A 57,671-nucleotide genomic window follows, 5' to 3' on the forward strand; every position below is an offset into this window, starting at 1 on the left:
GGTTACCTATAAAATTCCAGTTATTATCAGGTACTGGACTAGAAGCATTGCTAGCATCGTTTCTAAATACTGGAACGTTAATTAATCCATTATTTAAAGTCCCTTCAAAAATGTGTCCAAAATTATTTCCTGATCCACCACCTATACTAAAAGATGTTGTAGATAACGTAGCAGCATAACCAACACCTGGTATCATTAGCCCAGAAGCATAACTCCAATCATCAGCATTATCATCTATATCATCTAAGATGTCACCAGCTAAGTAAGGTGTTGCAGTATTGTCATTATTAGTTTCGTAAGTTGAATCTTCAAAATTAGCTGCATTAAACACAAATCGTCTATCTGGATTAGATGTAAAAAGAGCATCTTCTACAGTTTCATTTGACACAGGACTACTCCAATATGTATATTCATACCAATTATTTATAATACCTGTTGTTTTGGTAACTTGTGCAGTATTATTTGTAGTGAAAAAGCTACTTCCAGAATCGTCATAAGTTGCTGCATTATCTACTTGTACAAAAGACCCTTTGTCTTGAATAAAGATTCGTCCATTATTTATAACATTATAATAAACTTCTACATAAGTGTTTTCTGCAATAGTTAAATTAAAACTTGGATTAATAACTAAGCTACATGCAGTAAAACTTGGTTGACCTGCTGTGTTTGTATCGTAGTTGGCACTTATAATTGCCTGTGTAGACACAGTAGGTAATCCGTTACTCCAAGAAACACCATCCCAAGTTGTAGTAGATATTGTTCCTCTAACTGCATTACTTGCAGTTATACATAATCCATCTTCTATTACTTGGCAGTAAAACTGATAATTACTAGTGTCAAAACCACTAATAGTTAAAGTGTCTGTTGTTTCGCCAGATGCAGCTCCAGGAGAGAATGTGCCACTTGTAACATTAGACCATCCATCTGTAACACCATCATTATATAACCATTGATAAGTTAATGTTCCACCATTTCCAGGTGATGCCGAAACAGAAAAGGATACGATATTACATCCAGTTACAGAAACCGGTTGAGATGTTATAGTTGGCGCATTAGTTAATATCGTGTAGTTTCCTAAATCACTAATGTCTCCTTGTGTTGCTGTTGTCCATTCTGTTGAATCAAAATTAGGGTTAGGGTCTGATACATTAGTATTTCTTCTATAAACAAATCCAGTGCCACCTACTGTTTCATCATGAAAATCATCAATTACTGTTGAGGTAGATATTTGTACTAATTCTAAACGATCGTCTGCATTGAAACCAGAAGTAGAACCTCCAAAAGCAAAATCCTCAATACCTGTTCCACCAGAATTAACCATCCCAACTAAAACCTCACCATCTGCAATACTACTTCCAATACCAGTTGCTGGAAAATTATAACTATGTGAAGATATTGTAGTTGTTAAATCTCCATAACGGTCAATACGGTAGTCTGTTAAGTCTATGGTTGCTCCAGTTGCATTGTATAATTCTATATAACCTCTAGAACCAGTATTTTCATCATAAACTTCTGTCATCATTAAACCACTAGGGTTTCCGCAACTACCAGAATTTCTAATAACAGTAAATGGTGCTGAAGCTGGACATCCTAAATCGTCTGTTACTTCAATATTTCCAGAAGTGGCTCCTGTAGGAATAGTTACTTCCATTGTTGTAGCAGATACATTATTTACAGTTGCAGGTATTCCACTAACTGTTGCAGTAGCAGTTGTTAAATTAGTACCTGTAACGGTTACAATTGTATTGTCTGGTCCTGATGTTGGTAAAATTGAAATACTTCCAGCATTACATAATCCATCTCCTTGTACCATAAAAGTATATGGGTTTTCGTCTGCATCATTACTTGCAACAGAGATAATGGCTGTTCTTGTTCCTGAAGCTAAGGGTGAAAATGTAATTTCAAAAATAGCAGGTGGATTTTGCATTGGAGTAATAGTTGCTGGCGAAGGATTTACAGAAAGTGTAAAATCACCAGGATTAGTTCCTCCAATAGTAATTCCAGAAACGTTTAAATCTGCTGTTCCAACATTTTGAATTCTAAATGATTTGGCTTGAGAGTTTCCAATATTTTGAGCAGCAAATAGGGTGTTGTCTAAACTACTTGGTGTCGTGTCTCCATTTGCAATATCAGGAAAAGCACCTACGTCTCCCTCAATATTAATTTCTTGCTCTGGAGTTGTACCAATACCTTCAAGTAAAACTGTACAAGCTCCTTCATCTGCATCATTATTATTAATGGTTAAAGTTGCATTTTTTGTTCCTATAGTTGTTGGTGCAAACTGAAGGGTTACAGTTTGAGTATTTCCTGGAGTTACTGTAAATGGAGCAGCAGGAGATACTATTGAAAATTCTCCAGAATTTGCACCACTTAACACTAATGATGAAATATCTAAATTTAAGGTACCATCATTATCAATATCAAAAGTAATATTAGTTGTAAAACCAGTAGCTTGTGATCCAAAATTTATGGTGTAACCACAATTTTGGTCTGTGTTAGAATCGTCTACTAATTGCAGTTCTGGTACAGTACATGGAGATACTAAAGAGTTAGATCCGGGCGAACCGCCTGTTAGTACTTCTTGCCAATTAGTTAAAGTGTTGGAATTGTCAGAGGTTGCGTCCACTACGTGTAAAGTAGAACCATTACCATCTGCACCATCACCACTATCATAAAAAACACTATCAGCATCATTTAAAGCTATAGGCTCTATAAGTGATATAGTAGCACTTGAGTTAGGAAGATTATTTGTTCCTGAAGGACTTCCATAATCTGGTGTAAATGGACACTCAGGTGATGAGGTTCCTAGACCAAGAAGAACTGTTACACAGGAGTTGGCAGGGATGACTGTACTTGGAGGAAAAGTAAATTCTGTGGAGCCATTAACATCAATAATATAATTACTAACATCTTCTGCAGTACTATTTAGATTACAAATTTCTATCCATTCATAATCAGTGCCAGGTGTAGGAGAATTATACATAATCTCAGTTATTACAACATCTGCTACAGGAGGGTCTGTTATTGTTAATACACCACTAATATCATTTGTTCCATCCCAGAAACCGTCACCACCACCAGAATCGTATCCACCATAATAAAACACATCATTATCTATTCTAAATCGGCTAGCATAGTAATAGGTCCCAGCTGTTAGCCCAGAAGCAAATTCAACAAAATATTCATCGTTATTCTCAGGTGTACCACAATTAGAACCACAAGACGGGTTGTAATTTGCAGGTACCCAAGTCCAAGATGTTGTCGTAAAATCTGCAGTAGATGTTGCATCTGTTGTACTATAACCTATCCAAGCTTCAATATTTGCTCCTTGAGAAGCTGGAGTATCTGTAACTCCTGGTTCGTAAACTTGTGCGTAAGCTTCAAAATTACCACCTGTTGTAATACTTCCTGTTGCAGGAGATTGCAAATTAACAAAATCTAAAATGTGAGCATTAATTGTTAAAACCCCCGAATTAAATACAGAACCATCCCAAGCATTACCAGCTCCAGCTCCAGAAATACCTCCATAAGTAAAAGGACCACCTTGATATCTGAAACGACTTACATAATAATAAGTACCTGTAGCAGGGATTTGAGCACCTAAGTCTAATCTATATTCATCATTGTTAGCATTTGCACCACTACCTTCTCCAAAATAAGGAGCTGTTACCCATGTCCAAGAAGCATTGTTGAAATCTGCTGTAGTTGTTGCGTCTGTAGTGCTGTAACCTATCCATGATTCAATACCTGTTCCTGGACCAGCTCCGGGTGTTACACCACCTTCAAAAGCTTGTGCATAAACATCGTAATTTTCTGCTAATTGTATAGTTCCAGATACTGGGAACTGTAAATTATAATAAGTTAAAGTTGCTGTGGAGCCTGCTGTCCATGAAATGTCATCAACAATTACTTGCCTCTCCGTTATGTTTCTAATTTCAATAGTTACATTTCCCGTAATATTGATACCATTTACTGTAAATGTTTGAACATTTGTATTATCCCAAGCAATAGAAGTTCCTTGCGACACACCATTTACAAATAATTCAACTTGTCTATTACCAGCACCAGTAAATGCTTTCCTTAAACTGCAAGTAAAATTACCTATTCCACCTGTAACAGAAGATGAAGTAACTCTACTGTTATCTGATGCTCTTCTTAGCATTAAACCATTTCCGTTAATTCCGTAGGTAGATTCATTTCTTGATGCTATATAAGTCCAAGTTACTCCGTTATCACCTACAAAACTATTATCTCCATATGTGCCAGTAGCATTAGAGTTATTGAAAGTTTCAGATCCTTGACCATAACTTAATCCAATTGTGGTAATAAATACAATTAAAAGTAATTTTATATGTTTCATAATAGGGCGTTTTTAAATGTTGTTAAATAGCTTATTTTTGAGTTATGTATCAAAAACAAGAGTCCTATACAATAGAAGAAGCAACTAAAAAGTTGGAACACTATTGTGCTTATCAAGAACGCTGTCACCAAGAGGTGAGACAAAAGCTAAAAAGCATGAATATGATACCTGAGGCTTCAGATATTATTATAGTTCATCTTTTGGAACACAACTTTCTTAACGAAGAACGTTTTGCCAAAACATATACTAGAGGTAAGTTCAGAATTAAAAAATGGGGTAAACGTCGAATCGCTCTTGAACTAAAACGAAAGGACATCTCCAAATTTAATGTAAACCAAGCACTTACAGAAATAGATGATGATGAGTATATCGACGTTTTTAATGATTTAGCCGAAAAAAAGGCTATTTCGTTAAAAGAGACCGACAAATACAAGAAAAAAAAGAAACTAATTGACTATTTATTATACAGAGGTTGGGAGAGCCAATTGGTCTACGAAAAAGCAAATCAACTAATTAAATAAGCATAAAAAAACCTTTCAATTGTAAAACTGAAAGGTTTGTATCTAGTTAATAATTATTGCTTTATAAATTAAACACAGCTCCAAAATTAACTGTAAATTGATTATGAATTTTTTCTGCAGCTGTTAACGCATCAGAATTATATTTGGCAAAAGTGGTTCCAAATTCTGAGAAAATTCCAAATCCGCTAGAGAAAAAATAACGCATTCCTAAATGTCCACCAAAGTTTTTAGTACTTAGGCTAATCCCAGGGTAAAGGTCAAAATTGTTATCTATATTTAATACACTACCTAAGTTGGCATTAAAACGTCCTTCAAGCTCAAAACGGTCAGAGAAATCTGCAGTCAATCCATTGTTTAAGTTTAGCGCATAACCTGTAACCACACCTATAGAGATGTTTTCTCCTAAACCATAGTCGTAACTTAAGGTAATACCATTAACGTTATCTTGGATATTAGCACCAATTTGAAATTTTTGGTCGCCTTTACCTTCAAAAGATTGAGCTGTCGCAATTGTACTTACTAAAAGTGTGATAGCTAATAATATGTTTTTCATCTTATTTGTTTTATTAGTTTTTTAAATAATTGTTTGTATTTGTAATGGCTTTTTGGTTTTTCCAATCTATCCATTGTTGTCCTTTAATGCGTCGCATTAAGTTGTCAAAATTACGCATTATAAATACATTGTAAATAGCTTTACCTAAATTTTTTGGGTTTCGCGCAATAGCTCGTAAACTCATTGAAAAACCAGGAGTCACATATTTCATGTAATGCCAATAGCCTTCTGGCATGTACAACACTTCACCATGGTTTAATTGACATTGCCACCCTTTGGCGTTTTGCAAGGCTGGCCACTTGCTAAAATCTGGATTAGAAAAGTCTATATCTTCGCGAGTGATTAAAGCGTGTGGAACTTTGTATAAGTGTTTGTTTTGTTTTTGATCGAATAGTATAATTTGTTTTTCGCCTTCAAAATGAAAATGAAAAATATTAGCTAAATCTATATCATAATGCATAAAGGTATAGCTGTCGCGACCTCCAAAAAACAACATGGGCAAGCCTTTCATTAAACGTAAACCAAAATCTGGAAAAGTAAAGTCTTTTTGTAATTGCGGGACTTCTTTTAAAATATTCCATAAAAATATTCTATACTTAGTAGGCTCGCGTTTAAGCAAATCTACATACTCGCTCATTTTCATAGTTGCATGAGGCTCGTTAAATCCGTCTTTGTAATCTACTGGTCTATCGTCATACAAAGGGACTGTCTTATCTCCAGCTATATCTTTTATGTAGTCCAAATTCCATTTAGAATAGGCTGGCCAATCTGATATAAACTGCTCAATAACTACAGGTTTTTGAGGCTTAAAATACTGTTTAAGAAAGTCCTGTTTAGTTATAGTTTTAACTCTGGGTATGTCCTGAAGATTTAATTTCAAAGGTCAAAATTTAAACGCCAAAGTTAATAAAACATGACCAAATGTTGTATTAAATATTATGTTACACTTTAGTTAAAGTTATAACGCATCCCAAATAGCACATTACTAGGAGGCATTGGTGTAAAGCCAGTCTCAATATAATCTGCGTCAAAAATATTACTTGCAGTTACCGTAAATTCTGCTTGTTTTAATTTTACAATCAAAGAAGCATCCCAAACATTATAGCTTTGTCCTGTAGTACGCTCTGCGTGTTTGTAAACAATATTTTGTCTAACATTATTAAACAATTGTGTACTAAAACGAGTTGTAAAGTGGTGTTTTAATGTATTTAAAGAATAACGAGATAGCTCTTTGTTTTGATCGACTATATCATCTTCTAAAAAAGCATAACCAACTGCTAAGGTTTGATTAAAATTATTAATCTTAAAACTATATGAGGTGTCAAATTCAAAACCTTTAGTGTTTACTTCAGTTATATTAGTTGCAGTATAAATAGTTTCTGTTGTGTTTGGTCTTAAATAATCAATTAAGTTTTTAGCATCTCTGTTAAATAAAGCAATGGAAGCAGAAAAGCTATTAGCATTATATTTAATACCAAGTTCTTGTGCAAATGCTTCTTCTGGTTCTAAATTGGCATTACCAGCAGTTCTAAAATCATTGTAAAATAAATCTGTATAAGTTGGTATTCTGTAAGTATAGCCAATGTTTCCGTAGACTTTTAAATTTTTAGTTATTTGATATCCTAAGTCTAATCCAGGAAAAGCATGAAATTTAAAATCTGAAAAATAAGTAACAGCAATACCTGGAGTAATGTCTAATTTATCATCTAACAATTTAAATTGATGCTCTAAAAACAGGTTAGTCATAAAACGATTACGATTACCAAGATTGTTACTTCTTAAATATATTTTAGATATGTCAACTCCAAAACCAGTTACTCCAGCATTAGAAGTGTAAGAGGCGTTAACTTCAGCACCCATTTTATCTGTAATATGAAAGTTTCTAAAAAACGAAGGGTCGTCACGTCTTAATAAAAATAGATCTTGATTACGCTTCCAATACACGCGTGGTTTTATTTTAAATTTTGCGGTATTAAAAGTGGTTGTAAACCCTATTAAACTGTTTTGGGTTTCTTCGTATTCATTAAAAGTAGGGTTGGTGGTATAAAAATTTTCTGCACCAAATTTACGGTCAAAGAACGTTGCAATTAGCTCAATAGGTTGCGCGTTTTTATTAAAGGTACTTTTTAAAAAGTAGTTAGAATTATCGTAATCTGAATTATTGCGATAACCCTCAGAAGTCAATTTACCAACATGAACTATATGTGAAGAATTGTCTAATTCTGTTCCAACCGTAACAGACCCGTTTAATTGATTAAAAGAGCCTGTTTCTACATTTGCAGAGACTGTATTTGTTAACGATTTTTTAGTCACTATATTAATAGCTCCAGTAAACGCATTTTGTCCAAACACACGTGCAGCAGGACCTTTTATAATCTCGATACGTTCTATAACTTCAATTGGTAATGCAGCATTCATTGTGTGGTGACCTGTTTGTGCATCGTCCATTTTAATTCCATCAATTAACAATAAAGTTTGGTCAAAACCACCACCTCTAATATGTAAATCGGCTTGACTACCAGCAGTTCCACGACGTCTAATATCCACTCCTGCTACCTGTTGCAATAAATCCGCAACGTTGGTGGCTGCACTATTTTTAATGTCTGAGGACGAAATAACTGTAATGGTTCTAGAGTTTTCTTTAAAAGGAAGGTCTATTCTGGAAGACGTAATTATTACAGAGTCTAATTGTTGTTGCTGTAAGTCTTGAGCTTGTGACAATACACTAAATAGAGCTAGAATAATAAATAAAGATGTTAATTTCATAATTAAAAGTATTGGTGTTTTTTAACGCTGCAAAATTCGTAACTTTCCGGATCACTAAAATAGTCCAGTTTTAAAACAATGAGTAGTCCGGTTGATGAAATTTTAAAAAAATTAATTCATTTTGAAAAATCACTTAATACTTATATTTATATTCAAATAGCACAACAAATCTGTAACGCTATACAACGCGGATATATTCCTGAAGGAACTGCCTTACCAGGAACAAGAAAATTAAGTGAATTATTATCTATTAACAGAAATACAGCAGTAGCAGTTTATGACGAGCTTGCCTCTCAAGGTTGGGTAGATATTGTAGCCAATAAGGGGACTTTTGTGTTAAAGCCAGAACAAAAAACAGCTGCAATTAAAGCAACTAGTCAGGGTTTTGATAAATTGAAAACGTATCCTAAAACTTCAGGATTTTCGTTTCAATCGTCGTTTAATTTGGCGTCTACTGAAGAGTTTTCGGTTAGTAAGTATGTAATTAATGATGGACAACCCGATTTAAGACTTCATCCAACGCATCAGTTTTCAAAATGGTATAGTGCTTCAATGAAGCGTGGATCATTAATTTCAAAATGGAATCAAACCCAAGAGCAATCATATAAAACTTTTAGTACGCAGTTATGTAACTATTTAAATGCCACTAGAGGCTTTCATATAAAACCAGAAAATATTTTAAGTACACGTAGTACAGAGATGAGTCTGTACATAATTTCTCAGCTATTAATACAAAAAAATGATATTGTATTGGTTGGTCATTTAAGTCATTATAAGTCAAATATGATTTTTCAACAAGCAGGAGCTACAATACAAACTATCCCTGTAGATGACCATGGAATTGATGTAGATTTTATTGAAAAAAACTATACAAAAAACAGTATTAGAGCTGTGTATGTTTGTGCACACAGACAATATCCAACAACAGTCACGCTTATTGCAGAACGACGTTTAAAATTATTACAGTTAGCAAAAGCATATAATTTTGCCATTATTGAAGACGACTTTGACTACGATTTCCAGTTTAATGGCTCTGCTATGTTACCTATGGCTAGTGCAGATGGACATGGTGTTGTTATTTACTTAGGGCGATTAGGGCAATCTTTTTTTCCTAGCTTCCAAATAGGGTTTGTTGTGGCTCCAGAAAACATTATTAACGAGGCTAAAAACTACTTGCAAATACTAGATAAACAAGGTGATTTAATTCAAAAACAAATTTTATCCGAGCTTATAGATGAAGGTGAAATACATCGATTAATTAAAAAAAACATAACTATTTATAAGCAAAGACGCGATGTTTTATGTGATTGTTTATCGACGCATTTTAAAAATGAAGCCACTTGGCAAGTCCCAGATGGTGGATTAGCAATTTGGTTAAATTTTAACTCTAATTTGTCACTTATTAAACTAGCAGAAAAGGCTAAAGTATACGACTTGTTTTTACCTAAAACCATATTGTATCAAAGCAAAACAATTTGTGCCATTAGGTTAGGATTTGGGCATTTAAACAAGGATGAAATAGAAAATGTAGTTACAATTTTAAAACAAGCTTTTGATGAGGTTAAAGAATAAATACAAGTTTGTTATTTTATATCAAACTCTGTATTACAATTGTCACATCTATATTTATCTTTAGAGTAAAAAGGAAGTGTACCTGCAATAAAACCAAAAACAAAAGCAAAAAAAGATTTAAAATCTTTAATGGTAGAAAACATAGCAACTTCCTGACTATTGCAATTTGGGCAATGTATGGCATTGCCATTATCGTCTACCGAGTATCTATTAATAGTTTCTAAAATATGCTGCGCCTGCATGGCATCTTTAGATAATACTTTAAGCTTAACGCCTCCAATTGCGTTACTAACTAAAGGATCTGTATCAATAGTTAAGTTATCACTTAAAAACACCTGAATGCCTTCAGACTCTAGACGTCCTTTTATAATTTGTGCTTCAGATGAATACTGAAATTTAGCAATGGTTTTAAAAGTTTGAGACATAATATTACAAGCTTGTTTTTGTAAATATATTAATATGAAATTCAAAAATTATGTATATTTTTAAGTAAACTTTGTAAGATGTCTGCTTTAATAACCTATCATAGGGCAACTACGAAAACAGAACTTGAAGAAATCTTAAGCCTTCAAGCACAAAACTTACGTCATATTATATCAGAAGAAGAAAAACAAAAAGAAGGCTTTGTAACCTTACAACATGATTTTGAGATTTTAAAAAAAATGAATGATGCTTGCGCGCATTGTATTGCCAAACAAGATGGTAAAGTTGTAGGATACGCTTTATCTATGTTACAAGATTTTAAACACCAAATCCCTTTGTTAGTCCCTATGTTTAAAGAAATAGATAAGACCATTAAAGCACAACACTTATCTACTAATTACATAGCAATGGGTCAGATTTGTGTTGATAAAAATGTTAGAGGTCAAGGTGTTTTTAGAGGGTTGTATCGTTATATGGCAGACCAACTAAAAGATAGTTTTGATGCCATTATCACAGAGGTTGATACCAAAAACAAACGTTCGTCCCAAGCACATCAAGCGGTTGGTTTTAAAGTAATAAAAAACTACACCTCCAATAACCAATTTTGGGAAATTATTAGCTTAGAGATTTAAAAAGCACATCTAAATTTTAACACAATTGTTTAAAAATTTTACAAAAAGTAATTTTCTTTTGTTGTAATTTTACACATATGTTTGCATTAGTAGATTGTAATAATTTTTATGCCTCTTGCGAGCGTGTTTTTAACCCTAATTTAGAAGGAAAACCAGTCGCTATTTTAAGTAATAACGATGGTTGTGTTATCGCACGTAGTGATCAGGCAAAAGCATTGGGTTTGCCAATGGGAGCGCCTATTTTTAAATGGGAATCCTTTTGTAAAGCTAACAATATCCACGTGTTGTCATCCAATTACCCATTGTATGGCGATATGAGTAGTCGTGTCATGTCCATACTTAAACAATTTACTCCAGATGTTGAAGTGTATAGTATAGACGAGTCCTTTTTAGAATTTAAAGGTTTTGAGCATTATAATTTAAACACCTATGGTCAAAGCATTCGAAAACGCGTTAAAAAATGGACAGGTATTCCAACATCTGTTGGAATTGCACCGACAAAAGCACTTAGTAAAATTGCAAATAAAATTGCACGAAAATTTCCAACACAAACTAAAGGTGTTTACGTTATCGATACCGAAGATAAACGTATCAAAGCTCTAAAATGGACTAAAATTGAAGACATTTGGGGCATTGGAAGACAACTTGCAAAACGATTAATAGCAAAAGGGTGTACAAACGCATTAGATTTTACACAACTACCAGACCAATGGGTAAAAAGCAATTTTTCGGTAGTAGAATCTAGGTTAAAACGCGATTTAGAAGGTATTCCAACACTACAGTTGGATGAGAATGGTCAAGACAAAAAAATGATAGCTACTACGCGTAGTTTTGATTACAGTTACTCTGATATTAACTACATCAAAGAGCGTGTCTCTACCTTTGCCACACGGTGTGCAGAAAAACTAAGACAACAAGGTTCTGGCTGTCACGTTATAATCGTATTACTTAGTAGTGATAGGCATAAAAAAACGCTAGAACAACATCGCGCAAGTGTTACTATTAATTTATCTTTTCCTACTAATTCATCTTTAACAATAAGTAATTGTGCAGTTAAAGCAGTAATGTCTATCTTTAAAAAAGGAATAAAGTATAAAAGAGCAGGAGTTATTGTTTCAGGCTTAGTACCAGTAAACAATTACCAACTTAACATTTTTGAATCAGAAAACCCAAAACACGTTCCTTTAATGCAATCTATAGATAGATTAAATAGTAAATTTAGAGGCGATAAAATAAAAATAGGAAACCAAGATTTACAACGTACTTGGAAAATGCGTCAAGAACGCCTATCACCAAAATATACCACCAATATTAACGATATTATAGTAGTAAAATAAATAAAATATAAATAATTTGGGCGTTACCTAAAGGTCGGGCTTTCCGTTATATCTTTTTTGCCAAAAAGCAAAAAAGGATGTCACTGCAATCCCTAACGCGCTCATCAGCCAATAAAAAGCTTTAGCCATGATAGCACACAAATCAGGAAGTTTAACTTTCTTCACACCAGAAACTGTAGACAATGCTGCAGGACAGTTTTTTGATACAGGTATTTCGGCAGGATTCCCATCTCCAGCAGAAGATTTTAAAGAGCAACGCTTGTCTCTAGACGAAGAATTAGTCAAAAATAAAGAAGCCACCTTTTACGCAAAAGTTAGTGGACAATCTATGATAGGAGCAGGATTAGACGATAATGATTTACTAGTTATAGATCGTAGTTTAGAACCAGCTAATAATAAAATAGCAGTTTGTTTTTTAGACGGAGAATTTACTGTAAAACGTTTACGTGTTTCTAAAGATGAGGTATGGTTACAGCCAGAAAATCCTAATTATCCAATTATAAAAATAACAGAAGAAAACGACTTTCTAATCTGGGGAATTGTTACTAATGTGATTAAAAAGGTATAGTTATTATTAAAAAATAAAGCACAAAAAAAACGCGAAGCAACTGCTTCGCGTTTTTTTGTTATAATGTAAGTAAGGTATTAGTCGGCTAATACAATAACTTTATTTCCATTCATTTCTAAAGTTCCAGAGTTTATTTTTAATAAGGTTGTGTTTTTGTCGCCTTTAGTAAAACGGTTTTCAACCTCTTCCTCTAGTACTATATTACCAGTAATTTTTACTGTTCCCTCTTTTAAAAGAGAAACAACAGGTGCGTGATTATTTAACATTTCAAAATCACCATTTACTCCAGGAACCGTAACGCTAGTTACTTCTCCGCTAAATAATGTTGCTTCTGGTGATACAATTTCTAAATACATAATTTTTAGTATTTAGTAATCAGTAACTAGTAATTAGTAGTTTTTTGTCTACAACTTACTGTTAACTGCTTACTGTTTTACGCTTCAGCTAACATTTTTTCTCCAGCTTCAATAGCTTCTTCTATGGTACCTTTAAGGTTAAAAGCAGCTTCTGGTAAGTGATCTAACTCACCGTCCATAATCATGTTAAACCCTTTAATAGTCTCTTTAATATCAACTAATACACCTGGAATACCTGTAAATTGTTCAGCTACATGGAAAGGTTGAGATAAGAAACGTTGTACACGTCTTGCTCTAGATACTGCTAATTTATCTTCTTCAGATAATTCTTCCATACCTAAGATGGCAATAATATCTTGTAATTCTTTATAACGTTGTAATAACTCCTTAACACGTTGTGCACAGTCATAGTGCTCATCACCTAAAATGTCAGCTGTTAAAATACGAGAAGTAGAGTCTAATGGATCTACCGCAGGATAAATACCTAGCTCAGCAATTTTTCTTGATAATACAGTTGTTGCATCTAAGTGAGCAAACGTTGTTGCTGGTGCTGGATCCGTTAAATCATCTGCAGGTACGTAAACCGCTTGTACAGATGTAATAGATCCTCTTTTAGTTGATGTAATACGCTCTTGCATTGCACCCATTTCGGTTGCTAATGTAGGTTGGTAACCTACTGCAGAAGGCATACGTCCTAATAATGCAGATACCTCAGATCCAGCTTGTGTAAAACGGAAGATGTTATCTACGAAAAATAATACATCTTTTCCTTGTCCTTCACCAGCTCCATCACGGAAATACTCTGCTATAGTTAATCCTGAAAGTGCTACTCTAGCACGAGCTCCAGGAGGCTCATTCATTTGTCCAAATACAAAAGTTGCTTTAGAATCTTTCATTACAGTTTTATCAACCTTTTGAAGATCCCAACCACCTTCTTCCATAGAGTGCATAAAGTCGTCACCATACTTAATAATTCCTGACTCTAACATCTCACGAAGTAAATCGTTTCCTTCACGTGTTCTTTCTCCAACACCAGCAAACACAGATAAACCACCATGTCCTTTTGCAATGTTATTAATTAACTCTTGGATTAATACTGTTTTACCAACTCCTGCACCACCAAATAATCCAATTTTACCTCCTTTTGCATAAGGTTCAATTAAGTCAATAACTTTAATACCTGTAAATAACACTTCTGTAGACGTTGATAAGTCTTCAAATTTAGGTGCTTGTCTGTGTATTGGTAAACCAGCATCTCCAGCTTTAGGTAAATCACCTAAACCGTCAATAGCGTCTCCAATTACGTTAAATAAACGTCCGTAAACATCATTACCAATTGGCATTTGTATAGGAGCACCAGTTGCAACAACCTCTGTTCCTCTACTTAAACCATCTGACGAGTCCATAGCAATTGTACGTACGGTGTCCTCACCAATGTGAGATTGTACTTCTAGTACTAATTTTGAACCATCAGCTTTATTAATTTCTAATGAATCGTAAATTTTTGGAAGTTCAGTACCTGCTCCGAATTCTACATCGATAACTGGACCTACTATTTGTGCAACTTTACCTGTAACTTTTGACATTACTTATTTATTTAATATTATGGTATTTAATTGAAAGAAAACACCTTCTGTTTTCGCGTGCAAAGATAGGAGTTTTAATTTAAAATAAAAGTGGTTTATAAACCTTTTTTTATACAAAAAAACGTCTTCCATTGGAAGACGTTTTTAAAACTATTTTTCTGTTTATTTTTATTGCAAACCTGCAGAGTAGTTTGTGTTGTATTCTCCTATATCTACAAGGTTTCCAGATGCTTCAAAGTTTGAACCGTATTTTAAATCTATTGCTTTTAAAAATTGATTAGCTATTAAAGCATAACCTCTAGATGTTGGGTGAACACCATCTAAAGAAAAGGCTCCTCCTGTTACTAAATCTGAAGTTAAATTATAATTTCCAGACGGTAAGTTACCATCTTTCACTAGGTTTAGCAATGCATTAGCATCTACAAATGCTAAATTAGCAGCACTAGCTTGAGATTGGATAGTTGCATTAAAACTAGCAGTAGCAGTAGCGATTTCAGCTTGCTCTTCTGGTGTTAAAGCCCATTTGTCTGCTAATGGAATTTGTGTTCCATAACCTTGTGGGATCAACGACGATAATGGCAATACAAATAAGTCGTCTGCTGTAGATTGTCTGTAACTTGGAATACCAAAACTAGTTAAGTCTGTCAAATCTTCGTCAATTAAAACCATTGCATTATTAGATCCTTCAGCAAAAGCGATTGTTCTTTTATCAACTTCTGCTTGAGTTATTAGTCCATTTGACATTGCAAATTGAAGCCCACCATTATAGGTAGCATATCCTTGATTTAAAGCACTTGCAGTAGCAGCGTCTAAAGGTATAGGATTGTAAGGTACAGTTGTAAAATGCGGTATAGCTGTTACGTCTGGAATATTTGCAACGACACCTTTAGCACCACCTGAAGTTAATGTAGTGATTAGCGTAGAGTAAGCAAAATCAAAAGTAGCAGTTGGTGTAATTGGATTAGTACCATCACCACCTGATAAAGCATAACCTAAAACGTCATTGTTACCTATCCATAAAGAAAAGAATGTAGGTGCTTGCGCCATAGCATCTGCAATAACAGATGTTGTTGAAGAGCTTGCCATTCTTACAAAATAAGGATTAGCAGTTGCTGGAACTGTAAATAAACCATTTAAATCTCCATAACCTGGTGCTAACAAGTGAAAACTTTTTGCACCTGGTACACCCATATTATTAAAAGGTCCAGTAGGATTATTTAATACTATATCTGTAGTAGTCATAGCACCTGGATTTAAATTTGTAATAGGCACTGGTCCAGCACCATCAAATACTAATCTAGGTCCAAATCCTGGTAAAGGCGATCCACCAGCTAATAACCCACCAACGTTATCATTCATTAATGGTTGTGTAAAGTTACCACCACCAACTAATGAGAATTTACTTGCCATTATATTTGGTGTCGAATTCTCTTGAGCAATACTATATAAAGCACCATCTGCAAAACCTGCAGTTAAAGAGTTTCCTAATGATACAAAGGTTGAAAAGTCTGCTGAACCAGAGGTTGGCGCAGGTAATGCGACAGCGTCTGCAGGAGGCATATCTAAAAACTGCTCAAAATCTTCTTCATCATTACATGCTGTAAAACTAATTGCTATTGCAAGAAGTCCTATATATTTTATGTTTTTAAATGTCTTCATTATTATAAGTTATTAATTGTTAATGATGCATAATACATAGATCCAATAAATCCAGTACCAAAAGCAGTAAAGTACTCATCACCTGTAAGGTTAGTAGCTCCTACTTTGATTATAGATTTTAAACTTGGAATTTTATAATTGATTTGTGCATCTAATACATGAAATTCTGGTACTATACCATTTCCAAATGTAGCTTCCCAGAAATAGTCATCACTAAATCTGTATGCGATATTAAACCCAAAGTTTTCAAATACTTCTGTATGACCAAAAGTAGCTTTAAACTTATGTTCTGGAGTATTAAAGTTAGTTTGAAAATCTGGATTAGCAGCTTGATCAAAATCTTGTTTGGTGAACGTGTAACTACCACCAAGATCAAAACCACCAAATACTTTAGTAGATAATCCAATAGATGCACCATAAGACTTAACATCTGCATCAGAGTTAGTATACGCGCTGTATGCTTGTACATCTCCATTTGCTAATGCAGCAACAGATAATCCTCCATCTCCTGCAGTACCATAAAGTGGTGACACAACTACCTCTTGAGAGATAAAGTCTTCATATTTGTTATAATAAGTGCTAAAATCTACAATAAGACTTTCAAATTTACCTCTATATCCAACTTCAAAAGATGTTACTTTTTCTGGTTTGATAATTTCTGGATTTGCTACAGTCAGTAACGCTGGGTTACCAGATGCTGCAAATGCATTAACAGAACTTGCAGAATATGAATTCTCATAAGCTGCTCTACCAGATTGAGTAACAGTAGCTGGTTGGCCAAACATAGTTTGTCCTTCTAGACTAATATCATAACTTCTTGAATATCGGTCTAAATTACTTTCTGCCGACCCTACAAGAACTGCTCTACCTGCATCTAAACCAATAAATAAATCTTGAGTTGTTGGATTTCTAAAACCTGTTTGAGCAGAAGCTCTAATATTGTGGTTACGGTTTAAAGTTAAACCAGCAGATAATCTAGGTGAGAAAAATCCATCAAATAATTCTGATTTATCATAACGTCCAGAAGCGGTTATTTTTAATTCCATATCCTCAGATAATTCTACATCTTTTTGAACTTGAGAATAAACACCAAATTCTGAATATTCTATTGGACTATCAGCATCAGTATAAATTGTACCTCCAGAATTTAAAGTGTATTTTCTGTAAGATCCTCCAACTTGAATTTCAGCCCAATCAATTTGATCACCAAAATTATAGTTAGCATCACTATGAAAATATTTAGAAGCATCTTGGAATTTTGATCCTACAGATAAATCTGGATTTGCTATACTAGTATTAAATGCAGCTTGATATTCTGGTGTTCCTGGTAGGTAACGACCTGTATCTGCTGCAGCTCTAGCTGCATCATGTTTTTGTTGCTCTGAAAGCCCTAATGGGTTTCCAGCTAAGTCTATACCTACAAAAGTGTTTATATAGTCTCCAAACCAATCTGCATCACTTTTCCAAGCTCTATTTATGTTAATTCCTGTAAAGACCATGTCATATGAGTCTCCAGCTTTATCTGACACTTCATATGCTCTTACAAAAAAGTTATCGTTTCTAACTTCTAATTTATGTTGTTGTTGGAAGAAACCATTAATGTTATATCTGTTGGTTCCTTGATAAATGGTAGATCCTGTACCTACTTTACCAACATAAGAAAATTCTAAATTATTTCCTTCAATTGGACGATAGTATAATCCCCAATCTGCTTTAATACTTTCTGCATTATAATTAGTTAAATCACGCTCATTATAACCCGTTCTACTTACCACTACATCTGGAACTAATCCAGTACCACCAGCTAATGCATTGATGTTAGCAGCAACCTCATCTCCGTATACATTAATACCATCATAATCTGTGTTAGCTCTTGTTCTGGTTGGATCAATTTTATCAACTTCACTTGTAGCTTGCCAGTCAGTTCCTTTTAAATAACCAAAGTTTACTTTAGCAGCAAATTTATCGCTAAACTTATGTGCCATTCTAATACTTAAGTCTGTGTAAGGATTGTCGCCAGCAGATTCTTGAGACGTTATACCTCTTTTAATAGAACCACTAATTCCTGTATGATCAAATGGGTTTTTACTTCTCATAAATAAAATACCATTAAAGGCATTTGCACCATATAATGCAGATGATGCTCCTGGAAGCAGCTCGACACTTAATACATCTGTTTCAGTCATACCTACTAAGTTACCAATAGGGAAGTTTAAAGCAGGTGTTGAATTGTCCATTCCATCTACTAGCTGCATAAAACGTGTGTTTGCAAAAGTTGCAAAACCACGTGTATTTACAGATTTAAATGTTAAACTGTTAGTATTAACATCGACACCTTTTAGGTTTTCTAAACCATCATAAAAATCAGCAGATGCAGTGTTTTTAATTTCTCTTAGACCAAAACGCTCAACCGTTACAGGTGACTCAAAAATACGTTCTGGAGTTCTAGATGCAGATATAACTACTTCGTCTAAAGAAGTTCCTTCCGCAAGGACCACATTAATATTTTGATTGTTAGATGTGATTTCAACATTTTCTGTAGCAAATCCTACACTACTTACTTGAATAGTAAAAGGAGGGTTTTGATTAGTTGTAAGGGTGAAATTACCATCGAAATCTGTAGCTGTTCCTACAGATGTGCCATCTATTATAACATTAGCACTGGGAATTGGTTGTTGACTATCGTCCACAACTGTTCCTGTTATTGTTGTTTGCGAAAAAGCAATTCCGCTAAAACACAACAATACAATTGAAAGGATTGTTCTCATTTTTTAGATTTAGTTAATTAATATTGCCAATATACGTTTTTTACCGAAACCTTAAAAAAAACAAGTTAAAAATTATGCGTGCATAATAAGTATTTACAAAAAAAAGAGGCTTTAAAACTAATTATTAATAAAAATCAAGGTTGAATTTTATTAATAAGAAACTTTAAAGCCAATTATGATTTATAATATGTTGTCTTACTCTACTGTTACAGACTTAGCTAAATTTCTTGGTTGATCCACATTTTTTTCTAACATTACCGCAATGTGATAAGAAAGTAATTGTAAAGGTATGGTTGTTAATAAAGGTGTTAGAGATTCTAATGTTTCTGGAACCTCAATAACATGGTCTGCTAATTTTTTGACACTAGTGTCACCTTCTGTTACAATTCCAATAATTTTACCAGATCTAGATTTAATCTCTTCAATATTACTAACTACTTTTTCGTAGTGTCCTTTATTTACTGCTATAACTATAACTGGCATTTGATCGTCAATTAAAGCAATAGGACCGTGCTTCATTTCTGCAGCAGGATAACCTTCTGCATGGATGTATGAAATTTCTTTTAATTTTAAAGCACCTTCTAAAGCAACTGGAAAATTATATCCTCTACCTAAGTATAAACAGTTTTTTGCATCTTTATATATGTCTGCTACCATTTTTATATGTGCATCAGACTTTAATGCTTTTTCTACTTTTTCAGGAATAAGTTCTAATTCTTGTAAATGGTAGTGGTAGTCTGAATTAGATAATGCACCTTTAATTTTACCTAATTTTAGTGCTATTAAAGTTAATACCGTTATTTGAGTAGTAAATGCTTTTGTTGATGCTACACCAATTTCTGGTCCAGCATGAGTATAAGCACCTGCGTGTGTTTCTCTTGCTATGGATGATCCTACAACATTACATACTCCAAAAACAAATGCGCCTTTTTCTTTAGCTAATTTTATGGCAGCTAAAGTATCTGCAGTTTCACCGGATTGTGAGATTGCGATAACAACATCGTTATTTGTGATTACTGGATTACGATATCTAAATTCTGATGCATATTCGACTTCTACAGGTATTCTGGCTAAATTTTCAAAAATATATTCTGCCACTAAACCTGCGTGCCATGATGTACCACATGCTACAATTATTATACGACTTGCGTTAGTGAATTTTTCTAAGTTATCATCAATACCAGCCATTTTGATGATGCCTTCTTTTGCTCTAAGTCTACCTCTGTAAGTGTCTTTAATAGCATGAGGTTGTTCATGTATTTCTTTTAACATGAAATGCTCATAACCTCCTTTTTCTATTTGCTCGAGGTTAAATTTAAGCTCTTGCATGGAAGGTGTAACTTCAGAATCATCTTTTATTTTTCTGATTTTTATTTTTTTGTTTAACCTAACAATTGCCATTTCTTCATCTTCCAGATAAATAGCATTTTTGGTGTATTCTATAAATGGAGAAGCGTCACTTGCTATAAAAAACTCGTCTTCACCAATACCAATAGCTAGTGGGCTACCTAATTTAGCCACTACAATTTCGTTAGGTTTGTTTTTGTCAAATACTGCAATTGCAAATGCACCAACCACTTCTGTTAATGCTAATTGTACTGCTTTACCTAATTTTACATTTTGTTTTTTCTTAACTTCTTCAATAAGATTTATTAATACTTCCGTATCTGTATCAGATTGAAATGTATAGCCTCTTTTGATTAGCTCTATTTTAATGGATTCGTAGTTTTCAATAATTCCATTATGAATAATGACTAAATCTCCAGAGTTAGAGTAGTGTGGATGCGAGTTAACATCATTAGGTACACCATGGGTTGCCCATCTTGTGTGCCCAATTGCAATATTCCCTTTAGTAGAAATTTCGCTATTTATCTTTTGCTCTAAATCGGCTACTTTACCTTTAGTTTTAGATAGTTTTAAATCCGTTCCGTCATATATTGCTATTCCAGCACTATCATAACCTCTATATTCTAGACGTTTTAATCCATCTATGACAATTGGATAGGCTTCTCTTTTACCTATATAACCTACTATACCACACATAATGTATTAGTTATTTGGTTCTGTATAAAAAATTTCAAAAGTTGCTCTAACATTTTCTGGAACATTAGGCGTGCTTCCATGTAAAATGGTTCCTTCTGGGCTTATTGTTGAGCTTTGAGGGACAAATCTAACAACATCATCTTCTAAAGCGCTTTGGATTTTTGAGGTGCCAAACAAATTAATATTAGAAGTAACGTATAACCCAAGTTTAACATTTGTAGAATCGTTTAATAAAATTCGTTTAATGTGTTCTGTTAATCTAATTTTGTATTTCACTCCGTTTTCATCTTCATCTCTTTCTAATTTAGGAGCATAAATAATTTTAGAATTTAATGGGTCTGACGAGTTGGTAGTTGGATCTGTAAAATAGTCTACAATTGGTGTGTTATTTTTCAAATCATAAAGCATAATTCTATCCGGTTCTGCACCTCCTCTGGTTTGTAATCCTTGGCTGGTATAGTCCACATAAAAGTTAAGATTTGCTTCATTAATTAACCATTTGCCTTCTCTGTCTTTAAAATATTGTAAGGCGTCTTGTGTGTTGTTGTTTTCATCAATGATATTTCCATTAAAAAGATCTAAAACAGTCATAGATCCTTCAAACCCTTTTAAATGTAATTGGTCGTCTCCGTTTTGATTATCTCCATCTGTTATCGCTTGGAAATTTGATAAATTTTCTAAAGTATTAAATTTGATACTATTAAAGTTAAAGGTGTAAGTTTCTCTTAATCTTTGATCTTCAACAGTGCCATCTTTTTCAAATCTTACGTCAATTTTGGCGTTATTCATATTTAAAAATATCATACTACCATCATTAGACATATTGTCTTGCTCTACCTTAAAGATTAAACCTCTAAAAGCATTTTTAAAATCTGCTAAATCTGTTAATACAGGATTTGCGCTGCCATCATCTTCTAACAAAAAGTCTTGCCAATAATCTATTCCAATTTCACTTATTGACTCTGCTAAATCTATATATAATCCAGGTGTGCGTTTTTCTAGCTCTTCTTCTTCTGTTCCATCAATTGGAACTTCTTGAACAATAATTTGTGATTCACTTGGTGTAAATTCATTATTTTCATAAAATAAATCTCCTTCAAAATTAGCCAAATTTAAACTTGTGTAAGCATTAGAATAATAGGCTTGTGAATTTTCAAAATCTGATTCAGGATCTAAATCTCTTAAGTAATAATTACTTCTAAATATTGATAATTTATATGGGCTAGATGCATCTCCGTATACAGAATCAAGCTCGTATGTCGAATTGCCATCTGCATCAGTCTCTAATAAAGTGTAGAAATAAGGGATGTATAATTTTACTGAAAGAATCTCTGTATTATCACCAAAATTAGGAGCAGTTGTAGTTGGTGTAATTTGAGTAATTAAGTTAGCTGAAGTAGACCCATAATTTGGATCGTTGTAAATACCTAAAACTTTATTAGATAAGTTGTTGGTTTGTATAGGTCCCACTTTTTTGTTGTAGGACACGAAAGGAAATAATTTACTACCTGTATTAAAATTTTGAGCACCTCTAATGTCGCTTTCAATATTTACAAAGTCTTCATCACATGCCACTAAAATTAAAGCAATAGCAGATATAAACATTAAAGGTTTAACTATATTATAAAAAGATGTTTTCATAGAATTTTTTAAAAATTGTAATATGACTAACCTAAAACGCTAGTTGTGTAAAAATTAGTGTATGCTTCGCTAAATTCGTCTTTAGCATGATAATCTAAAACAGGTTTTTTAGACTGGCTTAGGTAGGTTGTAAGCTCCTCAGGTAAGTCTTCTGACCCAACAATTAATGCGTCTGAGCTATCTATAGCAACTTTCATTAAGTTATTGTAAGTTGGTTTTGCAAGCAGTTTAATTTTGTCTTCTTCGATATTATCAAACTGAATTTTTTTAATTAAATCTGGATTTAAAGTGTTTTCAAACCCACTTTTGTAAATTGAAGTTACAATTTTACTTTCGTTAAATAATGGCTCGTCTTTATAAAATTGTTTAAGATAAAGAGGTAATAATGAAGCTAACCATCCGTGTACGTGTATAATATCTGGTGACCAGTTTAGTTTTTTTACAGTTTCTATTACACCTTTTGCAAAGAAAATGGCACGCTCATCGTTATCTTCAAAAAGCTTTCCGTCTTCATCTGTTAGAGTTGCTTTTCTCTTAAAATATTCATCATTATCAATAAAATATACCTGAATTCGTTCTTTTGGAATTGAAGCTACTTTAATAATTAAAGGCATATCCAAATCGTTAACCACTAAATTAATTCCTGAAAGACGGATAACTTCATGTAATTGATGTCTTCTTTCGTTAATATTTCCATATCTAGGCATGAAAATTCTAATTTGTCCTCCTTGTTGATTTACCATTCTAGGCGTTTCAAATGACATTGAAGAAATTTCTGTTTCTGGTAAATATGGCACCACTTCAGATGATACATATAATATCCTCTTATCTTTCATAAATTGTTTGGCTTTTCAGAATTAAAAATAAAAAACACGCAAAAGTACAAAAATTTATGCAGATTGCCACTAAAATATTAAGTTTGCATGCGTTAATTAAATATTAAAAAATGCTTGTATTTACTGATAAAAACAAATTAGCCTCTCATATTTCTAGTATAAAAGAAAAGGGTTTAAGTCTTGGTTTTGTGCCTACAATGGGTGCATTGCACGAAGGACATTTATCTTTAGTGAAACAAGCATTAAAAAATAACGATTTTTTGGTGGTTAGTATTTTTGTAAATCCAACACAATTTGATAATCCTGAAGATTTAAAAAAATATCCTAGAACTTTAGATAACGATGTTGATTTGTTAAAGTCTGTATCTAAAGATGTTATTATTTACGCACCCACTGTAGATGATATTTATGACGGAACTACAAAAGCACAACCATTTAGTTTTGATGGATTAGAATTTGAAATGGAAGGGCGTTTTAGAAAAGGACATTTTGACGGTGTTGGAACAATTGTTAAGCGTCTATTTGAAATTGTAAAACCTGATAATGCTTATTTTGGCGAAAAAGATTTCCAACAATTAACCATTATAAAAAAGCTGGTAGAAAAACATAATATACCAGTTAATATTTTAGGTTGTAAAATACACAGAGAAAGTAATGGTTTAGCTATGAGTTCTAGAAACGTACGCTTAAAACCGGAATATAAAAAAGCAGCTCCATTTATCTATAAAACGCTAAAAGCTGCCAAGCAAAAGTTTGGCACAAAAAGTGCTAATAAAGTAACAGAATGGGTTACTAAGCAGTTTGCAGATCATGATTTGTTACAATTAGAATATTTTATCATTGCAGACGTTAAAACCTTAAAAACAGTAAAACGAAAAACTAAAACTAAAACCTACAGAGCGTTTATTGCAGTTTATGCAGACGATATAAGATTAATAGATAATATCGCTCTAAATTAATTATCTTTGCCCTATGCAAATACAAGTAGTAAAATCTAAAATTCACCGAGTTAAAGTAACAGGAGCAGACCTAAATTATATAGGTAGCATCACCATTGACGAAGATTTAATGGATGCAGCTAATATTATTCAAGGTGAAAAAGTGCAAATTGTAAATAATAACAATGGTGCACGACTAGAAACCTATGCCATTCCTGGTCCAAGAAACAGTGGAGAAATCACACTTAACGGAGCAGCTTCTAGATTAGTTGCAAAAGACGACATCCTAATTTTAATTACTTATGCTTTTATGGATATTGAAGAAGCTAAAGTTTTTAAGCCAGCATTGGTGTTTCCAAATGAAGAGAATAACTTGCTTAAATAAATGTCTAAAAGACCTATTATAAGGCTATTAAAAATTTTGCTCCCAATTCTTTTGGGAGTTTTTTTAATATGGTATTCTCTCTCAAAATTATCTTTTCAAGACATAATAGGATTTGCTAAAAACGCAGACTATAAATACATCATATTAGGAGTTTTCTTAGGACTTTTAAGTCATTTGTCAAGAGCATATCGTTGGGTATTTATGTTAGAGCCCTTAGGCTATAAAATTAAATTAGGAAACAGCATTATGGCTGTATTTGCAACTTATTTGATTAATTACACCATACCACGTGCAGGAGAAGTTGCAAGAGCAACCATTTTAACCAATTATGAAGGCGTCCCTTTTGAAAAAGGTTTTGGTACCATTGTCGCAGAACGTATAGCGGATATGATAGTAATGCTTGGTATTGTTGCTATTACCTTGTTTTTACAATTTGATTTTATCTACGATTTTTTAATCCAAAAATTTGATGTTACAAAAATAATTTTGGGTTCTTTAAGCTTGTTATTGCTGGTCTTTTTACTAGTTGTTTTTATTAAAAAAAGTCAGTCTAAAATAGCTTTAAAAGTCAAAAATTTTGTCAATGGATTAATAGAAGGCGCGCTTAGCATATTTAAAATGAAAAAAAAGTGGGCATTTATTTTTCATACCCTATTTATTTGGACAATGTATGTGTTAATGTTTTATGTCACAACTCTTGCTTTCTCAGATTTAAACGGTATTCCGTTTGGAGCTGTTTTAATAGGATTTATTTTGGCTAGTTTTAGTATTGCAGCAACTAATGGTGGTATAGGATCTTACCCAGAAGCTATAGTAATTGCTTTTACATTGTTTAATTTACCTGTAGACCCAAGTCGTGCATTTGGCTGGATTATGTGGAGCTCTCAAACGGTATTGGTTTTTATTTTTGGAGGGATTTCTTTATTGTACTTGCCATTTTTTAACCGACACAAATAATTTGTAACTTACACCCAAACTAAATTAGAACTTATCATGAAACCCATTCTATTTCTTTTTGTTAGCCTATTTTTTATGCAAAATATAAGTGCGCAAACCATTTATAAAGAGCTTAATTCTGAAAAGCTAGGCGAAACCAGACAAATAAAAATCCAATTGCCAAGAAATTATGATACTTCAGATAAAAAATACCCAGTTATTTATGTGTTTGATGCAGATTATTTATTTGAACCAGTTGCAGGAAATGTAGATTATTATGCCTATTGGGAAGATATACCTGAAGCTATTGTTATTGGTATTAACCAATATGGGTTAAGAGAAAACGACTGTTATTACAGCGAGCAAAACTCGTTACCAATCGAGACTGGAGCTGCTTTTTTTGAGTTTGTAAGCATGGAGTTGGTTCCTTTTGTAAATAAAACTTTCCGTACAGAAAATTTTAAAGTTGCTGTAGGACATGGTAAAACTGCTAATTTTATTAATTATTACTTGTTAAAAGGGATTCCATTATTTCAATCTTATATAGTGTTAAGCCCAGATTTAGCACCAGATATGGCAGATTATTTAACAGAAGTGTTTCCAAAATTAGAGCAAAAAACATTTTATTATTTGGCTACAACAACAAATGATGTAGCAAATATTCAGGAAAAAACAGAAGCCCTATCAAGTAGTTTAAAAGCAATAGATAATGATAATGTGTTAAAAACATTTGATACATTTGAAGGACCATCTCATTATTCTTTACCAGCACACGCAATACCTAAAGCGCTTGAAAGTATCTTTTTTGTTTTTCAGCCAATAAGTAAAAAAGAGTATAAAGAAACTATCTTAAAATTAGAAGGTAATCCAGTAGAATATCTAACGGATAAGTACCAAATGATAGAGGATTTATTTGGTATTGAAAAACCTATTTTAATAAACGATTTTAAAGCAATTGAAGCAGCTATAAAAAAGAATAAAAAGTGGGAATATTTTGAGGATCTAGGTAAACTAGCCAGAAAAGAATACCCAGACACGTTGCTTGGTAACTATTACTTAGGGCGATTTTATGAAGAAACAGGTGAGCCTAAAAAAGCAATGAAAACATATCAATCTGCATATGTTTTGTCAGAAATTGCGGGCATTACTAAAGATCATGTTTTAGAACTAGCGGAACAAATTAAAGCTGACTTTGGATATTAACTTATGGCAAAAGTAAAAACCACTTTTTTTTGTCAAAACTGCGGAACGCAATATGCCAAATGGCAAGGACAATGTAATGCTTGTAAAGAGTGGAATACAATTGTTGAAGAATTGGTGCAAAAACCTGAAAAAAGTGATTGGAAAACTCCAACAAACACTCAAAAAAGAGTTTCTAAACCATTAAGGATTAACGAGATTGACTCTTCTAAGGAAGCTAGATTAGATACATTGGATGCCGAATTTAATCGTGTATTGGGTGGCGGAATTGTACCTGGATCGTTAACCCTTTTGGGCGGAGAACCAGGTATTGGTAAAAGTACATTGTTGCTACAAATATCCTTAAAACTTCCTTATAAAACGCTTTATGTTTCTGGAGAAGAAAGCCAAAAACAAATAAAAATGCGAGCAGAACGCATTAACCCAATTAATGATAATTGTTACATTCTTACCGAAACTAAGACACAAAATATCTTTAAACAGATAGAAGCTTTAGAGCCTGATATTGTGATTATAGATTCTATACAGACCTTACATAGTGATTATATAGAATCGTCAAGCGGAAGTATATCTCAAATTAAAGAATGTACAACAGAGCTAATCAAATTTGCTAAAGAAACAAATACACCTGTTGTTTTAATTGGACACATTACTAAAGATGGTAATATTGCTGGTCCAAAAATTTTAGAGCATATGGTTGATACCGTGTTGCAATTTGAAGGTGACCGCAATCATGTGTTTAGAATTTTAAGAGCACAAAAAAATCGATTTGGTTCCACACATGAACTCGGAATTTATGAAATGCAAGGGTCTGGTTTAAGAGAAGTGTCTAATCCAAGTGAGATATTAATTTCTAAAAAAGACGAAGAGTTATCAGGTCATGCTATTGCAGCAACTTTAGAGGGTATGAGACCGTTAATGATAGAAGTGCAAGCTTTAGTAAGCACAGCGGTTTATGGTACGCCACAACGTAGTGCAACAGGATTTAATGCCAAGCGATTAAATATGCTTTTGGCAGTACTAGAAAAACGAGCAGGTTTTAGGCTAGGTGCTAAAGACGTGTTTTTAAATATTACTGGTGGTATTACTGTTGATGATCCAGCAATAGATTTAGCAGTAGTAGCAGCTATTTTATCTTCTAATGAAGATCAAGCGATTCCAGCAAATTTTTGTTTTGCAGCAGAAGTAGGATTGTCGGGAGAAATTCGACCTATTCAACGTGTAGAGCAGCGTATTCTTGAAGCAGAAAAATTAGGATTTTCTACAATATTTGTATCAAAATATAATAAAATATCTCTTAAAAAAACGACAATTAATATTCGATTAATTTCTAAGATTGAAGATTTAGTAGAGTTTATTATTTGAAAATCAATACAGTTATCTAAACCTATTTAAATGCATTTTATCGATGATTTTAGAATGTATTTGTAATTAATCGATAAAACACATCGTTATAACTAATATCTTTAACAATAAGATTGTTTTAATTAGTTAAGACTTAGATTTGTAATGTATTAGATCCCAAATCTATATATTTTATGAACCTACTTTTGAGCAAAAACATAAGCTTGTGTTTTGGTTATAGTCTATCGGCTATTATTTCCAAACTAACATTTTTAATAATATTGTCATTAACAGTTTCTGTTAATGCACAGATTAATGCACCTAGTATTCAATCCGGAGTAAGTTTTCAATGGAGTGATAATCAAACAGGTCCTAAGCAACCTGCAACCATAGAAAGTATTACCGTAAATGGAAATGTGTATTTTCAATTTGGTGTCCCATCAGCATATGAATTAACTCAATTAGGTCCTAATGGTCATGGATACAATAGTATTAGATTAAACGGTCCTAAAATAGAAACTACAAGTGCAAGTCCAACTTGGAATAGCTCTGCATTAACTTCTTATCAATCATTAAACCTTAATAATTACTTTGAAACAAATGGTAATGGAGCAAATATTTGTGATAACTATCTTTTAGAGGGATCCACTAATGCTCAAAGACAAACTTTGTCTTACGGTTCAGGGATTATTGCAAGTTCTAGTGGTGTAGTTGCCATAACAGAACGTAATGCTAATAATTGTTATCATATTGAGTTTTTTGGTATCCCAGTAGGTGGTGGTGCCGAGCAAAGTTTAGGAGAAACTTTTGTAAACCAAGGGTCTACAAAATACGGTTTTGGTGGTACGGGATCAACTAGTAATCTTGGTACACCAGGAGCTGTTAACCCACCACAATTTGGATCAGACTATTGGCTTAGTGATCGTGTGATAGATAATTATGGTACTATTGGTATTGCGTTGTTTTATTTAGACGATATTGCTCCAACAGGATCTTTAATTACTAAAGCTCAAATAACTGCAGCAAGTTACGATGATGGAGATGGAAAATTATTTATTCTAACTCTTCCAGATAGTGATAACGATAAATATAGTGATGTAGATGACTTAGATGATGATAATGATGGTATTTCAGATTTAATAGAATCAAACGGTATTGATCCTTCAGCAGATCATGATGTTGATGGTACACCAAATTATCAAGACGCAGATTTTTGTGTATTAAATAGTGCTGGTATTTGTGCAAATTTAGATATTGATTCAGATGGTATTCCAAATCATTTAGATCTTGATAGTGATAATGATGGAATAACAGATGTCATGGAGTCTGGTGGTACAGATGCAAATTTTGACGGAAAAGCTGATGGAACAATTGGAACAGGTTGGAACACTTCTGGTATACCAAGTTCTGCAGGATCTGGAAATAATCCAATGAATACAGATAATACTAATAATTATAATTTTCTGGATATAGATTCTGATGATGATGGAATCCCTGATAACATTGAAGCACAACCAACTAATGGTTACATTGCTCCATCTGGAAATGGGCTTTTAATGACAGATTTAAATCAGGATGGTATAGATGATGCTTACGGTTTTGGATTAACAAGTTTAATAGATACTGATAGAGATAATACGCCAGATTATTTAGACGACGATTCTGACAATGATGGATTGCTTGATATTGAAGAAAATGGAATGGTTAATACAATTGGTTCATATTCAGATGCTGATAATGATGGGTTAGACAATGTATTTGAAGGTACTAATACTAATGATCCTAGTGATGTAAACGACCAAATAAATAACCCAGCAGATTTACTGATTTTACCAGATTCTGATGGAGATTTATCTTCAGGAGGAGATTTAGATTATAGAGATTTATTTAATATAAATCCACCTGCTTCTGCAAGTATAGATTTTGACGGAATAGATGATTATTTGTCTGGTAATAGTTTATTAAATGGTCTAGGTGAAATTACATTTATGGCATGGGTAAAGTCAGATCCTGTAAATGGTACTAAAACATATACTACAGTTGCAGGAGAAGATATCTCTTGTCGTATCATAATGTATAATGGTGTAACGCCTATTTTTTCAATAAGAACATCTGCAGGAATTACTTCTAATGTAATAGGAAACAGTATTAATTATAATGAATGGCATCATATTACAGGTACATTTTCTGCAACTACAGGAACGCAAACAATTTATGTTGATGGTAAAAAAGATACCAGTACTACAAGTCCTATTCAAGTAGGGCAAGTTATTACTACAACAAGTTCTTGGAACGGAAATTTTGAAGTTGGAAGACTTTCAAGAAACACTAGTAATAAACAATATTTTACAGGAGAGATTGATGAGGTAAGAGTATTTAATGAAGCGTTAACTACAGATCAAATCCAACGAATTGTTTACCAAGAAATAGAGAACAACTCTGGAGATATAAAAGGAACAATAATTAATAAAGATATATTAGATATTGCAACTAGTTTAAAAGTATCATGGAATAATCTAATTGGTTATTATCCTATGAGTAATATTATTTCAAACACAACTAAAGATTATTCTTCATATGATAATTTTCTAACTTTAAATAATATAACAACAGTACAAGGTCAAACAGCACCAATGCCTTATGTAACTTCAATGGATGGAGATTGGACAAGTCAATCCACTTGGTTGCATGGCGAGGTTTGGGATATTGAGGATGTTTCTACAAACAAAGATTGGAGTATTGTACAGGTAAAAAATAATATTACATCGTCTAATTCTCATACACAATTAGGGCTTTATATTGATGCAGGAAAAACTTTTACAGTAAACGGTGATAATGCAATTATCAATAATTGGTATTTAGGCTTAGATGGTACATTGGTCCTACAAAGCGACTCTCAGTTAATTCAAAGTATTAATAGTGATTTAGTAACACTTTCATCAGGTAAAATTAAGAGAAGACAAGAGGGTGTTAGTAGTGTATATAGATATAATTATTGGAGTAGTCCAGTTGGTGTAACTGCTAATACTAGCTTAACAAATAACAATACATTACTTAATAATTCTAATAATACTTCTTTTTCTTTAAACATGTTAAAAGATTCATCTGGTAATGATGTGCAGTTTACTAATGCGTACCATGAAGATGGTAAAATTAGTAGTTATTGGTTATATAGCTATCAAAATGGAGTAACTTATTACGATTGGGATGTGTTATCAACAAGCACTCCGTTAGTACCAGGTATGGGTTATACTCAAAAAGGAGGTGGATCACTTTCAGAATATACTTTTGAAGGAAAACCAAATAATGGTACTATACTATTAAGTGCAACAGACACTGGTGGATCAGGTTCTGTTCCAGGAGTTAGTAAAACAGAATACTTAGTTGGTAACCCATACGCTTCTGCAATAGATGCTCATCAATTTATTGATGATAATAGTCAAGCTACAACAGGAGCAATTTATTTATGGGAACAATGGGCTGGAGACTCGCACATTTTAAATCAATATCAAGGTGGCTATGCAACGTTAAATAAATTAGGTAAGGTAAGAGCTTATCAATTTATTGGAATAAATGGTGGTGCTACTGCAGATCAATCTGGTACCAAAACTCCTAAAAGGTATTTGCCAGTTGGACAAGGATTTATGGTAGAAATAAATAATACAGGAGATATAGTTTTTAATAACAATCAAAGAATATTTAAAACAGAATCTTCTGGAGACTCTCAGTTTTTTAGAACAAGTAACAACGAAACCGAGTCGTCAATTCAGGAACCAGCAATACAAAAAATGAAACTTCAGTTTACTACTGATAATGGATTAGGTAGAGAACTAGTATTAGGGTTTAGTGATACCACTTCAGATGCTTTTGATTATGGCTATGATGCTTTTGCTAATGAAACATTTGCAAACGATTTAACATTGCCTTTAAGCGCTAAGCAAGCTGTTATACAAGCATATAGTCCTATTACAACAGACAAAGAAATTGAGCTTAGTTTTACGTCAGGAGGAACCATGTCTTACTCGATAATAGTTTCAGAATTTGAAAACTTTACAACTAATCAAGAAGTTTATTTATTAGATAATCAAACAGGAATTTATCACGATTTAACTTCAGAATTAGCATATGATTTTACATCAGAAGCAGGAACTTTTGAAAACAGATTTAAAATAGTCTTCCAGAAACCTGCAGCGTTAAGTAATGAAGAGTTTCAGTTAAATTCTGATAAGGCTTTAATTTATTTTAATAATGATTCAGAGCTATTATTTGTAAAAGGATTAGAGTTAGAAGCTAGGTCTATTAGCTTACATGACGCATCTGGTAAAAAAGTATTTAGTGATAATTTTATTACAAAAAATCAATTAGAAAAAGGATTGCTTATCACTAGTTTAAGTACAGGACTATATGTAGTCAGTATTCAATTAGATAATGCTCAAATTATTAATAAAAAGCTTATTATAAATTAATAGCTAGAATTTCTAGTATTTATTTTAAGTATTTTTAAATCAATTAGTTATCTGTGTGCTTTATTGGCAAGATATCACCTTGACTTCTTGTTAATATAATTAGTTAATCCATTTCTTATCGTCCTTATTTTTACCCGTTTATCGATTTAAACTTTCGATTTATGCAGTTTAACTACTTTTTCTCTTGTTATATCGAAATTTAAGTACTTCATGTAAGTAACCACCTATATTTGTTTCATAATTGACCCCAAATCAATAACTTATGAATACTAAACTACTTGTGGTTCTTACCACCTTGTTGGCTTTTAATGTTGCGTTATCTCAAAATTCTGATGTGCAATTAACCGTAAAATGGCCTACTAATTCTTACCAAAACAAGATAGAAGTTTACAATACCACTAACGATTTATTAGTGACTATTTGTGATGACAACCAATGTTATACAGGTACTAACGACGGTGTTACAGATGCTTATGGAGCTAAATATGATTTGGGATGTGTTGCTAATGGTAATAATTATTACTTAAAACTTTACCAAGTAGAAGATAATAGCTGGGACTCTGGCTATGTATCTGTAACAGTAGCTGGCACAGAGGTAATTAATGATGACGGAAATAATGCATCAAATACTGGATACAATATATATTTTAACGTATCTGGTGGAGATGCAACTTGTAATTCTTTAATAGATACAGATAATGATGGTATCATCGACAACTTAGATTACGATGATGATAATGACGGAATTGTAGATTATATCGAAGCTTTAGATGAGGATGTTTTTAGTTGTACAATACCTGAATTAGATTTTGAAAATGGGGTTTATGATGCTGCTGCTAGTACTGGTTCAGACAAGCAAGTAGGTGCAGTATACAGGTTTAGTAATGCAATACAAGGTTATGATATATTATTAGAAATTCTTGCGTTAGACAATACTACAATATCAAATATAGATAACGACACAATTGATAATCCAACCTATTTACAAACCGAGTTAACTTTTAGTGGTACAGGTACACCTGGAGCAGAATTTAAATTTACTATTGTAAATTCTGGAACCACAACAGCTTCTTCAGAATTTTTTAGAATTAATGGAACGACTTGGGATTGTGATGGTGGTGGAAGTTTAAGAGAGTCTTTAATTTTTCATAACCCTGCAGCTTACGGTACAGAGAACCCTACATCTTTAATAACCGAAGATCTAGGAGGTGGAGATATTCAAATAAGTGCTTCAGGTTTACAAGAAGGACCTGGTTTTTCTAATTTGAAAGTTTTGAAATCTTATTACCAATTTATAGGTAATTCATTTTCACTAAGAATGCAAGCAATAAAAACTAGTACTAGCACTTCAACTAGACAGTTTGGATTATCTTTTTCACAATGTGAGTTTTTAGATTTTAATGCTAATTCATTAATCATAGTAACAGGAAAAGATAGAGATAATGATGGTAAATACAATCACTTAGATTTAGATAGTGATAACGATGGTATCCCAGATAATGTTGAAGCACAAAGTACTTTAGGATATGTTATACCAACAGGTAACATCAATGGAGACACTGGTGTAGATATTGCTTATCATGTAAGTAATGGAATAGATGTAGTAGATACAGATGGAGATAGAATTCCTGATTATTTAGATTTTGATAGTGATAAAGATGGTAAATTAGATATTGAAGAAAACGGAATGGTAAATACTATTGGTGTATTTACAGATACCGATAATGATGGTTTAGATAATGTATTTGAAGGATCTAATACTTCAGACCCTTTAGATGTAAATGACCAAATAGACAATCCAAGTGCTTCTGTTTTACCAGATACAGATGGTGATTTATTTTCTGAAGGAGATTTAGATTACAGAGATACAATTGACACTTTTATCGCGTCTGCTACATTAGATTTTGATGGTATAGACGATTATGTTGTTGGAACAGAGACGTTTGCAGGCATTAATCAATCCAATACAGATGGAGCAACCTTTATGGCCTGGATAAAAAGTAATTCTGACGCTTCAGATACCAATCAAAAATTTGTAATTGGAGAGAAAAACGCTATTGAAATTACATTAACAGGAGAAAACATTAATGCAAGAATCCATTATGTAAAATCAAACAATACTACAGCTACTAAATCTGTTTACAGAAGTACTACAGGTATTATTAGAAATGTTTGGAGACACGTTACAGTTTCTGTGTCATTTACAGAAAACAAAGCTTATTTGTTATTGGATGGCGATTTTGTATTCTCTACAAATTTAATAGATGCAGTTGCCTTTAGAAGTTCAATAACTTCAGAGGTTGATAATTTAAGAATGGGTAATGACCAATCCTTAATGGCATCAAAGTTTTTTAAAGGTTCAATAGATGAGGTTAGAATTTTCAATAAATTTTTACCAGAAAAAGAGGTTAAAGAAATAGTTTTTCAAGAAATCCAAAACAATGCAGGACAAGTTGAAGGAACTATTTTAAAAAATCAATTAACAAATGTTAACTGGTCTAATTTAGAAGTGTATTACCCTTTAACTAATGTAACAACAGGAGTTATTAAAGATCAGTCTTCTAATAGCCATGATGCAGAGATGTTTAATATTACAACAATTCAAGAACAATCTGCGCCAATGCCTTTTGTTACAAAACAAGCAGGAAATTGGCATGATAAAAATACGTGGTTACACGGAGATGTGTGGTACATTCCAGGAGACGAAGTTACACAAGCTGCTACTTTTGGTAATGATGAAGTAGTTACTTGGGGAATTTATCAAATTAAACATAGTGTTAATTTAACAACGTCTTTGTCAGAACCTAATGCACCAGGCTACCATAAAGGTCTTTTAGCTTTAGGAGTAGTTGTAGATGAAAAAGATAGTTCTAATAACGATGTGGTATTTACAATAGGTAATTCTAGTAAAGACCTGCAATTAAATGTTTCTAAATATTTAGAAATCAACGGAACGATAAACTTAAAAAGAGATTCTCAATTAATTCAAGGAATAGAAAGCGATTTAGTAACTTCTGAAAAAGGAAAAATACAAAGAGGTCAGGAAGGACTTAGTAGTGTGTACAGATATAATTATTGGAGCTCTCCTGTTGGAGCGCAAGCTACTACCAATTTAAACAACGATAACTTGTCTGTTAATAACCCTAATAACACACCATTTACTATTAATATGCTTAAAGATAATGCTTGTAACGATGTATTATTTACTAATGCTTATCATGAAGATGGTAAAATAAGTAAAGTGTGGTTATATGGATTCGAGAATGGTGTAACTTACTATGATTGGGACGTGTTAGGTACAAGTACTTCTATAGAGGCAGGTAAAGGGTACACTCAAAAAGGAGGTGGATCTTTATCAGAATATACATTTGAAGGTAAACCAAATAACGGTACGGTACATTTAAGTGCACAAGATGTTGGAGGATTAGGCTCAATAAGTGGGATTAGTAGAACAGAATATTTAGTGGGTAACCCATATGCATCTGCAATAGACGCACATCAATTTATTGATGATAATGCAGGAGTAATAGGTGGTGCAATTTATCTATGGGAACAATGGGCTGGAGACTCTCACAACTTAAATGCTTATGAAGGTGGTTATGCGACCTTAAACAAATTAGGTAAAGTAAGAGCATATCAATTTATAGGAATTGATGGATTAAACGTTGGATTGCAATCCGGACAAAAAACTCCTAAACAATACCTTCCAGTTGGACAAGGTTTTATTGTTGAGGTAATAGGAACAGGTAATATAGAATTTAACAACGCGCAACGAGTTTTTAAAACGGAAACAGCTGGTCAATCTATTTTCTTTAGAAATAGTAATCAACAAGAATCTGCAAATAGTGTTCAAACAGATAGTACAGGTATACAGAAAATAAAATTAGAATTTAAAACCAATTCAGATTTAGGAAGAGAGTTAGTTTTAGGATTTAGTGATACCACTTCAGACGCTTTTGATTATGGATATGATGCATTAGCAAACGAAACATTTGTTAACGACTTAACTATGACTTTAGATACTAAACCTATGGTTATACAAGCGTTTGATCAAATTACTATAGATAAAGTAGTAGACTTAAATTTTAAAGCAGATGGTATTGCTACATACAGTATTAAAGCTTCGGAGATTTTGAATATCACAGATGATCAAGCTGTATATTTATTAGATAATTTAACTGGAAATTATCATGATTTAAAATCAGGTTTAGAATATAATTTCACCTCTTTAGTAGGAGAGTTTAATAACCGTTTTGATGTAGTATTTCAAAATCCTGAAACATTAAGTAATGAAGAGTTTGATTTAGATTCAGAAAATACAGTAATCTATTTCAATAATGCCCAAGAGTTATTATATGTTAAAGGATTAGATCAAGAGACAAAAGCTATTAAGTTATATAATGCAATAGGTCAAGAGGTATTTAAAAGCGCATCAATTACTAAAAACCATTTAGAAAACGGATTGCAAATTTCTAATTTAAGTACAGGAATGTATATTGTTAGCATTAAAACTCTAAATAATCAGACTTTAGAAAAGAAAATTATAATTGAATAAACGCTATAATTTCCTAAAAATAGATTCCTTTCTTCATGTAAAAATTTATTGATTACACGTAAGTATTTATTGATTAAAAAATGTGGTTATAGCCATAACACTTAGTAGGAAAATATTTGCATTTTATCGAAAAAACATCTTAACACATTGATTATTAGCAAAATAATATATATGTTTGTAGGCATTTGTGCCCACAAATCTATAATTATTACTAATGAAAAAACCAACCTACTTAGCGTTAATGCTACTGTTTATAAGTGTTTGCATGTTGTCTAAATGCGTGATATTTAATGATTTAAATATTGTAAAAAACCCAAAACCAATTCTGAATTCTAAGTCCTTAAAGTCCTCTAAGATTTTAGTGGATAAGAACAATTGTTGCATTTTGTCGATAAAAAAACACACTTCATCGAAAACATTTTCAGAAGCACCATCCAAAAACACTGTTTAGTACCGTGTATTTATCTTTGAAATCCCAAATCCACTTAAAATTAACCTAATGAATTTAAAACTACTTATACTTACAGCTTCGCTGTTTGTTTTACATCAAACTACTTTTTCTCAGTGTTCTTTAACTGGAAACGATATCGCATGTGACGATTTTAGCAGCAACAATAATTCTGGTGGATCAGGTTGGTCAGGTAACTGGCTAACATCAGGATCTCCTTCTTTCACTGGTGGACAAGTGTTTATGAATGGAGGAAGTAACCGAATTATTGGAAGACAAGTTAACTTAACTGGTTACGATAATGCAACATTAACCTTTACATGGAGATGTGTCGACAGTAGTTCTGGGTTCGAATCTGGCGATTTTATAGATGTTGCTATTTCTACAGATGGTGGCGCAAGTTTTTCAACTACTTTATTTACAAGAAACGGTGACCAAATTTGTCCTTCTTCAAATAATTCAGAATCAGGGACAATTACAGTTCCAATTACAACAAGTGGTGGAGCAAATACAATTTTAAGATTTAGATCTGCAACCAACTCAGGTTCAGAAGATATATATTGGGATGATATTATAGTAAAAGCAACGGTTAATGCAGATCCTTGTGATGCTGTAGCTTCTGGTAATTTAGATACTGATGGCGATGGGATTTCAGATATTTGTGATGTGGATGATGATAATGATGGTATTTTAGATGTAGACGAATGCTCTGATTTAGGTAAACAACCATTATTAGATCCAGATTTTGAAGATGTAGATATCCTAACCCTAGACGGTGTTGCTGGAGTAGATGTTACAGGTACTTCTGGACTTTGGAAAGGTGATGCAAGTTATATACCAGATTGGGAAAGTGCTGATATGACAAATAACCACTTAGAAATTTGGCATAATACGCAACAAGCTAGTAATGATTCTGGAGGACAAGCATTTTCTGGAGAACAATGGGCAGAGGTTAATGCAACTACAAATGACGGATTATATCAAGATATAGCAACTACACCAGGAGATGTTTTAAATTGGTCTTTCGCGCACAGAAAAAGAACAGGTTTTGCAGGTAGTGCTCAAGAGGATATAGTAAGATTATTAATTGGAGATGCTAACGGAACGTTGACTAGTCAAGGTGTTTTTAGTTCTGCATCCGATGCGTCTTGGACAGAGCACTCTGGAATTTATGTGGTGCCAGCTGGTCAAACAACAACACGTTTAACATTTGAAGCTATTTCTGTAGCATCTGGAAGCTCTTCTACAACATCTGGTAATTTTGTTGATAAAGTACAATTATATGTCAGTCCTAATTGCGAAGATGAAGATGCAGATGGTTTACCAGATTATTTAGATTTAGATAGTGATAATGATGGTATTCCAGATAATGTTGAAGCACAATCAACATTAGGTTACATAGCGCCTAGCGGTACAGTTAATACTTCAGGTCCTTATATAGGGCTTTGGGATAATTATGGTACAGGTTTAACTGTAGAAGATACAGATGGTGATGGAACTCCGGATTTTAGAGATTCGGATTCAGATAACGACGGACTTTTAGATATTGAAGAAAATGGAATGATAGCTAATTCTATAACTCTATTTTCAGATTCAGATAATGACGGACTAGACAACCTATTTGAAGGATCTAACTTAGTAGATTTTAACGATGTAAATGATGAGATTAATAACCCTTCTTCATCTGTTCTTCCAGATACAGATAGTGACTTATACTCAGGAGGAGACTTAGATTATAGAGATTATTTTAATGTAAACCCACCTTATTCAGCGACATTAGATTTTGACGGAATAGATGATTATGCAGAGGTAAATTCTACAATAAACGGTTTAAGTGAATATACTGTTTCATTATGGTTTAAATATAATGGTCCGACCTTAAATAATAGCGAGGAAGTTTTTGTAATGGGACAAAAAGACGTTTTTGAAATTACTATCAAAAACTGGGCTTCTCCATATAATCCAACGTACAACGGTATCAATAGTAAAGCATTTTATAATAATTCCGAATTTTCGGGTGTTTCAACTGGTTGGAGATTTAAAAGAAGTGATTGGACAAATGTAACAGTTGCAGTAAGACAAAATGGAGGAAAAGTAGAAACTAAAATATATAGAAATGGTTTTGCGTCTTCTAATTGGGCTTCTTTAACAGGAACGTTATCAACAAATTCAGAGCCACTTAGATTAGGAATAGTTAGTGGTGTTAACGATTTTGATTATAATTTTGAAGGTTGGATGGACGAGGTAAGAGTATTTGACAAAGCATTAACCTCGGATCAAATACAACGAATGGTGTTTCAAGAAATTGAAAGCAATGCTGGAAACGTATACGGAAGTGTCATCTCTAAAGATATTATCGATATTTCTAATGGTACTAAAATTCCATGGAATAATTTAGTGTCCTATTACCCTATGACTAATATAGTTTCAAGTAGAGCTTTAGATTATTCTAACAATAATAATCCCTTAATGCTTTATAACATAACAAGTGTCTTAGAGCAAACAGCACCAATGCCTTTTGAAACAGTTTCAGATGGAGATTGGACCCAAGAAAGTACTTGGTTACATGGCGATGTTTGGGATATAGAAAACCTACCAGTATTTACTCCTTCATCACAATCACCAGAAGCTTGGAGTATTGTAAAAATTCATAACAATGTTACCACTTCTAGGTCTCATAAAGGGATTGGTTTATTTATTGATCAGGACAAAAGTTTAACTGTAAATGGAACAAATAGTATTGACAATAGTTGGTATTTAGAACTAAATGGTACCTTAAATTTAAAAAACGATTCTCAATTAATTCAAGGGATTAATAGTGATTTAGTAACCTCTTCAGAGGGTAGAATACTTAGAGGTCAAGAAGGACAAAGTAGTGTGTATCGTTATAATTATTGGGGATCACCAGTTGGTCAAAAAACAGCAACAACCTTATTAAATAATAATGGTTCTACTAATAACCCAAATAACACTGCCTTTATTTTAGATCAGTTAAAAGACGCGTCAAATAATAATGTATTGTTTACTAGTGCCTTACATGAAGATGGTAAAATAAGTAACTATTGGTTGTACAATTACCAAAACGGAGTAACGTATTATGATTGGGGTGTTTTAAACACAAGCACACCATTATTGTCAGGAACAGGATATACTCAAAAAGGAGGAGGATCATTATCAGAATACATATTTGATGGTAAACCAAACAATGGAACAATCCTGTTAAGCGCAACAGATACAGGAGGTTCAGGGTCTGTTGGTGGATCAAGTAAGACAGAGTATTTATTAGGTAACCCTTACCCATCAGCATTAGACGCAAATCAGTTTATATTAGACAACAGTAGTGTTATTAGTGGAGAGATTTATTTATGGGAGCAATGGGCTGGAGATTCACACATCCTTAATGCTTATGAGGGTGGATACGCAACCCTAAATTTATTAGGAGGAGTTAAAGCATACCAATTTGTAGGGTTAAACGGAGCAAATAATGGGTCTCAAGACGGTCTAAAAACACCAACACGTTATTTGCCAGTAGCACAAGGATTTATGGTTGAGGTGGCTAATGATGGAGAGATTGTATTTAATAATAATCAACGTGTATTTAAAACCGAAGCGTCAGGCGACTCTATATTTTTCAAAACACAAAATACCCAAGAACAATCAGAGCCAGAACTAGCAGAAGCTATTCAAAAAATAAGATTAGAATTTAAAACCAGTAATAATTTAGGAAGAGAGTTATTATTAGGATTTAGCTCAATCACTACAGATGGTTTTGATTATGGTTATGATGCAAAGGTGTATGAGACAAGCGTAAACGATTTAACCATGCCTTTAAATAATGATAAAACAGTTATACAAGCATTCTCATCTATAACAAGCGATAAAGTAATAGATTTAAATTTTATAGCAGATGGTCTTACTACATATAGTATTAAAGCAATTGCTTTAGAAAATATAGAGAGTACTCAAGAAGTTTATTTATTAGATAATCTTACAGGTGTTTATCATAATTTAAATGGTAATCAAGAATATAATTTTACTTCGGAAGCAGGAGAATATAATGACCGTTTTGATTTAGTGTTCCAAAATAAATCTGCAGTATTAGGAGTAGATAATTTTGAAACAGACAATAGCTTGATATATTATAGTACAAGTCAAGAAACTTTATTTGTAAAAGGATTAAAAACAGAAGCTAAAGTTGTTAAGTTATACAATGCTTTAGGACAAGAAGTATATAACAATGTATCAATTACCAACCAACAGTTAGAAAACGGATTAAAGTTTTCTAATCTAAGTACAGGATTATACATTGTTAGTATTAAAACAGAAAATAATCAAACCATAGATAAGAAGATTATAATAGAGTAAATTGTAAATGCTATTAAGTATTTTAAAGCTTCAGCAAATTACTTGTTGAAGCTTTTTTTATTCATAAAACCAATCGTTTCAACAGAATTTCTTAATTTCGCGACTCGTATAAGAAACTAGAAAAAATGAGCGCAGGATTCCCTGAATATAAAGGACTTAACTTACCAAATGTAGCTGAAGAAATTCTTAACTATTGGCAAGACAATAACATCTTCGAAAAGAGTGTAACCACTAGAGAAGGTGCAGAACCTTACGTGTTTTTTGAAGGACCACCAAGTGCAAACGGATTACCTGGTGTACACCATGTTTTAGCACGCGCTATTAAAGATATTTTCCCACGCTATAAAACCATGAAAGGGTACCAAGTGAAGCGTAAAGCAGGTTGGGATACACATGGTTTGCCTATAGAGCTTGGTGTAGAAAAAGAATTAGGCATTACTAAAGAGGATATTGGTAAAACTATTTCGGTGGAAGATTATAACGCAGCTTGTAGAAAAGCTGTTATGCGCTACACAGACGTTTGGAATACCCTGACACAAAAAATGGGGTATTGGGTTGATATGGACGATCCATACATCACCTACGAGCCCAAATACATGGAAAGTGTGTGGTGGTTATTAAAAGAAATTTACAATAAAAACTTATTATATAAAGGGTACACCATTCAGCCCTATTCGCCTAAAGCAGGAACAGGTTTAAGTTCGCATGAGCTTAATCAACCTGGAACTTATCAAGATGTAACAGATACAACTGTAGTTGCACAGTTTAAAGCTTTAAATGAAACCTTACCTGATTTTTTACAAAACGAAGGAACTATTTATTTTCTTGCTTGGACTACAACTCCTTGGACTTTACCAAGTAATACGGCTTTAACCGTTGGACCTAAAATAGATTATGTTCTAGTGGAAACCTATAACCAATACACATTCAAACCAATGAATGTGATTTTGGCAAAATCACTAGTCAACAAACAATTTGATGGCAAGTTTAAACTTGTTGAAGAAAAATCAGAACTGTTAGACTATAAAGATGGCGATAAGAAAATCCCATATTTTGTAGTCAAAGAATTCAAAGGAAAAGACCTAGTTGGTATTAAATACGAACAACTTTTACAATACGCCTTACCAAATGACAATCCAGAAAATGCTTTTAGAGTTATCTCTGGAGATTTTGTTACCACAGAAGATGGTACAGGAATTGTACACACAGCACCCACCTTTGGAGCAGATGATGCTCTAGTTGCAAAACAAGCAACTCCAGAAGTCCCTCCATTATTGGTAAAAGACGAAAACGGAAACTTAGTCCCATTAGTAGATTTACAAGGTCGTTTTAGACCAGAGCTTAAGGAGTTTGGTGGTAAATATGTGAAGAATGAATACTATAATGAAGGAGAAGCTCCAGAACGTTCAATTGATGTGGAGTTAGCCATTAAATTAAAAGAAGAAAACAAAGCTTTTAAGGTTGAAAAATACAAGCATAGTTATCCTAATTGTTGGAGAACAGACAAGCCAATTTTATACTACCCATTAGATTCATGGTTTATTAAAGTCACAGATGTTAAAGACAAAATGTTTGAACTTAATGAAACCATCAATTGGAAACCAAAATCGACTGGAACTGGACGTTTTGGTAACTGGTTAGCAAATGCAAACGATTGGAATTTATCGCGTTCTCGTTATTGGGGAATCCCATTGCCAATCTGGAGAACAGAAGATGGAAAAGAAGAAATTTGTATAGGTTCTGTAGAAGAATTAAAAGCAGAAATGCAAAAAGCGGTTCAGGCTGGATTGCTTGCTAAAGATATCTTTGAAGAATTTGAAGTTGGTAACAATTCTGAAGACAACTATGCGAAGCTAGACTTGCACAAAAATATAGTGGATCAGATTGTTTTGGTGTCTCCAAGCGGGCAACCAATGCATCGTGAAGCCGATTTAATTGACGTGTGGTTTGATTCTGGATCTATGCCATATGCACAATGGCATTATCCGTTTGAAAATAAAGACTTAATTGACGATAATAAAGCATTTCCAGCAGATTTTATTGCGGAAGGTGTAGACCAAACCAGAGGTTGGTTTTATACACTGCATGCTATTGGAACTATGGTTTTTGATTCTGTTGCTTACAAAAATGTGGTGTCTAATGGTTTAGTGCTAGACAAAAACGGACAGAAAATGTCCAAACGTTTAGGTAATGCAACAGACCCTTTTGAGACTTTAGATACTTACGGAGCTGATGCTACGCGTTGGTACATGATTAGCAACGCCAATCCATGGGACAACTTAAAATTTGATTTAGACGGAATAGAAGAAGTAAAGCGTAAATTTTTCGGAACACTTTACAACACCTATTCATTCTTCAGTTTATATACCAATTTAGATAAATTTAGTTATGCTGAAGCAGAAATCCCGTTAACAGAACGACCAGAATTAGACCGTTGGATTCTTTCAGAATTGCATACGTTAATTCAAAAAGTAGACGACTATTATGCAGATTACGAACCGACTAAAGCAGCACGTGCTATTTCAGATTTTACTCAAGATTACTTAAGTAACTGGTTTGTACGTTTAAGTAGAAGACGTTTCTGGAAAGGTGATTACCAAACCGATAAAATTTCGGCATACCAAACCTTGTACACCTGCTTGGTGACTATTGCTAAATTAGGTGCGCCTATTGCGCCTTTCTTTATGGATAAATTGTATTTAGATTTAAATTCAGCAACTAAAAAAGAAGACTTTGAGAGTGTGCATTTAGCAGAGTTTCCAAAATTTGATGCCAGTTTTGTTGATAAATCATTAGAACGTAAGATGGAAAATGCTCAGACTATTTCATCTTTGGTATTGTCTTTAAGAGCAAAAGAAAAAATTAAAGTAAGACAGCCTTTACAGAAAATTATGATTCCTGTAGATTCTGCTCAATTTAAAGAAGAAATAAAAGCAGTAGAAAACCTGATTAAAAGCGAGGTTAATATTAAGGAAATTGAATTGATGGAAGATGCTTCAGATATATTAGTGAAGCAAATTAAACCTAATTTTAAGACCCTAGGACCACGATTTGGAAAAGACATGAAAGTCATTGCAGCAGCAATTAATAAAATGACTGCTGAGGATATTAAAATTGTTGAACAAAAAGGAGAAATTGATGTGGATTGTAATGGAAAAATTATTACATTACACCTAGAAGATGTAGAAATTACTTCACAAGACATTGAAGGCTGGTTAGTTGCTAATGAAGGTAATATAACCGTCGCTTTAGACGTTACTATTTCAGAAGCTTTAAAAGAAGAAGGAATAGCTAGAGAATTAGTAAATCGTATACAAAATTTACGTAAAGATTCAGGTTTTGAAGTAACAGACAGAATTGTAGTACAACTTCAAGAAGATAAACATATAACACAAGCAGTAAAATCAAATATAGATTATATTAAAGCGGAAACGCTTACAGATAATCTAGAAATTATTAACCAAGTAAATAATGGTATAGAAATTGCGTTTGATGATGTAAATACCAAATTATTTATTCAAAAAAATTAACATTATGGCATCAGATATAAACGTAAGATATTCAGATAAAGAATTAGCTGAATTCAAAGTGATTATTCAAGATAAAATCAAACAAGCACAACATGATTTAGAGTTAATAAAAAGTGCTTACATGAACGATCATAACAATGGTACAGACGATACTTCTCCTACATTTAAAGCGTTTGATGAAGGTAGCGAAACTATGAGTAAAGAGTCTAACTCTGCTTTAGCCATTAGACAAGAAAAGTTTATTCGTGATCTTAAAAATGCTTTAATTAGAATTGAAAATAAAACCTATGGTGTTTGTCGTGTAACAGGAAAATTAATTAACCCTAAGCGTTTAGAGTTAGTGCCTCATGCAACATTAAGCATAGAAGCTAAAAACATGCAACAATAGTATATTAAATACTAAACAATATAAAAACGCTTCAATGAAAATTGAAGCGTTTTAAATTTAAAACAACTACACTTGAAAGACCTGTTAATTGTCTTACTTTTTTTTATAAGCGTGTCTTTGTGTGCACAAAAAACTACAGAGAAATCTTGGAGTGCTAAAACTATTAATACCCTGACTATAGACGGTAATAATATTTTTAAAATCAAGGTGTCAAATAATGATTCTAATACTATCTCATTAAAAGTAAAAATTGAAGGTGAATACGCAGAACAACTAGTTATTTTAGATTCTTTATCAGAAGATAAAATTACCATTTCATCCTCCTTTCAGCCTCTATTTATAAGAGATAACGATAAATTAAGCGCCCACAAAGTATTATCTGTAGAATATGAATTAACGGTTCCTAAACATGTTAATTTAAATATTAAAAGTGATATAGCTTCCGTGCAAATTGCTGGACATTATCCTTCTGTTTTTATAGAATTAAACCAAGGTAACTGTGATTTAAAACAATTTATTGGCAACGCAACTATCAATACCATAGAAGGGCATATTACTATTGAAACTAATAATGCTAAGATTGAAGCGTTTACTAAAACAGGAACTAAGCATATTAAGCAATTTAAATATGCTAACCATCAAATAAGTTGTCATACAATTAATGGCAATATTAAGGTGAGCAAAATAGAAAAATAAACCTATTTTTGTTTTCGTAAATCATGAATTTAAAAAAAGCATCACTATTAATAATAATTATTTTACTTATTGATCAAATAAGTAAAATCTACGTAAAAACGCATTTTGTTTTAGGCGAAGATGTTACTGTTTTTAATTGGTTTAAAATTTATTTTATCGAAAATAATGGAATGGCTTGGGGTACAAAACTCAGCGATTTTTTACCATTTATAACCGATAGAACCGCTAAATTAAGCTTAACTATTTTCAGGATTTTTGCTATTATTGGGATTGGGTATTGGCTGGTAAATGCAATTAAAAAGCAACAATCTAAAACCTTAATTATAGCATTAGTGTTTATTTTTGCAGGAGCTTTAGGTAATATTTTAGACTCGGTGTTTTATGGTGTCCTATTTGATGATAGTGTCGGTCAAGTCGCTACGTTTTTGCCACCAGAAGGTTATGACAGTTTATTGCATGGTAAAGTTGTAGATATGTTGTACATGCCTATTTGGAAAGGGTATTTGCCAGAATGGATACCAGGAATTGGTGGCGATTATTTTACGTTTTTTGAACCTGTTTTTAACGTTGCAGATGTTGCAATAAGTATAGGTTTTGGAATCTTAATTTTCTTTAACAGAAAAGCGTTTGGTAAAAAAGAACAACTTTAAAAAGCATATATTTTTTCTGGTGTCACACAGTAGTCAAGTTTTATATCTGTGACAAGCGTATCTTCAATATTGGTTTCAGCTTCAAAAAAAGACAAGCCTATTTTAATGGTTTCAGGTTTGCAAGTAGCTAAAAACTTATCGTAAAATCCTTTACCATATCCAACACGATGACCTTGTAAATCAAATGCTAAAAGTGGTACAAAAACAACATCTATGTTATTGTTTGTAATTGCAATACCATCAACAGGTTCCGGAATGTTGTAAGCATTTAGTTTAAGGGTAGTTGCATCAGTTAACAAAAAATTAGTTAACGTATTAGTAGTAAAATCACTTTTAGAGACAACAATATTCTTGTCTTTACCTGATAGTATATTTAAAATAAAATCTGTGTTTATTTCCTTTTGTGATTCAATAGATAAAAACACATGATAAAAACTATACTCCCAAATAGATAGTGTTAATAATTGGTTAGCAATTGCAAGACTTAAATCGTCAATGGTTTCATCAGACAACTGACTACGTAATGTTTTGTATGTCTTACGTAATGTAGCTTTGGTCATGATAATTAATCTATAATTTCTGTTGAAATATGAAACAAAGCATCACCTTGATAGACTATTGGTGATTGGTTAATGTTTATAATATAACCAGAATGTGTTGCTCTTACAAAATGATTAAATTTCCCATAAGGATCTGTAATATTACCAATAGTATCTCCTGTATTAACCTGAACTCCTAATTTAATGGTAGATTTAAACATCCCAGAATAATTAGCTCTAATCCATTTGCTTTTTGTGATTTTGACACAAGATTTTTTAGGTTCTGAAACATTAAAAGGTTTACGTAGCATCCCAAAATGATTCAAAATACGTTTAGCACCATTAACTCCGGTATTTGTTATGTTACTATCAATATGAAACGATTTGCCACCTTCATAAAGCAAAATAGGTTTCCCCATTTTATTACAAGTGTTTCTAAACGATTTATTTAGGTTTTTTGAATACAAAATAAACGGAGCTCCAAAGATTTCAGCCATAACATCATCATCTTCGTTACCATATTCTATGCGAATTTGTGGTGCGTTAAAACGGTAAGCACCTCCTGTATGAAAATCTACTATAAAATCTACATGTGTAACCACCTCATTAATAATTTCATAAGCCACACGACTGGCTAGAGAACCATTTTTAATTCCTGGAAATACACGATTTAAATCACGTCCATCTGGAAACTCTCTTTCCATATTTATAAACCCAAAAATATTAAGTACAGGAATACAGATAGTTGTTCCAATTTTAGGTTTGTTTATACCTTTAGAAATAAGCTGACGGACAATTTCTATACCATTTACCTCATCACCATGGATACCAGCAGTAAACAAAACGGTTGGACCTGGTTTTTTAGATCTAGAAATAATTATTGGAACATCTACAGGAGTTCTGGTGTGTAGTTTTGCAACATTAAAACTGACTTCAGCCTGTTGACCTGGTTTTATAGTTTCGCCTAATATTTTTAAATCTTGATTAACAAACATACGCGATTACTTTCTGTTTTTTTCGATATAAGTAATAATACTACGTGCTATATTTCTACCAGTTGCTTTTTCTATTCCTTCTAATCCTGGACTTGAGTTAACTTCTAAAAGTAAAGGTCCTCTTGCAGATTGTAACATATCAACTCCGCAAACAGGTAATTTTAAAGCTCTAGACGCTTTCATTGCTACTTTTAATTCGTCTTCACTTAATTTAATAATATCTGCGCTACCACCTCTGTGTAAATTAGATCTAAACTCGCCATCTTTACCTTGGCGCTTCATAGCTCCAACAACATGACCATCTACAACTAAAGCGCGTAAATCTGCACCTTTAGCTTCTTTTATAAATTCTTGTACAATCACTCGGGCTTCAAGTCCGTTAAAGGCTTCTAAAACAGATTCTGCTGCATTTTTGGTTTCGGCTAAAACCACACCTAATCCTTGAGTTCCCTCTAGTAATTTAATAATCACAGGGACACCACCTACATGTTCTATAACCTCTTCAACATCTCTGGAATAATTAGTAAATACCGTTTTGGGCATTCCAATACCAGCTTTACTTAAGCGTTGTAAACTTTTTAGCTTGTCTCTAGACCTTAAAATCGCATCAGAGGAAGCTGTTGTAAATACGTTCATCATCTCAAATTGTCTAACTACTGCGCAACCATAAAATGTTACAGAAGCGCCTATACGTGGTATGACAGCATCAACATAATCTAAATAACGATCTTTATAATAAATGGTAGGTTTTTCTTTTTCAATAATAATATCGCACTTTAAGGGATCAATAATCTCTATTTTATGGCCTCTATTTTCACCCTCTTCAACCAAACGGTCTGTAGAATATAAATTAGCGTTGCGAGATAAAATAACAATGTTCATTAGTTGTTTGAGTTAAAGGATTGGTTTTGAAGATCGACATCTACTAAAAATTTTCGTTTTAAAAATTGGCGACCAATTAAAACCGGAAATCTCATATCGTCTCTTGTGCTTAAAGTTAAGTTAATCTTATATGTTTTACCAAAAAAAACAACATCTGTTTTAATTTTATAACGGTTTTCTACATAACCATTACTGCTTTTAACATCAGTAAATGTAAACTCTTTAAACACTTTAGTTTTTCCATTAAAATTTGGGTGACCTTTACTATAAAAGGTACAATGCAGTCCATCTTCTTCTACCTGTACTTCAGAACAGTGTATGGCAGAGGTATAGGCACCTGTATCTATTTTACAGTCCACTTCAAATAAATCCAACTTTGGGAAGTCAATTTTATCAGTCCTACCAAGGGTTTTTTTAGTCATTTTTTATCTTTAAAATGTGGTGCAAGGTAATAAATAAGTCTTCATATTAATTTTATTTTTAGGTTAAAATTTATTCTATAAAGGCTTAGTTGTTTTTAAATAATTACCTTTGATTAGCAACCAAATGTCTTCGATTTTTTAAAGTAAAATGAGTCAAACTAATTTAGATATTCAACTTAAAACCTTACCTGAATCTCCTGGTGTGTACCAGTATTTTGATGCTGAAGGCACAATTATTTATGTTGGTAAAGCTAAAAACTTAAAAAAAAGGGTCAGCTCATATTTTACTAAAACCCACGAAAACGGAAAAACCAGAGTACTTGTTAAACGCATAGCTAATATCAAGCATATTGTTGTAGAGACTGAAACCGATGCGTTACTATTAGAAAATAACCTGATAAAAAAACACAGACCACGTTACAATGTCTTGTTAAAAGACGATAAAAGTTATCCGTGGATTTGCATAAAAAACGAACGTTTTCCTAGAGTGTTTCATACCAGACGTTACATCAAAGATGGTAGCGAATATTTTGGGCCTTACACTAGTATAAAAACCGTGTACACCTTGTTGGATTTAATTAGAGGCTTATACCAAATTAGAACCTGTAATTACGATTTGGCAGAAAGTAAAATTGAAGCTGGTAAATACAAAGTGTGTCTAGAATACCATTTAGGAAACTGTAAAGGACCATGTGAAGGTCTTGAAGCAGAAGAGCATTACAACCAAAATATTAAAGCCATTAGAGAAATTATAAAAGGAAACTTTAAAGACTCTTTAGGTAATTTTAAACAGCAAATGAGGCAGTTTGCTGAGAATATGCAATTTGAAGAAGCACAGCTTATAAAGGAAAAAATAGAGGTTTTAGAAAACTATCAAGCCAAATCAACTATAGTTAATCCTAAAATTAGCAATGTGGATGTATTCTCAATAGTTAGCGATGCTGGACATGGTTATGTTAACTTTTTACAATTGTCTTATGGGTCTATTATACGCTCTCATACGTTAGAAATTAAAAAGAAATTAGACGAAACCGATAAAGAACTATTAGAGCTTGCCATTATAGAAATTAGAGCACGATTTAACTCTACTTCAAAGGAAATTTATGTTCCTTTTAAAGTGGATATTGGTGAAGAACTTAAAGTAACTATACCTCAATTAGGTGACAAAAAACACATCCTTGACTTATCATTAAGAAATGCCAAATATTATAGATTAGAACGTTTTAAGCAAGTTAAAATTACAGATCCAGATCGTCATGCTAATCGTATAATGGCACAGATGAAAGCAGATTTACGATTAAAAGAAGAACCAAGACATATCGAGTGTTTTGACAATTCTAACATTCAAGGAACTAATCCTGTGGCAGCATGTGTGGTTTTTAAAAACGGAAAACCTAGCAAAAAAGATTACAGACATTTTAATATTAAAACGGTTGAAGGTCCAGACGATTTTGCTTCTATGGAAGAAGTGGTCTTTAGACGATACAGACGACTGTTAGAAGAAAATCAACCGTTACCGCAACTAATTATTATAGATGGAGGGAAAGGACAACTCTCTTCTGCGTTAAAAAGTTTAGATGCTTTAGAGCTAAGAGGAAAAATAGCTATTATCGGAATTGCTAAACGTTTGGAAGAATTATTTTATCCAAATGATCCAATTCCCTTATATTTAGATAAAAAATCAGAAACGTTAAAAGTAATACAACAATTGCGTAATGAAGCACACCGTTTTGGGATAGAGCATCATCGTAACAAACGCAGTAAGCAGGCGCTTAACACAGAAATGGAAACTATTCCAGGTATTGGAGAAAAAACGATAATAGAATTATTAAAAAAATTTAAATCTGCTAAACGTATTGCTAATGCTAAAATTGACGAGCTGGAAGAGGTTGTAGGTAATTCTAGAGCTACAAAAATTTATAATTATTACCATAAAGAATGAGACTAATCGTTATAGCTTTAATCTTAATTTTTGCTTTTAACACAAGTGTTAAAGCACAAGATACTATACCAAAAGATCCAAAAATTGGTTTAGTGTTAAGTGGTGGTGGTGCCAAAGGGTTTGCTCATATTGGAGCTTTAAAGGTTATTGATAGTCTTGGGTTAAGGATAGATTATGTGGCAGGAACAAGTATGGGAGCCATTATAGGATCTTTATATGCATCAGGTTATACAGGTAAGCAATTAGATTCGATTTTTGAAGGTGTTAATTTTGATGATATTATCAGTGATAACATTCCGAGGTATGCAAAATCTACTTACGAGCGTGAAATTTCAGAAAAATATGCTATCACCTTGCCTTTTGATCATCTCAAAGTTAAACTGCCTTCAGCGCTTTCTAAAGGGCAAAACACGTTTAACTTGTTAACCAAGTTGTTGCTTCATGTTAGCAACGAGGACGATTTTTCAAAACTACCTATTCCGTTTTTCTGTATTGGTACAGATGTAGAAACTGGTCAGCAAGTCGTTTTAGAAAAAGGTAATTTACCTCAAGCAGTAAAGGCTAGTGGTGCTTTTCCATCATTATTCCAACCTGTAGAGATTGATGGAAAATTATTAATAGATGGTGGTGTGGTTAATAATTATCCAATAACAGAGTTAAAAGCAAAAGGAGTCGATATTATTATAGGTGTAGATGTGCAGGATGGGCTAGCCAATCGAACAGACTTATCTTCTGCTCCACAAATACTGTTTCAAATAAATAATTTTAGGACTATTAATGATATGAAAATTAAGTCTAAAGAGACTGATGTTTATATCAAACCAGATATAACTAAATTTAATGTCGTGTCTTTTAGCGACGGAAGACAAATAATTAATAATGGTCAAATAGCTGCGTTAGAAAAAATAGATATACTTAAGCAATTAAAAGAAAAACAACAACAAAAACCAATAGTTAGACAAGTCATGTCCTCTCCAGATAGTTTGCAAATAAATTATATAGAGACTAATGGAATTGATAAATATACTAGGTCTTATATTTTAGGTAAACTTAATATAAGACCTTATTCTAAAATTGCCTATCAAGACCTGTCTAAAGGCGCTAACAATGTTGTAGCTACTAATAATTTTGATAACTTTTTTTACGAGTTAAAATTAGAAGACAATAATGGTTATAGAATTATTACAGATGTTTCTGAAACTAAAAAAACGACATTCTTAAAACTAGGTTTGCACTATGATGGGTTGTACAAAAGCGCCTTGTTGACTAATATCACTAAAAAGCAGTTTTTATTAAAAAACGATGTAGCTTCTTTAGACCTAATAGTTGGAGACCATGTAAGGTATAATTTTGACTATTTTATAGATAAAGGAATTTATTGGAGTATAGGATTAAGCTCTAGATATAGCGAATTTGATCAAGGTATTGTAGCTAATGCCTTTTTAACACCTGCTCAAATTGCTAGTTCTGGTGTTAATAAAATTAATACAGAGCTTTCAGATTTAACTAACCAGTTTTATTTACAAACATTATTTAGAAATGATTTGGTGTTTACAATAGGTGCAGAACATAAAAAGCTTAAAATTAAAACTGAAACCATTTTGTCCTCTCAAAATCAAAATGAAACCGTTTTTGAAAACAGTAACTATGTAAGCCTTTTTGGTGCTTTAAAATTTGATACTTATGATAGTAAGTACTTTCCAACAGAAGGAGTATTCTTCTCAGCAGAGGGAAATTATTATGTGTATTCTTCAGATTTTTCTAGCACGTTTTCACCGTTTACTATTCTTAAAGCAGATGTTGGATATGCGTTTAAAATAAACGATAAATTATCTCTTAACATAACCTCTGATGGAGGATTTAAAATTAACCCTAAAGCCAATCGCTTTTTAGACTTTGTACTTGGTGGATACGGTAATAATTTTATCAATAATTTTAAAGCGTTTTATGGTTATGACTTTTTGTCGATAGCAGCAGATTCTTACATCAAAGGAGGTATTAATTTAGATTATCAATTTGTACCTAAAAGCCATTTGATGGTAAGTGCAAATTTTGCTAATGTAGAAGATAGATTGTATGATACGGGTAATTGGTTCTCGTTGCCAGATTACACGGGTTACGCTATAGGCTATTCATTCCAATCTTTTTTAGGACCAATAGAAGCTAAATACACCTTTTCTCCAGAAACCAAACAAAGCTTTTGGTTTTTTAATTTAGGCTATTGGTTTTAGTCACTGCTTTTGTATTAAAACACTTCTCAAACTCATAAAAATTCACGATATTTGTTAGATTATGATAACAATTTGGAATAACTTATTATCACATCTAAAATTCTTGATTAAACGTAATCCAGAATGAGTGTCCTACCTTGTTAAGCATTTAGTCTGACGTCAGTTTAATTATTCATGACGCTCATTTTTCAATTTAAAAACTAAAAAAATGCCATTTTATCATAAACTAGGAAAAATACCACCAAAAAGACATACCCAATTCCGTAAACCAGATGGTTCTTTATACGCTGAACAATTATTTGGTACCATAGGTTTTGATGGGATGTCTACAAACTCGTATCATGAGCATAGACCAACACAAGTAAAAGCTATAAAAAAACAGTATAGTGTTGCGCCTAAAATTGCAAAAGCTAATCATATACAATCCTATCGTTTAAAAGGTTTTCAAGTGAAGCCAGAAAACGATTATTTAGACTCGCGTAAAACAGTACTAACTAATAGCGATTGTAGTATTATTTTAGCTGCGCCAAAACAATCCACCAAAGACTATTTTTATAAAAATACTGATGCAGACGAGCTTATTTTTATCCATAAAGGCACAGGTAAATTAAGAACCCATCTTGGAAATCTAGATTTTAAGTATGGTGATTATTTGTTAGTACCTCGTGGTATTATTTACAAAATAGATTTTGATACAAAAGACAACCGTTTATTTATTGTAGAATCTAAACGACCAATTTACACACCAAAAAGATACCGTAATTGGTTTGGTCAATTATTAGAACATTCACCATTTTGCGAACGTGATTTAAGACAACCTCAAGAGTTGGAAACGCACAATGAAAAAGGTGATTTTTTAATGAAAGTAAAAAAGCAAGACGATATATTTGAAATGGTATACGCCACGCATCCATTTGATGTTGTTGGATACGATGGATATAATTATCCATATGCCTTTTCAATTCATGATTTTGAGCCAATTACAGGTCGTATTCACCAACCACCTCCAGTGCATCAAACCTTTGAAACAGATGCATTTGTAGTGTGTAGCTTTGTGCCAAGGTTATACGACTATCATCCAGATAGCATTCCTGCACCATACAACCATAGTAATATTGATAGTGATGAAGTATTGTATTATGTAGACGGAGATTTTATGTCACGTAATGATGTTGCAGCAGGACATATTTCTTTACACCCAGCAGGTATTCCACATGGTCCACATCCAGGAGCTACAGAGCGTAGCATTGGAAAAGTTAAAACAGACGAGCTAGCTGTAATGGTAGATACATTTAAACCGCTAATGGTAACAGAAGAAGCACTAAAAATAGCAGATGAAGAGTATTATAAATCTTGGGTTGAATAAATTTTGATAAGAGATACAATAAGAACGAATAAACAAATAAACTCATCAATAAACAAACTAACAAAATGAGTAAAAAAGAAATAGAATCAGTAAACTACGGTTTAGAAAAAATATTTGAAGGCGCGCAAGACTTTTTGCCACTTTTAGGGACAGATTATGTCGAGTTTTATGTAGGTAACGCCAAACAAGCAGCACATTTTTATAAAACAGCATTTGGCTTTCAGTCTCATGCATATAAAGGTTTAGAAACAGGGTCAAAAGATTCTGTAAGTTATGTCTTAACGCAAGATAAAATTAAGCTAATGCTAACTACACCTTTAAACAGTAAGTCAAAAATTAACGACCATATTGTTAAGCATGGCGATGGTGTAAAAGTCGTAGCATTATGGGTTGAAGATGCCAGACAGGCTTATAAAGAAACAACCTCAAGAGGTGCAAAATCTTATATGGAACCAACAGTTGAAAAAGACGAGCATGGCGAAGTGGTGAGAGCAGGAATTTACACTTACGGAGAAACTATTCATATGTTTGTAGAACGTAAAAATTATAATGGTGCCTTTTTACCAGGTTTTCAAAAATGGGAGTCTGATTACAATCCACCAACTGCAGGTTTAAAGTACATAGACCATATGGTTGGAAATGTAGGTTGGAACCAAATGAATGTTTGGGTAAAGTGGTATGAAGACGTCATGGGATTTGAAAACTTCTTATCTTTTGACGATAAACAAATCCATACAGAATACTCAGCTTTAATGAGTAAAGTAATGTCCAACGGAAATGGACGAATTAAATTTCCAATTAACGAGCCAGCAGAAGGAAAAAAGCGTTCACAAATTGAAGAGTATTTAGACTTTTATGAAGGCGCAGGTGTACAACATATTGCTGTAGCAACAGACGATATTATTAAAACAGTATCTCAACTACGTGCTAACGGTGTAGAATTTTTATCCACACCTCCAGAAGAATATTATAGAGCAGTTCCTGGTCGTTTAGAAGAATTTAGTCATGAACTAAGAGAGGATATTGAAAAATTAAAAAGCTTAGGTATTATGATTGATGCAGACGAAGAAGGGTATTTACTTCAAATTTTTACAAAACCAGTACAAGACAGACCTACCTTATTTTTTGAAATCATCCAACGTATGGGAGCACGAGGGTTTGGTGCAGGAAACTTTAAAGCATTATTCGAGTCTATCGAACGTGAGCAAGCCAAACGTGGGACTTTATAATTATATTCGGTTTAGTGTTTTGACGTAGTCAGATCGAGTGATTTTGAGGTACGAAAAATCGTATCGAGAACAAATTTTATTATAACACATAAGGTTTTTCTTATAATTTAACTAACTTAGTAATATAACTAAACACATTTAAAGTATGAAAAACCAAAGTTACCAATCTAAATTTTCTCTCTCTCTCTCTCTCTCTCTCTCTCTCTCTGCAAACGCTATAAGGTTATAGTTTTAATGGCGCTTTGTATTGCATTAACATCCTGTCAAGACGAGCCTTTTGATATCGAACCAACATCCAATAATACTATAAATCGTTACGAAGGAGGTGTCGTACTAGAAAACCCTTATGCTACTACCAATATGAAAATGGCTTTAGACACCATTAAAGCTAAAGTAGCTAGAGGAGAATATATTTTAAATACAGGCGAAAATTCATTAAGAGCTAATTCTAGTTTATTAGACCAATTTAGTATTAGTAACTCACATACCTACATAAAATTTACACCTCAAAGTGAAGATGAAGTTGCGTTATTAAAACAAGAT

38 protein-coding genes (2 of these 38 cut by a window edge) are annotated in these 57,671 nt (G+C 32.9%); 22 read left to right on the top strand and 16 right to left on the bottom strand.

Features of this window, described 5'->3' with window-relative positions:
- Positions 1 to 4,360, bottom strand: partial view of a choice-of-anchor D domain-containing protein gene (locus LY08_RS11765; RefSeq protein ID WP_111660644.1) — the 5' portion only. Its footprint begins 1,067 nt before the window's first position; only the first 4,360 of its 5,427 coding nucleotides appear in the window; it begins with the start codon at positions 4,358 to 4,360; the stop codon falls past the left edge of the window.
- A gap of 44 nt (positions 4,361 to 4,404) precedes the next feature.
- Here LY08_RS11765 and LY08_RS11770 point away from each other — a divergent pair, with 44 nt between their 5' ends.
- Positions 4,405 to 4,881 (top strand): regulatory protein RecX, encoded by a 477-nt coding sequence (locus LY08_RS11770; RefSeq protein ID WP_111660645.1) that lies wholly within the window; start codon positions 4,405 to 4,407, stop codon positions 4,879 to 4,881.
- Positions 4,882 to 4,942: 61 nt separating this feature from the next.
- On the opposite strand, the gene LY08_RS11775 is transcribed toward LY08_RS11770, so the two are convergent.
- The 3 genes from LY08_RS11775 to LY08_RS11785 all read right to left on the bottom strand — a co-directional run bounded on the left by LY08_RS11775 (position 4,943) and on the right by LY08_RS11785 (position 8,200).
- Positions 4,943 to 5,434, bottom strand: a complete 492-nt coding sequence (locus LY08_RS11775; RefSeq protein WP_111660646.1) for a DUF6646 family protein — start codon at positions 5,432 to 5,434, stop codon at positions 4,943 to 4,945.
- A 13-nt stretch (positions 5,435 to 5,447) separates the two neighbouring features.
- Complete coding sequence (locus LY08_RS11780) at positions 5,448 to 6,314, bottom strand: cupin-like domain-containing protein (RefSeq protein ID WP_111660647.1); 867 nt, start codon at positions 6,312 to 6,314, stop codon at positions 5,448 to 5,450.
- A 68-nt stretch (positions 6,315 to 6,382) separates the two neighbouring features.
- Positions 6,383 to 8,200: a TonB-dependent receptor plug domain-containing protein gene (locus LY08_RS11785; RefSeq protein WP_111660648.1), complete on the bottom strand. Its 1,818-nt coding sequence runs from the start codon at positions 8,198 to 8,200 to the stop codon at positions 6,383 to 6,385.
- A gap of 78 nt (positions 8,201 to 8,278) precedes the next feature.
- Here LY08_RS11785 and LY08_RS11790 point away from each other — a divergent pair, with 78 nt between their 5' ends.
- The gene (locus tag LY08_RS11790; RefSeq protein WP_111660649.1) at positions 8,279 to 9,772 is read left to right on the top strand and encodes an aminotransferase-like domain-containing protein; all 1,494 of its coding nucleotides are present in this window, start codon (positions 8,279 to 8,281) and stop codon (positions 9,770 to 9,772) included.
- 11 nt (positions 9,773 to 9,783) lie between these two features.
- Here LY08_RS11790 and LY08_RS11795 read toward each other — a convergent pair whose 3' ends face one another.
- A complete protein-coding gene (locus LY08_RS11795) occupies positions 9,784 to 10,197 on the bottom strand; it encodes a putative signal transducing protein (protein ID WP_111660650.1) in 414 nt (137 codons plus the stop codon).
- Positions 10,198 to 10,275: 78 nt separating this feature from the next.
- Between LY08_RS11795 and LY08_RS11800 the strand changes: the two genes are divergently transcribed.
- The 3 genes from LY08_RS11800 to LY08_RS11810 all read left to right on the top strand — a co-directional run bounded on the left by LY08_RS11800 (position 10,276) and on the right by LY08_RS11810 (position 12,732).
- The gene (locus LY08_RS11800) at positions 10,276 to 10,827 is read left to right on the top strand and encodes a GNAT family N-acetyltransferase (RefSeq protein WP_111660651.1); all 552 of its coding nucleotides are present in this window, start codon (positions 10,276 to 10,278) and stop codon (positions 10,825 to 10,827) included.
- Positions 10,828 to 10,904: 77 nt separating this feature from the next.
- Positions 10,905 to 12,164, top strand: coding sequence for a Y-family DNA polymerase (locus tag LY08_RS11805; protein WP_111660652.1), 1,260 nt, complete (start codon positions 10,905 to 10,907; stop codon positions 12,162 to 12,164).
- Between the two features lie 127 nt (positions 12,165 to 12,291).
- The gene (locus tag LY08_RS11810) at positions 12,292 to 12,732 is read left to right on the top strand and encodes a LexA family protein (RefSeq protein WP_111660653.1); all 441 of its coding nucleotides are present in this window, start codon (positions 12,292 to 12,294) and stop codon (positions 12,730 to 12,732) included.
- 77 nt (positions 12,733 to 12,809) lie between these two features.
- On the opposite strand, the gene LY08_RS11815 is transcribed toward LY08_RS11810, so the two are convergent.
- From LY08_RS11815 to LY08_RS11845, 7 genes are all read right to left on the bottom strand, one after another.
- Positions 12,810 to 13,088 carry a F0F1 ATP synthase subunit epsilon gene (locus tag LY08_RS11815; RefSeq protein WP_111660654.1) on the bottom strand — a complete coding sequence of 93 codons (279 nt, stop codon included), beginning with the start codon at positions 13,086 to 13,088 and terminating at the stop codon, positions 12,810 to 12,812.
- Positions 13,089 to 13,165: 77 nt separating this feature from the next.
- The gene (gene atpD, locus LY08_RS11820) at positions 13,166 to 14,674 is read right to left on the bottom strand and encodes a F0F1 ATP synthase subunit beta (RefSeq protein WP_111660655.1); all 1,509 of its coding nucleotides are present in this window, start codon (positions 14,672 to 14,674) and stop codon (positions 13,166 to 13,168) included.
- Positions 14,675 to 14,842: 168 nt separating this feature from the next.
- On the bottom strand, positions 14,843 to 16,333 hold the full coding sequence (locus LY08_RS11825; RefSeq protein WP_111660656.1) for an SGNH/GDSL hydrolase family protein: 1,491 nt from the start codon (positions 16,331 to 16,333) through the stop codon (positions 14,843 to 14,845).
- A 2-nt stretch (positions 16,334 to 16,335) separates the two neighbouring features.
- A complete protein-coding gene (locus LY08_RS11830) occupies positions 16,336 to 19,101 on the bottom strand; it encodes a TonB-dependent receptor (protein WP_111660657.1) in 2,766 nt (921 codons plus the stop codon).
- A gap of 195 nt (positions 19,102 to 19,296) precedes the next feature.
- Positions 19,297 to 21,144: a glutamine--fructose-6-phosphate transaminase (isomerizing) gene (gene glmS, locus LY08_RS11835; protein WP_111660658.1), complete on the bottom strand. Its 1,848-nt coding sequence runs from the start codon at positions 21,142 to 21,144 to the stop codon at positions 19,297 to 19,299.
- A gap of 6 nt (positions 21,145 to 21,150) precedes the next feature.
- Positions 21,151 to 22,785, bottom strand: a complete 1,635-nt coding sequence (locus LY08_RS11840; protein WP_111660659.1) for a DUF4270 domain-containing protein — start codon at positions 22,783 to 22,785, stop codon at positions 21,151 to 21,153.
- Between the two features lie 26 nt (positions 22,786 to 22,811).
- Positions 22,812 to 23,621 (bottom strand): glycogen/starch synthase, encoded by an 810-nt coding sequence (locus tag LY08_RS11845; protein WP_111660660.1) that lies wholly within the window; start codon positions 23,619 to 23,621, stop codon positions 22,812 to 22,814.
- A 110-nt stretch (positions 23,622 to 23,731) separates the two neighbouring features.
- Between LY08_RS11845 and panC the strand changes: the two genes are divergently transcribed.
- From panC to LY08_RS11910, 12 genes are all read left to right on the top strand, one after another.
- Entirely contained in the window at positions 23,732 to 24,580 is an 849-nt protein-coding gene (gene panC / locus LY08_RS11850) for a pantoate--beta-alanine ligase (RefSeq protein WP_111660661.1), read from the top strand.
- Between the two features lie 13 nt (positions 24,581 to 24,593).
- Entirely contained in the window at positions 24,594 to 24,944 is a 351-nt protein-coding gene (gene panD / locus LY08_RS11855) for an aspartate 1-decarboxylase (RefSeq protein ID WP_111660662.1), read from the top strand.
- Positions 24,945 to 25,901, top strand: coding sequence for a lysylphosphatidylglycerol synthase transmembrane domain-containing protein (locus tag LY08_RS11860; RefSeq protein WP_111660663.1), 957 nt, complete (start codon positions 24,945 to 24,947; stop codon positions 25,899 to 25,901). It begins immediately after the preceding gene.
- A 36-nt stretch (positions 25,902 to 25,937) separates the two neighbouring features.
- Entirely contained in the window at positions 25,938 to 27,083 is a 1,146-nt protein-coding gene (locus tag LY08_RS11865; protein WP_111660664.1) for an alpha/beta hydrolase, read from the top strand.
- A 3-nt stretch (positions 27,084 to 27,086) separates the two neighbouring features.
- On the top strand, positions 27,087 to 28,445 hold the full coding sequence (radA, locus tag LY08_RS11870) for a DNA repair protein RadA (protein ID WP_111660665.1): 1,359 nt from the start codon (positions 27,087 to 27,089) through the stop codon (positions 28,443 to 28,445).
- Positions 28,446 to 28,705: 260 nt separating this feature from the next.
- A complete protein-coding gene (locus LY08_RS11875; protein ID WP_158526736.1) occupies positions 28,706 to 32,890 on the top strand; it encodes a LamG-like jellyroll fold domain-containing protein in 4,185 nt (1,394 codons plus the stop codon).
- A 262-nt stretch (positions 32,891 to 33,152) separates the two neighbouring features.
- Entirely contained in the window at positions 33,153 to 37,445 is a 4,293-nt protein-coding gene (locus LY08_RS11880) for a LamG-like jellyroll fold domain-containing protein (protein WP_111660667.1), read from the top strand.
- A 499-nt stretch (positions 37,446 to 37,944) separates the two neighbouring features.
- Entirely contained in the window at positions 37,945 to 42,258 is a 4,314-nt protein-coding gene (locus tag LY08_RS11890) for a LamG-like jellyroll fold domain-containing protein (protein ID WP_111660669.1), read from the top strand.
- Positions 42,259 to 42,383: 125 nt separating this feature from the next.
- A complete protein-coding gene (ileS, locus tag LY08_RS11895; RefSeq protein ID WP_111660670.1) occupies positions 42,384 to 45,788 on the top strand; it encodes an isoleucine--tRNA ligase in 3,405 nt (1,134 codons plus the stop codon).
- 4 nt (positions 45,789 to 45,792) lie between these two features.
- Positions 45,793 to 46,176 carry a TraR/DksA family transcriptional regulator gene (locus LY08_RS11900; protein WP_111660671.1) on the top strand — a complete coding sequence of 128 codons (384 nt, stop codon included), beginning with the start codon at positions 45,793 to 45,795 and terminating at the stop codon, positions 46,174 to 46,176.
- A 72-nt stretch (positions 46,177 to 46,248) separates the two neighbouring features.
- A complete protein-coding gene (locus LY08_RS11905) occupies positions 46,249 to 46,872 on the top strand; it encodes a hypothetical protein (protein WP_111660672.1) in 624 nt (207 codons plus the stop codon).
- A 23-nt stretch (positions 46,873 to 46,895) separates the two neighbouring features.
- Positions 46,896 to 47,522, top strand: coding sequence for a lipoprotein signal peptidase (locus LY08_RS11910; RefSeq protein ID WP_111660673.1), 627 nt, complete (start codon positions 46,896 to 46,898; stop codon positions 47,520 to 47,522).
- On the opposite strand, the gene LY08_RS11915 is transcribed toward LY08_RS11910, so the two are convergent.
- From LY08_RS11915 to LY08_RS11930, 4 genes are read right to left on the bottom strand one after another with little or no spacing between them, the layout of a single operon-like run.
- A complete protein-coding gene (locus LY08_RS11915; RefSeq protein WP_111660674.1) occupies positions 47,519 to 48,082 on the bottom strand; it encodes a 5-formyltetrahydrofolate cyclo-ligase in 564 nt (187 codons plus the stop codon). The genes LY08_RS11910 and LY08_RS11915 overlap by 4 nt on opposite strands.
- 5 nt (positions 48,083 to 48,087) lie before the next feature.
- Positions 48,088 to 49,056: a succinylglutamate desuccinylase/aspartoacylase family protein gene (locus LY08_RS11920; protein WP_111660675.1), complete on the bottom strand. Its 969-nt coding sequence runs from the start codon at positions 49,054 to 49,056 to the stop codon at positions 48,088 to 48,090.
- A 6-nt stretch (positions 49,057 to 49,062) separates the two neighbouring features.
- The gene (rimK, locus tag LY08_RS11925; protein WP_111660676.1) at positions 49,063 to 49,938 is read right to left on the bottom strand and encodes a 30S ribosomal protein S6--L-glutamate ligase; all 876 of its coding nucleotides are present in this window, start codon (positions 49,936 to 49,938) and stop codon (positions 49,063 to 49,065) included.
- Complete coding sequence (locus LY08_RS11930; protein ID WP_111660677.1) at positions 49,938 to 50,360, bottom strand: ATP-dependent zinc protease family protein; 423 nt, start codon at positions 50,358 to 50,360, stop codon at positions 49,938 to 49,940. Before LY08_RS11930 ends, rimK begins: the two co-directional genes overlap by 1 nt.
- A 148-nt stretch (positions 50,361 to 50,508) precedes the next feature.
- On the opposite strand from LY08_RS11930, the gene uvrC reads away from it, so the two are divergent.
- From uvrC to LY08_RS11955, 5 genes are all read left to right on the top strand, one after another.
- Positions 50,509 to 52,302, top strand: a complete 1,794-nt coding sequence (gene uvrC / locus LY08_RS11935) for an excinuclease ABC subunit UvrC (protein WP_111660678.1) — start codon at positions 50,509 to 50,511, stop codon at positions 52,300 to 52,302.
- Complete coding sequence (locus LY08_RS11940; protein ID WP_111660679.1) at positions 52,299 to 54,533, top strand: patatin-like phospholipase family protein; 2,235 nt, start codon at positions 52,299 to 52,301, stop codon at positions 54,531 to 54,533. The genes uvrC and LY08_RS11940 overlap by 4 nt, the downstream gene beginning before the upstream one ends.
- Positions 54,534 to 54,741: 208 nt before the next feature.
- Positions 54,742 to 55,899, top strand: a complete 1,158-nt coding sequence (locus LY08_RS11945; protein WP_111660680.1) for a homogentisate 1,2-dioxygenase — start codon at positions 54,742 to 54,744, stop codon at positions 55,897 to 55,899.
- Between the two features lie 65 nt (positions 55,900 to 55,964).
- Positions 55,965 to 57,128, top strand: a complete 1,164-nt coding sequence (hppD, locus tag LY08_RS11950; protein WP_111660681.1) for a 4-hydroxyphenylpyruvate dioxygenase — start codon at positions 55,965 to 55,967, stop codon at positions 57,126 to 57,128.
- Positions 57,129 to 57,362: 234 nt separating this feature from the next.
- Positions 57,363 to 57,671 carry the 5' end (the start) of a hypothetical protein gene (locus LY08_RS11955; RefSeq protein WP_111660682.1) on the top strand. The gene runs 894 nt beyond the window's last position, so only the first 309 of its 1,203 coding nucleotides appear in the window; its start codon is at positions 57,363 to 57,365; its stop codon lies off the right edge, out of view.

The sequence above is a fragment of the Olleya aquimaris genome, from assembly GCF_003259525.1.
GTDB lineage: Bacteria > Bacteroidota > Bacteroidia > Flavobacteriales > Flavobacteriaceae > Olleya > Olleya aquimaris.

What these genes read in the sequence shown, in the direction of transcription:
- LY08_RS11770 (WP_111660645.1), top strand. Translation starts at nt 4,405, where the DNA reads ATGTATCAAAAACAAGAGTCCTATACAATAGAAGAAGCAACTAAAAAG.
- LY08_RS11775 (WP_111660646.1), bottom strand. Translation starts at nt 5,434, where the DNA reads ATGAAAAACATATTATTAGCTATCACACTTTTAGTAAGTACAATTGCG.
- LY08_RS11785 (WP_111660648.1), bottom strand. Translation starts at nt 8,200, where the DNA reads ATGAAATTAACATCTTTATTTATTATTCTAGCTCTATTTAGTGTATTG.
- LY08_RS11790 (WP_111660649.1), top strand. Translation starts at nt 8,279, where the DNA reads ATGAGTAGTCCGGTTGATGAAATTTTAAAAAAATTAATTCATTTTGAA.
- LY08_RS11795 (WP_111660650.1), bottom strand. Translation starts at nt 10,197, where the DNA reads ATGTCTCAAACTTTTAAAACCATTGCTAAATTTCAGTATTCATCTGAA.
- LY08_RS11800 (WP_111660651.1), top strand. Translation starts at nt 10,276, where the DNA reads ATGTCTGCTTTAATAACCTATCATAGGGCAACTACGAAAACAGAACTT.
- LY08_RS11805 (WP_111660652.1), top strand. Translation starts at nt 10,905, where the DNA reads ATGTTTGCATTAGTAGATTGTAATAATTTTTATGCCTCTTGCGAGCGT.
- LY08_RS11810 (WP_111660653.1), top strand. Translation starts at nt 12,292, where the DNA reads ATGATAGCACACAAATCAGGAAGTTTAACTTTCTTCACACCAGAAACT.
- LY08_RS11815 (WP_111660654.1), bottom strand. Translation starts at nt 13,088, where the DNA reads ATGTATTTAGAAATTGTATCACCAGAAGCAACATTATTTAGCGGAGAA.
- atpD (WP_111660655.1), bottom strand. Translation starts at nt 14,674, where the DNA reads ATGTCAAAAGTTACAGGTAAAGTTGCACAAATAGTAGGTCCAGTTATC.
- LY08_RS11825 (WP_111660656.1), bottom strand. Translation starts at nt 16,333, where the DNA reads ATGAAGACATTTAAAAACATAAAATATATAGGACTTCTTGCAATAGCA.
- LY08_RS11830 (WP_111660657.1), bottom strand. Translation starts at nt 19,101, where the DNA reads ATGAGAACAATCCTTTCAATTGTATTGTTGTGTTTTAGCGGAATTGCT.
- glmS (WP_111660658.1), bottom strand. Translation starts at nt 21,144, where the DNA reads ATGTGTGGTATAGTAGGTTATATAGGTAAAAGAGAAGCCTATCCAATT.
- LY08_RS11840 (WP_111660659.1), bottom strand. Translation starts at nt 22,785, where the DNA reads ATGAAAACATCTTTTTATAATATAGTTAAACCTTTAATGTTTATATCT.
- LY08_RS11845 (WP_111660660.1), bottom strand. Translation starts at nt 23,621, where the DNA reads ATGAAAGATAAGAGGATATTATATGTATCATCTGAAGTGGTGCCATAT.
- panC (WP_111660661.1), top strand. Translation starts at nt 23,732, where the DNA reads ATGCTTGTATTTACTGATAAAAACAAATTAGCCTCTCATATTTCTAGT.
- panD (WP_111660662.1), top strand. Translation starts at nt 24,594, where the DNA reads ATGCAAATACAAGTAGTAAAATCTAAAATTCACCGAGTTAAAGTAACA.
- LY08_RS11860 (WP_111660663.1), top strand. Translation starts at nt 24,945, where the DNA reads ATGTCTAAAAGACCTATTATAAGGCTATTAAAAATTTTGCTCCCAATT.
- LY08_RS11865 (WP_111660664.1), top strand. Translation starts at nt 25,938, where the DNA reads ATGAAACCCATTCTATTTCTTTTTGTTAGCCTATTTTTTATGCAAAAT.
- radA (WP_111660665.1), top strand. Translation starts at nt 27,087, where the DNA reads ATGGCAAAAGTAAAAACCACTTTTTTTTGTCAAAACTGCGGAACGCAA.
- LY08_RS11880 (WP_111660667.1), top strand. Translation starts at nt 33,153, where the DNA reads ATGAATACTAAACTACTTGTGGTTCTTACCACCTTGTTGGCTTTTAAT.
- LY08_RS11890 (WP_111660669.1), top strand. Translation starts at nt 37,945, where the DNA reads ATGAATTTAAAACTACTTATACTTACAGCTTCGCTGTTTGTTTTACAT.
- ileS (WP_111660670.1), top strand. Translation starts at nt 42,384, where the DNA reads ATGAGCGCAGGATTCCCTGAATATAAAGGACTTAACTTACCAAATGTA.
- LY08_RS11900 (WP_111660671.1), top strand. Translation starts at nt 45,793, where the DNA reads ATGGCATCAGATATAAACGTAAGATATTCAGATAAAGAATTAGCTGAA.
- LY08_RS11910 (WP_111660673.1), top strand. Translation starts at nt 46,896, where the DNA reads ATGAATTTAAAAAAAGCATCACTATTAATAATAATTATTTTACTTATT.
- LY08_RS11915 (WP_111660674.1), bottom strand. Translation starts at nt 48,082, where the DNA reads ATGACCAAAGCTACATTACGTAAGACATACAAAACATTACGTAGTCAG.
- LY08_RS11920 (WP_111660675.1), bottom strand. Translation starts at nt 49,056, where the DNA reads ATGTTTGTTAATCAAGATTTAAAAATATTAGGCGAAACTATAAAACCA.
- rimK (WP_111660676.1), bottom strand. Translation starts at nt 49,938, where the DNA reads ATGAACATTGTTATTTTATCTCGCAACGCTAATTTATATTCTACAGAC.
- LY08_RS11930 (WP_111660677.1), bottom strand. Translation starts at nt 50,360, where the DNA reads ATGACTAAAAAAACCCTTGGTAGGACTGATAAAATTGACTTCCCAAAG.
- uvrC (WP_111660678.1), top strand. Translation starts at nt 50,509, where the DNA reads ATGAGTCAAACTAATTTAGATATTCAACTTAAAACCTTACCTGAATCT.
- LY08_RS11940 (WP_111660679.1), top strand. Translation starts at nt 52,299, where the DNA reads ATGAGACTAATCGTTATAGCTTTAATCTTAATTTTTGCTTTTAACACA.
- LY08_RS11945 (WP_111660680.1), top strand. Translation starts at nt 54,742, where the DNA reads ATGCCATTTTATCATAAACTAGGAAAAATACCACCAAAAAGACATACC.
- hppD (WP_111660681.1), top strand. Translation starts at nt 55,965, where the DNA reads ATGAGTAAAAAAGAAATAGAATCAGTAAACTACGGTTTAGAAAAAATA.